The sequence below is a fragment of the Salinisphaera sp. T5B8 genome (genome assembly GCF_040361255.1).
Classification (GTDB): Bacteria; Pseudomonadota; Gammaproteobacteria; order Nevskiales; family Salinisphaeraceae; genus Salinisphaera.
Genome location: NZ_APNG01000021.1, coordinates 1 through 57,290, shown reverse-complemented (window position 1 = coordinate 57,290; position 57,290 = coordinate 1). Strand labels below are relative to the sequence as shown.

54 protein-coding genes (1 of these 54 running past the window's edge) are annotated in these 57,290 nt (G+C 63.5%); 40 read left to right on the top strand and 14 right to left on the bottom strand.

Annotated elements, in window-relative coordinates; translation table 11 throughout:
• The 18 genes from T5B8_RS16500 to T5B8_RS16415 all read left to right on the top strand — a co-directional run.
• Nucleotides 1-572: the final stretch of an amidase gene (locus tag T5B8_RS16500; RefSeq protein ID WP_353180515.1), read on the top strand. Its footprint begins 646 nt before the window's first position; the window shows 572 of its 1,218 coding nt (coding positions 647-1,218); its start codon lies beyond the left edge, outside the window; its stop codon occupies nt 570-572.
• Nucleotides 569-970 carry an oxalurate catabolism protein HpxZ gene (gene hpxZ, locus T5B8_RS16495; protein WP_353180513.1) on the top strand — a complete coding sequence of 134 codons (402 nt, stop codon included), beginning with the start codon at nt 569-571 and terminating at the stop codon, nt 968-970. Before T5B8_RS16500 ends, hpxZ begins: the two co-directional genes overlap by 4 nt.
• Nucleotides 971-1,099: 129 nt before the next feature.
• Nucleotides 1,100-1,600, top strand: coding sequence for a MarR family winged helix-turn-helix transcriptional regulator (locus T5B8_RS16490; protein WP_353180511.1), 501 nt, complete (start codon nt 1,100-1,102; stop codon nt 1,598-1,600).
• A gap of 422 nt (nt 1,601-2,022) precedes the next feature.
• Entirely contained in the window at nt 2,023-3,297 is a 1,275-nt protein-coding gene (locus tag T5B8_RS16485; RefSeq protein ID WP_353180509.1) for an amidohydrolase/deacetylase family metallohydrolase, read from the top strand.
• Nucleotides 3,294-5,651, top strand: coding sequence for a xanthine dehydrogenase family protein molybdopterin-binding subunit (locus tag T5B8_RS16480; protein WP_353180508.1), 2,358 nt, complete (start codon nt 3,294-3,296; stop codon nt 5,649-5,651). Before T5B8_RS16485 ends, T5B8_RS16480 begins: the two co-directional genes overlap by 4 nt.
• Complete coding sequence (locus tag T5B8_RS16475) at nt 5,638-6,453, top strand: FAD binding domain-containing protein (RefSeq protein WP_353180506.1); 816 nt, start codon at nt 5,638-5,640, stop codon at nt 6,451-6,453. Before T5B8_RS16480 ends, T5B8_RS16475 begins: the two co-directional genes overlap by 14 nt.
• Nucleotides 6,450-6,968, top strand: coding sequence for a (2Fe-2S)-binding protein (locus T5B8_RS16470; RefSeq protein WP_353180504.1), 519 nt, complete (start codon nt 6,450-6,452; stop codon nt 6,966-6,968). Before T5B8_RS16475 ends, T5B8_RS16470 begins: the two co-directional genes overlap by 4 nt.
• Entirely contained in the window at nt 6,958-7,590 is a 633-nt protein-coding gene (locus tag T5B8_RS16465) for an SRPBCC family protein (protein WP_353180502.1), read from the top strand. Before T5B8_RS16470 ends, T5B8_RS16465 begins: the two co-directional genes overlap by 11 nt.
• 8 nt (nt 7,591-7,598) lie before the next feature.
• Nucleotides 7,599-8,711, top strand: coding sequence for an oxamate carbamoyltransferase subunit AllG family protein (locus tag T5B8_RS16460; RefSeq protein WP_353180500.1), 1,113 nt, complete (start codon nt 7,599-7,601; stop codon nt 8,709-8,711).
• A gap of 85 nt (nt 8,712-8,796) precedes the next feature.
• Complete coding sequence (locus tag T5B8_RS16455; RefSeq protein ID WP_353180498.1) at nt 8,797-9,621, top strand: phytanoyl-CoA dioxygenase family protein; 825 nt, start codon at nt 8,797-8,799, stop codon at nt 9,619-9,621.
• 45 nt (nt 9,622-9,666) lie between these two features.
• Nucleotides 9,667-10,557, top strand: coding sequence for a glycine betaine ABC transporter substrate-binding protein (locus tag T5B8_RS16450; RefSeq protein ID WP_353180496.1), 891 nt, complete (start codon nt 9,667-9,669; stop codon nt 10,555-10,557).
• A gap of 279 nt (nt 10,558-10,836) precedes the next feature.
• Nucleotides 10,837-12,483, top strand: a complete 1,647-nt coding sequence (locus T5B8_RS16445; protein WP_353180494.1) for an amino acid ABC transporter permease/ATP-binding protein — start codon at nt 10,837-10,839, stop codon at nt 12,481-12,483.
• 3 nt (nt 12,484-12,486) lie between these two features.
• Nucleotides 12,487-13,305, top strand: coding sequence for an ABC transporter substrate-binding protein (locus T5B8_RS16440; protein WP_353180492.1), 819 nt, complete (start codon nt 12,487-12,489; stop codon nt 13,303-13,305).
• Nucleotides 13,306-14,037: 732 nt separating this feature from the next.
• On the top strand, nt 14,038-15,657 hold the full coding sequence (locus T5B8_RS16435) for an ABC transporter substrate-binding protein (protein ID WP_353180491.1): 1,620 nt from the start codon (nt 14,038-14,040) through the stop codon (nt 15,655-15,657).
• Nucleotides 15,658-15,661: 4 nt separating this feature from the next.
• Nucleotides 15,662-16,681: an ABC transporter permease gene (locus T5B8_RS16430; protein ID WP_353180489.1), complete on the top strand. Its 1,020-nt coding sequence runs from the start codon at nt 15,662-15,664 to the stop codon at nt 16,679-16,681.
• Nucleotides 16,681-17,532, top strand: coding sequence for an ABC transporter permease (locus T5B8_RS16425; RefSeq protein WP_353180487.1), 852 nt, complete (start codon nt 16,681-16,683; stop codon nt 17,530-17,532). The genes T5B8_RS16430 and T5B8_RS16425 overlap by 1 nt, the downstream gene beginning before the upstream one ends.
• Nucleotides 17,529-18,497 carry an ABC transporter ATP-binding protein gene (locus T5B8_RS16420; protein WP_353180485.1) on the top strand — a complete coding sequence of 323 codons (969 nt, stop codon included), beginning with the start codon at nt 17,529-17,531 and terminating at the stop codon, nt 18,495-18,497. The genes T5B8_RS16425 and T5B8_RS16420 overlap by 4 nt, the downstream gene beginning before the upstream one ends.
• Before the next feature lie 5 nt (nt 18,498-18,502).
• Complete coding sequence (locus tag T5B8_RS16415; RefSeq protein WP_353180483.1) at nt 18,503-19,537, top strand: ABC transporter ATP-binding protein; 1,035 nt, start codon at nt 18,503-18,505, stop codon at nt 19,535-19,537.
• A 264-nt stretch (nt 19,538-19,801) separates the two neighbouring features.
• Here T5B8_RS16415 and T5B8_RS16410 read toward each other — a convergent pair whose 3' ends face one another.
• Entirely contained in the window at nt 19,802-21,451 is a 1,650-nt protein-coding gene (locus T5B8_RS16410) for a putative bifunctional diguanylate cyclase/phosphodiesterase (protein WP_353180481.1), read from the bottom strand.
• 327 nt (nt 21,452-21,778) lie between these two features.
• Nucleotides 21,779-23,200: a diguanylate cyclase gene (locus T5B8_RS16405; RefSeq protein ID WP_353180479.1), complete on the bottom strand. Its 1,422-nt coding sequence runs from the start codon at nt 23,198-23,200 to the stop codon at nt 21,779-21,781.
• Between the two features lie 271 nt (nt 23,201-23,471).
• Here T5B8_RS16405 and T5B8_RS16400 point away from each other — a divergent pair, with 271 nt between their 5' ends.
• Nucleotides 23,472-24,710: an MFS transporter gene (locus T5B8_RS16400; protein ID WP_353180477.1), complete on the top strand. Its 1,239-nt coding sequence runs from the start codon at nt 23,472-23,474 to the stop codon at nt 24,708-24,710.
• Here the strand turns inward: T5B8_RS16400 and T5B8_RS16395 are convergent.
• From T5B8_RS16395 to T5B8_RS16360, 8 genes are all read right to left on the bottom strand, one after another.
• Entirely contained in the window at nt 24,707-25,096 is a 390-nt protein-coding gene (locus tag T5B8_RS16395; RefSeq protein WP_353180475.1) for a DUF2267 domain-containing protein, read from the bottom strand. The two genes, T5B8_RS16400 and T5B8_RS16395, sit on opposite strands and share 4 nt — an antisense overlap.
• Nucleotides 25,097-25,332: 236 nt before the next feature.
• A complete protein-coding gene (locus T5B8_RS16390) occupies nt 25,333-27,753 on the bottom strand; it encodes a heavy metal translocating P-type ATPase (protein WP_353180473.1) in 2,421 nt (806 codons plus the stop codon).
• Nucleotides 27,746-28,141 carry a MerR family transcriptional regulator gene (locus T5B8_RS16385; RefSeq protein ID WP_353180472.1) on the bottom strand — a complete coding sequence of 132 codons (396 nt, stop codon included), beginning with the start codon at nt 28,139-28,141 and terminating at the stop codon, nt 27,746-27,748. Before T5B8_RS16385 ends, T5B8_RS16390 begins: the two co-directional genes overlap by 8 nt.
• A gap of 95 nt (nt 28,142-28,236) precedes the next feature.
• Nucleotides 28,237-28,998 (bottom strand): copper resistance protein B, encoded by a 762-nt coding sequence (locus tag T5B8_RS16380; protein WP_353180470.1) that lies wholly within the window; start codon nt 28,996-28,998, stop codon nt 28,237-28,239.
• A gap of 39 nt (nt 28,999-29,037) precedes the next feature.
• Complete coding sequence (locus T5B8_RS16375; protein ID WP_353180468.1) at nt 29,038-30,978, bottom strand: copper resistance system multicopper oxidase; 1,941 nt, start codon at nt 30,976-30,978, stop codon at nt 29,038-29,040.
• A 47-nt stretch (nt 30,979-31,025) separates the two neighbouring features.
• Nucleotides 31,026-31,709, bottom strand: a complete 684-nt coding sequence (locus T5B8_RS16370; RefSeq protein WP_353180467.1) for a c-type cytochrome — start codon at nt 31,707-31,709, stop codon at nt 31,026-31,028.
• A gap of 146 nt (nt 31,710-31,855) precedes the next feature.
• Complete coding sequence (locus T5B8_RS16365; RefSeq protein ID WP_353180466.1) at nt 31,856-32,224, bottom strand: hypothetical protein; 369 nt, start codon at nt 32,222-32,224, stop codon at nt 31,856-31,858.
• Between the two features lie 52 nt (nt 32,225-32,276).
• Entirely contained in the window at nt 32,277-32,717 is a 441-nt protein-coding gene (locus T5B8_RS16360; protein ID WP_353180465.1) for a DUF411 domain-containing protein, read from the bottom strand.
• A 310-nt stretch (nt 32,718-33,027) separates the two neighbouring features.
• On the opposite strand from T5B8_RS16360, the gene T5B8_RS16355 reads away from it, so the two are divergent.
• The gene (locus tag T5B8_RS16355; protein WP_353180464.1) at nt 33,028-33,981 is read left to right on the top strand and encodes a Gfo/Idh/MocA family protein; all 954 of its coding nucleotides are present in this window, start codon (nt 33,028-33,030) and stop codon (nt 33,979-33,981) included.
• An 87-nt stretch (nt 33,982-34,068) separates the two neighbouring features.
• Here the strand turns inward: T5B8_RS16355 and T5B8_RS16350 are convergent, their stop codons facing one another.
• On the bottom strand, nt 34,069-34,980 hold the full coding sequence (locus T5B8_RS16350; protein WP_353180462.1) for a LysR family transcriptional regulator: 912 nt from the start codon (nt 34,978-34,980) through the stop codon (nt 34,069-34,071).
• Between the two features lie 128 nt (nt 34,981-35,108).
• Between T5B8_RS16350 and T5B8_RS16345 the strand changes: the two genes are divergently transcribed.
• The gene (locus tag T5B8_RS16345; protein ID WP_353180534.1) at nt 35,109-35,960 is read left to right on the top strand and encodes a carbon-nitrogen hydrolase family protein; all 852 of its coding nucleotides are present in this window, start codon (nt 35,109-35,111) and stop codon (nt 35,958-35,960) included.
• Nucleotides 35,961-36,053: 93 nt separating this feature from the next.
• Nucleotides 36,054-37,526: a sodium:solute symporter family transporter gene (locus tag T5B8_RS16340; RefSeq protein WP_353180460.1), complete on the top strand. Its 1,473-nt coding sequence runs from the start codon at nt 36,054-36,056 to the stop codon at nt 37,524-37,526.
• A gap of 155 nt (nt 37,527-37,681) precedes the next feature.
• On the opposite strand, the gene xth is transcribed toward T5B8_RS16340, so the two are convergent.
• Entirely contained in the window at nt 37,682-38,455 is a 774-nt protein-coding gene (gene xth, locus T5B8_RS16335) for an exodeoxyribonuclease III (RefSeq protein WP_353180458.1), read from the bottom strand.
• A 373-nt stretch (nt 38,456-38,828) separates the two neighbouring features.
• Here xth and T5B8_RS16330 point away from each other — a divergent pair, with 373 nt between their 5' ends.
• The 10 genes from T5B8_RS16330 (at nt 38,829) to T5B8_RS16285 (ending at nt 47,045) form a co-directional block, all read left to right on the top strand.
• Nucleotides 38,829-39,575, top strand: a complete 747-nt coding sequence (locus T5B8_RS16330) for an N-acyl homoserine lactonase family protein (protein WP_353180533.1) — start codon at nt 38,829-38,831, stop codon at nt 39,573-39,575.
• 25 nt (nt 39,576-39,600) lie between these two features.
• A complete protein-coding gene (locus T5B8_RS16325) occupies nt 39,601-39,942 on the top strand; it encodes an NIPSNAP family protein (RefSeq protein WP_353180456.1) in 342 nt (113 codons plus the stop codon).
• Between the two features lie 5 nt (nt 39,943-39,947).
• On the top strand, nt 39,948-40,817 hold the full coding sequence (locus tag T5B8_RS16320; protein WP_353180454.1) for an NAD(P)-dependent oxidoreductase: 870 nt from the start codon (nt 39,948-39,950) through the stop codon (nt 40,815-40,817).
• A gap of 13 nt (nt 40,818-40,830) precedes the next feature.
• The gene (locus T5B8_RS16315) at nt 40,831-42,261 is read left to right on the top strand and encodes an aldehyde dehydrogenase family protein (protein ID WP_353180452.1); all 1,431 of its coding nucleotides are present in this window, start codon (nt 40,831-40,833) and stop codon (nt 42,259-42,261) included.
• Nucleotides 42,262-42,320: 59 nt separating this feature from the next.
• Nucleotides 42,321-42,716: a carboxymuconolactone decarboxylase family protein gene (locus T5B8_RS16310; RefSeq protein ID WP_353180450.1), complete on the top strand. Its 396-nt coding sequence runs from the start codon at nt 42,321-42,323 to the stop codon at nt 42,714-42,716.
• A 107-nt stretch (nt 42,717-42,823) separates the two neighbouring features.
• The gene (locus T5B8_RS16305) at nt 42,824-44,185 is read left to right on the top strand and encodes an MFS transporter (protein WP_353180448.1); all 1,362 of its coding nucleotides are present in this window, start codon (nt 42,824-42,826) and stop codon (nt 44,183-44,185) included.
• A gap of 35 nt (nt 44,186-44,220) precedes the next feature.
• On the top strand, nt 44,221-45,114 hold the full coding sequence (locus T5B8_RS16300; RefSeq protein WP_353180446.1) for an NAD(P)-dependent oxidoreductase: 894 nt from the start codon (nt 44,221-44,223) through the stop codon (nt 45,112-45,114).
• Nucleotides 45,115-45,134: 20 nt separating this feature from the next.
• Nucleotides 45,135-45,524 carry a cupin domain-containing protein gene (locus T5B8_RS16295; RefSeq protein ID WP_353180445.1) on the top strand — a complete coding sequence of 130 codons (390 nt, stop codon included), beginning with the start codon at nt 45,135-45,137 and terminating at the stop codon, nt 45,522-45,524.
• Nucleotides 45,521-46,264 (top strand): carboxymuconolactone decarboxylase family protein, encoded by a 744-nt coding sequence (locus T5B8_RS16290; RefSeq protein ID WP_353180444.1) that lies wholly within the window; start codon nt 45,521-45,523, stop codon nt 46,262-46,264. The genes T5B8_RS16295 and T5B8_RS16290 overlap by 4 nt, the downstream gene beginning before the upstream one ends.
• A 103-nt stretch (nt 46,265-46,367) precedes the next feature.
• On the top strand, nt 46,368-47,045 hold the full coding sequence (locus T5B8_RS16285; RefSeq protein WP_353180442.1) for a GntR family transcriptional regulator: 678 nt from the start codon (nt 46,368-46,370) through the stop codon (nt 47,043-47,045).
• 68 nt (nt 47,046-47,113) lie between these two features.
• Here the strand turns inward: T5B8_RS16285 and T5B8_RS16280 are convergent, their stop codons facing one another.
• Entirely contained in the window at nt 47,114-49,183 is a 2,070-nt protein-coding gene (locus tag T5B8_RS16280) for a M3 family metallopeptidase (protein ID WP_353180440.1), read from the bottom strand.
• A 148-nt stretch (nt 49,184-49,331) separates the two neighbouring features.
• On the opposite strand from T5B8_RS16280, the gene gorA reads away from it, so the two are divergent.
• The 4 genes from gorA (at nt 49,332) to gpmA (ending at nt 52,948) form a co-directional block, all read left to right on the top strand.
• On the top strand, nt 49,332-50,678 hold the full coding sequence (gorA, locus tag T5B8_RS16275; RefSeq protein ID WP_353180438.1) for a glutathione-disulfide reductase: 1,347 nt from the start codon (nt 49,332-49,334) through the stop codon (nt 50,676-50,678).
• Nucleotides 50,679-50,820: 142 nt separating this feature from the next.
• On the top strand, nt 50,821-51,690 hold the full coding sequence (locus T5B8_RS16270) for an alpha/beta hydrolase (RefSeq protein WP_353180436.1): 870 nt from the start codon (nt 50,821-50,823) through the stop codon (nt 51,688-51,690).
• Between the two features lie 77 nt (nt 51,691-51,767).
• Entirely contained in the window at nt 51,768-52,148 is a 381-nt protein-coding gene (locus T5B8_RS16265; RefSeq protein WP_353180434.1) for a 3D domain-containing protein, read from the top strand.
• A gap of 50 nt (nt 52,149-52,198) precedes the next feature.
• Nucleotides 52,199-52,948, top strand: coding sequence for a 2,3-diphosphoglycerate-dependent phosphoglycerate mutase (gpmA, locus tag T5B8_RS16260; protein ID WP_353180432.1), 750 nt, complete (start codon nt 52,199-52,201; stop codon nt 52,946-52,948).
• Nucleotides 52,949-52,963: 15 nt separating this feature from the next.
• On the opposite strand, the gene T5B8_RS16255 is transcribed toward gpmA, so the two are convergent.
• Entirely contained in the window at nt 52,964-53,467 is a 504-nt protein-coding gene (locus T5B8_RS16255) for a hypothetical protein (protein ID WP_502950756.1), read from the bottom strand.
• A 53-nt stretch (nt 53,468-53,520) separates the two neighbouring features.
• Between T5B8_RS16255 and T5B8_RS16250 the strand changes: the two genes are divergently transcribed.
• The 4 genes from T5B8_RS16250 (at nt 53,521) to T5B8_RS16235 (ending at nt 57,029) form a co-directional block, all read left to right on the top strand.
• The gene (locus T5B8_RS16250; protein WP_353180430.1) at nt 53,521-54,363 is read left to right on the top strand and encodes a hypothetical protein; all 843 of its coding nucleotides are present in this window, start codon (nt 53,521-53,523) and stop codon (nt 54,361-54,363) included.
• A 9-nt stretch (nt 54,364-54,372) separates the two neighbouring features.
• Nucleotides 54,373-54,786 carry a CoA-binding protein gene (locus tag T5B8_RS16245; protein WP_353180428.1) on the top strand — a complete coding sequence of 138 codons (414 nt, stop codon included), beginning with the start codon at nt 54,373-54,375 and terminating at the stop codon, nt 54,784-54,786.
• Between the two features lie 227 nt (nt 54,787-55,013).
• Nucleotides 55,014-55,721: a ZapG family protein gene (locus T5B8_RS16240; protein WP_353180426.1), complete on the top strand. Its 708-nt coding sequence runs from the start codon at nt 55,014-55,016 to the stop codon at nt 55,719-55,721.
• A 132-nt stretch (nt 55,722-55,853) separates the two neighbouring features.
• Complete coding sequence (locus T5B8_RS16235; protein ID WP_353180424.1) at nt 55,854-57,029, top strand: alpha-hydroxy-acid oxidizing protein; 1,176 nt, start codon at nt 55,854-55,856, stop codon at nt 57,027-57,029.
• The last annotated feature ends 261 nt before the right edge of the window (nt 57,030-57,290 follow it).

The window sequence follows — 57,290 nt, the reverse complement described above, 5'->3', positions numbered from 1 at the left end:
TCGCCGATGCATTGACACCGGCCATTGACACGATCGCGGCACAAGCCGATGAAATACAAACGATTCGCCTGGCCGATGATGGCCTGGCCTGCTGGTTCGAAACCTTTCGTATCCTCCAGGCTGCGGACGTCTGGGACGCGCTCGGCGACTGGGTCACGCAGACCCGCCCCACGCTCGGTCCCGGCGTGCGCGAACGCATGGCCCAGGCCGCGCGGATCGATGCCGGCGCGCTGCGCAAGGCGAGGGTCCATCGCGCCGACATCGTGGCCCGGCTGGCTAACCTGATCGGCGAAGACGATGTCGTGGTGCTGCCCACGACACCGCGGCCCGCGCCGCCGCGCGGCGAAACCGACGCGTCACTGGAAACCACCTACCGCTCGCAGGCGATGTCGTTGCTGTGCAGTGCGGGGCTGGCCGGGTTGCCGCAGATGAGTCTGCCGCTGACGATGAAAGACGGCCTGCCGTTGGGCCTGTCGATCATGACGCGCCGCAATGGCGATATGCGCCTGATCGAACTGGCCGGCCGGGTATGTCCGCAGGCCCCGATACCGCCCGGGCGGGCGCCGCTATGAGTCAGTCGCCCGAACAGGTCAATCGCCGCGATGTGGTGGCCGAAGTCACGGACGCGCTCATGCGTTACGAGGCCGCGCTAACCGGCAACGATGTCGAGATGCTGGATACGCTGTTCTGGGACAGCGAACACACGGTGCGCTACGGGGCGACCGAAATGCTCTATGGGCACGACGAGATCCAGGCATTTCGCCGGGCGCGCAATCCGGCCAATCTCGACCGGCGCATACGACGGATCGCGATTACCACCTTTGGCGAGGATTTCGCCACGGCGAGTATCGAGTTCGAGCGCGCGCATGAAAACGGCGTAACCATCGGCCGGCAAAGCCAGTGCTGGGTGCGCTTCGATGTCGGCTGGCGGGTCGTGTCGGCACACGTATCTGTATTGCCAAAGAATTAACGGGTGTGTAAAACGCCGGTTGGCGCTGTCTGTGCGCCCGTCCGGCGATTCGCGCCCATTCGACCCGGCGTCACAGGTGGTCGGGCAGGCGCGTGTCGAGCTCATTCGTCCTACGCGAGCCTGCCTGCCATGCCCGATCCTCTCGACGTTGCCCAGGAACTCGCCGAGTTCGAAGCGCGCTCGCCGCTACTGGTTCGACCCGGCTTTCTCATTCGCCGGTTGCACCAGATTCATAGCGCCTTGTTCACCAAGGAAACCGAAGGCTTCAATATCACCCCGGTCCAATACAGCGTGCTCACCGCGCTGGCCGAGCATGGCGAAATGGACCAGATGACCCTGGCCCACGAGATCGGGCTCGAGCGCACCAGCGTGGGCGAGGTGCTGCGTCGGCTCGAGCAGCGTGGCCTGGTCGAACGCCGTCAGAGCCCACAAGACGGGCGTGTTCGCCTGACCCGTGCGACCCGCGCAGGGTGCGATCACGTGCAGCAGATGACCGCCGCCGTACAACGCGCCCACGAACGCACGGTCGAAGCCCTGGAAGGCCCTGATCGTGACCTGTTCGTGTGGTATCTGGCACGCCTGGTCGAAGCCAATAACGAGCTGGGCACGGTGCCTTTCCGCCTGCGTTAGCAGGCAATTTCGAAGCGTCGTCTGCCGCTTCGTGGGTGGCAGCACGTGAGCGCGTGTTCCTGATCCGGTCGCCAAACAGCGGGCTCGAGCCGCTGTTTTCAACGCAGCCGCTGGCCGCGAGGCGCGGGTAGCCTCATGCGCGCTCCCCGCCCGAGAAATCATCTGATTTTGAGTCTAGTAAAAAATACGAGGTGCACCACATAGTTCCCCCATGCTGGTGCAGCGGCGTTGTTTTAGCGCATTGATCGACGACATTTCGGATACGGTTTTCGTGGCAAGTGAGGGGTGTACCACTTAATGGTTAAATAATTTAAATATTGTTGAACAGTCGGTTGCATAATTTACGTTGTATGCAACGTGGTCATTTGGCACAAGCCTTGCGCTGTTCTGGCTATCGCAGATTACGCAGGCAAGGAGCCAGAATGTCGACGACGGTGTTGAAGGGCGGTCGGGTCGTGGACCCGGCAACGGGCACGGATGAGCAGGCCGACCTGGTCATACAGAACGGTATCGTTACCGGCCTGAACGCGCCCTATGCCTCGGATGCCGACGTCATCGACTGCAGCGGCAATCTCGTGCTGCCGGGCATGATCGATACCCACGCCCATATTTATCGTTATGTGACCGGACGCTTCGGTCTCGATCCCGACATGGTGGGTGTGCGTTCGGGGGTCACCACGCTGGTCGATCAGGGCGGGCCGAGCTGCATGACACTGCCCGGGTTTCGGCACTTCATCGCCGAGCCGGCCAAAACGCGCGTGCTCGCCTTCATCTCGGCCTATCTCGTCGGCGGGCTGGAAGGCCACTACTACCCGCAGCTCTATCAGCCGGAATGTCTGGATATCGATGCCACCGCGAAGGCGGTCGAGGCCAACCCCGATCTGGTTAAGGGTATCAAGGCGCATGCGGAGCTGGGCGGTTTCCAGCGCTGGGGCATGGACGTGATCAAGCTCGCCGCCCAGATCGGGCGCCAGTCGCGTATGCCGGTCTATCTGCATTTCGGTCAGCTCTGGCCGTCGCCCGAAGACCCGATGGATATCGACCCGGACACGATCTTTCCGAGCGTGCTCGAACTGGTCAAACCAGGCGATGTGCTCGCCCACCCGTTTACCCGCCATCCCGGCGGTTTCGTGGACAAGCACGGCCAGGTGCACGGCCTCATTCGCGATGTGCTCGACAAGGGCGTGAAGATCGACGTGGGCCACGGCTCACACTTCAGCTTCGATGTCGCGCGCAAGGTGCTCGATGCCGGCATCGTGCCCAATACGCTCGGCGCCGACATGCACGGTTACAACACCCGAGTAGCGCCGCCGCCCGGCACGCCGGATGTGCACTCCGACCCCGAAGAGGGCGATCACATGTTCGCCGGGGCGGTGCGCTTTTCGCTGACCTCGGCGATGACCAGCATGCTCGCGCTCGGGCTCACGCTCGATCAGGTCGTGCCGATGGTCACCTCGAACGCCGCGACAATGCTCGGCATGGCCGACGACATCGGCCATCTCAAGCCGGGCGCGGTTGCGGATGTCTCGGTGCTCAACGATGAGCGCGGCCAGTGGACGCTGCGCGATAACGAAGATCATCGCGTGACCGCCGAGCGCATGCTCACCCCGCGGTTCTGTCTGCGGGCCGGCGAGCGCTTCGATGCCGATGCGCCCACGCTGCCGCAGTTCGCGCCGGCCCAAGCTGCCTCGGCATGACCGGCGCCCCACCCGACACCCAGGCCAAGGGCATCGGCGCGCGGTTGGCGCGCAAGGAAGATGCGCGCTTTCTGGCCGGTCGCGGTCAGTTCGTGGCCGATATCCGCATGCCCAGCATGCTGGACGTGGCCTTCGTGCGTGCCCCGGTTGCCCATGCCCGGATCGTGGAAATCGAAAAACCCGACGGCTGGGAATCGCTGGTCTACACGATGGCCGATATGGCCGGCGTGAAGCCGATCGTGGCCGCTTCCAAGCTGCCCGGATTTCAGGTCTCCGAGCAGTATCCGCTGGCCAAGGACAAGGTACGTTTCGTCGGCGAGATGGTGGCGATGTGTGTCGCGCCCAGCCGTGCCCGGGCCGAGGATTTGGCCGAGCAGGTATTCGTCGACTACGAAGACCTGCCGGTCGTGTCGGACATGCATGCCGCGGCCAATGGCAGCGCCGAAGGCAAGCTGCACGCCCACTGGGATAGCAACGTCTTTCTCGAAACACAGGTCGACAACGCGGCCGCAATGGCTGACGACGTGGTCAGTCTGCGCCGGTCGTTGTCTACCTCGCGTCAATGCCAGGTGCCGCTGGAAGGCCGGGGCGTGGTCTGTTACTGGGACCACCGGCTCGGCCGGCTGGAGATGACCAGCGCGGCGCAGATGCCGCATATCAACCGTACCGGCCTGGCCGAATGCCTGGGCCTGGATGAGGGCCAGGTCCGTGTGGTCTCGCCCGATGTCGGCGGTGGCTTTGGCTACAAGGGCATTCTGCTACCCGAGGAAATCTGTTGCGCGTGGCTGGCGATGCAGCTCGATCGGCCCATCCGCTGGATCGAGGATCGAAACGAGCATCTATCGGCCAACGCCAACTGCCGCGAGCACGCCTACGACATCACCGTACATGTCGACCGCAGCGGCCGCCTGGCCGGTATCGATTGCGATGCGATCGTCGATTCCGGTGCCTATTCGTCCTATCCGTTTTCGGCCTGTCTGGAAGCTGCGCAGATCGGCTCGATCTTGCCGGGCCCGTACAAGATGGACAGCTACCGCTGTCATACGCGCTCGGCGGCGACCAACAAGCCGCCGATCCTGCCCTATCGCGGCGTCGCCCGCACCGGGGTGTGTTTCGCGCTCGAAGTCATGCTCGATATCGCCGCCCGCGAACTGGGCATCGAGCCGTACGAGCTACGCGAACGCAGTCTCGTCGGCGCCGACGACATGCCGTACACGAACATCACGAACAAGCTGTTCGACTCGGGCGACTATATCGCCTGCATGCAGCGCGCCGTCGAAGCGCTCGACTGGAGCGGCTGGCGTGCGCGCCAGGCCGAAGCCACGGGTCGCAAGCGTATCGGCCTGGGTCTGGCGACGTTCTGCGAGCAGGGCGCGCACGGCACCTCGGTCTATCACGGTTGGGGCATTCCCATGGTGCCCGGCTACGAGCAATGCAATGCGCGGGTGACCACCGACGGCATTCTCGAACTCTATCTGGGTGCGCATTCGCACGGCCAGAGCATGGAAACGACCATGGCACAGGTCGCCCACACCGTGCTCGGTATCGACCCGCAACATGTTCGCATCAGGCATGGCGATACCGATGGCTCGCCGTATTCGACCGGCACCTGGGGCTCGCGCAATGCCGTGATGTCCGGCGGCGCGGTCGCTGCGGCGTGCGAAAAACTCGCCGATCGCCTGCGATATCTGGCCGCGCACCTGCTCAATGTAGCGGCCGACGATCTGGTGTTTAAAAACGGCGCCGTCGCCACGGCTGACGGCAGCCGCTCGATCACCCTCGTCGAGATCGCGCATACCTGGTATCGCGCGCCCCAGCGACTGCCCGACGACGTGGACCCGGCCGGGCTGGGGCTCGTCGCAGGCTACAAGATGCGTCCGGACATGGGCACGTTCAGCTATGCGACCCATGCCTGCGCGGTCGAGGTGGATACCGTCACCGGCGCGGTCACGCTGCTCGACTACGCCATCTGCGAAGACGGCGGCGTGCTGATCAATCCGATGGTGGTCGAAGGCCAGCTGATCGGCGGGCTCGCCCAGGGCATTGGCACCGCGCTCTACGAAGAAATGCCGTTCGACGACGAAGCCCAGCCCCTGGCGTCGACGCTGGCCGATTACATGGTGCCGGGCGCGGCCGAGATGCCGCCGCTGCGTATCGAGCACATGCAGACGCCGAGCCCGTTCAGCAGTTTCGGCCAGAAAGGCATCGGCGAAGGCGGGGCGATTGCCCCGCCCGCGGCGATTGCCAATGCGGTCAACGATGCGCTGGCGGGCCTGGGGGCCGAGATTCATAGCGTGCCGATTTCGCCCGAGCGGGTGATTGCGGCATTGGAGGCGGCCCATGAAAGCCATTGATTACCGTATCGAACGCGTGGCCGATATTGCCGGCGCGATCGAAGCACTTCAGGCCGAGGCGTTTGCCAAACCGATTGCCGGCGGACAGTCGCTGGGCGCGATGCTCAATCTGCGTCTGGCGCAGCCGGAATGTGTGGTCGATATCGCGAGACTGGAGGCGCTCAAGGGCATCCGCCGCGAAGACCAGACGATGGTCATTGGCGCGCTGGTCACCCATGCCGCCCTCGAAGACGGCCGCTACGACGACGCGACCACCGGCATGCTGGCCCATGTGGCCGCCGGGATCGCCTACCGGGCGGTACGAAACAGCGGCACCATTGGCGGCAGCCTTTGCCATGCCGATCCTGCTGCGGACTGGATCGCGGCCACGGCCGCCCTGGGGGCTACATTCGAGGTCCAGGGGGCACAGGGGGCGCGCAGGGTCGCGGCGCGCGATTTCATGACCTCGGCCTTCGAAACCGTGCTCGCCGAGGATGAAGTGCTGATCGCGATCCATATCCCGGCGCTGGGCGATCGCGCGCGCTGGTCCTATCGCAAGTTCTGTCGCAAGACCGGCGAATTCGCGCTGGCGATCGTCAGCGGTGTGGCCGATCCGGCCACGGGGGTCGAACGGTTGGTGTTCTCGGCCCTCGACGGCGCGCCGGTGGTCGTCGAACGCGCCGGCCTGTTCGACGAACTGGCCGCACCCGCGGCCCAGGCCGCGTTGCTCGACGACGAAACACTGGCGCTTGCCGGCCACCGGCGTGCACTGCATGGCGGGCTGCTGGCGGATGTGCTCGCCGATATGCGAGGTGTCGCATGAGCCAGTCGCTGGAGTTTCCTGAAAGCAACACGGTGACGTTTCGGCTGGACGTGAATGGCCAGCCGCGCGAGATCAATGCCGAAGCGCGTACCCATCTGGCCGATGTGCTGCGTGAGCATTGCGGGCTGACCGCCACCCATCTGGGGTGCGAACAGGGCGTGTGCGGCGCCTGCACGGTCGAGATCGATGGCGTGCCGCAGCGTTCCTGTCTGCAATCGGCCGCGCGTTTCGAAGGCCGCCAGATCCGCACCCTGGAAGCCTTCGAAGACGACGCCCTGACCGCGGCCCTGCGCCAAGCCTTCAGCCAGGAACATGCCCTGCAGTGCGGCTATTGCACGCCCGGGATGCTGATCACCGCGCGCGACATCGTGCAGCGCCTGCCGCACGCCGACGAAGCCCGTATCCGCGAAGAACTGGCCGGCAATCTGTGCCGCTGTACCGGCTATCGCGGCATCGTGCGGGCGATTCAGCACGTGCTCGAAACCTATCCGCAAGAGAGTTCCGATGGATCTTAATCAACGCTTTACCATCGATGCGCCGGCCGCCGACGTCTGGCAGGCCTTTCAGGATCCGGCGTTGCTGGTGGATTGCCTGCCGGGCGCGACGCTACGCGAACCGGTCGAGGGCAATCACCTCAAGCTCACCTTTCAGGTCAAGTTGGGCCCGATCGCGGCCGCTTTTGCCGGCGAGGGCGATTTGAGCCTCGACGACGCGACCCGCAGCGGCGCGCTGCAGGGGCGCGGCACCGATCGCAAGAGCAATAGCCGGGTAAAAGGCGAAGCCGCCTTTGCCGTGATCGAGGAAGGCGCAACGACCGCGGTCGAGTTGAGCGTGTCGTTCTCGATTACCGGCAAGCTGGCCCAGTTCAGCCGCGAGGGTATTGTCAAGGCGCTGGCCGATCAGCTCACCCGCGACTTTGCCGACAACCTGCAGCAGGCGCTGCAACCCGAAGCTTCGGCCGAGGACGCGGCCGGCGACACGCAGGCCCCGGCCAAGCATGCGGCGAACGACGTTGCACAGACACCGGGCCGCGCACGCCTGAAATCCGTCGATACCAGCTCGGTCAATGCACTGAGCCTGGTCTGGCGGATGATCGTGAATTGGTGGCGCCGGCTGTTGGGCAAGTCAGCCGCATGAATGCCGTCATGCCAATCCCGCTCGACGCCAAGCGCGCGCAGCTCGCCACGCTTTTCGACGGCGCCTGTCTGCGCGGCGTGGCACGGCTGGGCGATATGAAGCCGGCGCTGGGCGACGACGTCTTGCTGCACGCCGGCCCGCCGCTGGATGGTCGCGTGCTGTCTCAGCCGATACGAAACGCGGCGATTCATGCCCTGGTCTATGCCGGCAAGCACGTGGATGCGGCCGCCGACGCCATCGACACCGGGGCTGTGCGGCTGGTGCCGGCGCAGGATCATGGCGTGGTTACGCCGCTGGCCCAGGTGGTATCGAGCGCCATGCCCGTCTGGCGGGTGGGCGACGACCGTCACGAGGTGCTGGCCCCGATCGCCGAAAGCGTGCCACCGGCGCTGCGTTTCGGCTCGGCGGATGCTGTCTGCGTGCGCCATCTGCACGAACAGGCGGACTGGGCTTTCGATCAGCTGGGAGCACGTCTGGCCGCTACGCCGTTAGCGGTACGCGACTGGATCGACGCGTCGCTGCAGGCAGGCGACGAATGCCATGCCCGCACGGGCGAGGCCAACGCCCAGCTGCTGGCAGCGCTGGGTGATCTGCCCGCCGCCTATGGCGAAACGATCGCCGCCAACGCCAATTTCGTGTTGCCCATGCTCATGGCCGCCAGCGCCTGGGCGATGCAGGCAAACGGCGGCTCGATCGCGGCGGTCGGCGGCAATGGAGCGGTCTTCGGGGTGCGTTTTGCTGGTGAACGCCACTGGCGTACGTGCGCCGCCACGGCACCGATCGGTCCCCGCCTGCCGGGCTGCGAAGACGTGCCCGTGATCGGCGCGGTCGGCGACAGCCCGGTGATCGATTTTTGCGGCCTCGGCGGCCAGGCGCTGGGGTTTGTCCCGGCCCTGAGTCAGGCCTGGGACGCGCTGTTGCCGGCCGACTGGCCCGAGCGCGCCGCCGCGGTGACCGACGACATCGGTCTGGTGTGTCGTCATCGCATCGCTGCCAGTGGGCGTTCGCCGCTGGTGCATCTGGCCATGGTCAGCGCCGCACGCGCGGGCGGTCTGGCCGGGCGTGGATTCTACGAACCGGACGTGTCGCTTTTTCAATCCGCCCGAACCACGGTCACTTGAGTCATGCCCGACGCGGCGCCTGCGCGGATGGGGCGCTATGCCATGCCGAAGCGTTTCTGCAACCCACTGTATCCGGAGCCTAACCATGTCGAACAGCCTTAGCACCGAACAGATTCAGCACTTTGAAAAGCAGGGATATCTCTATCCACTCGATGCGTTGACAACCGGACAGGCAGCCGACTGTCTGGCCAAGCTCGAGGAGATGGAAACCGAGCTCAAGACCGACCCGCAGAAATATCTCAAGATCAAGGCCCATCTGGCCGCCCCGTGGATCGTCGACCTGGCCTGTAACCCGGCGATTCTCGATGCGGTGGAATCGCTGATCGGGCCGGACATTCTGTTGTTCGGCTCGTCCTTGTTCGCCAAGCGCGAGCAGGACGATCGCTTCGTGTCCTGGCACCAGGATTCGGCCTATTACGGTCTCGATCCGCATCAGGAAATCACCGCCTGGCTGGCCCTGACCGATGCCACGCCCGACAACGGCTGCCTGAACGTGCTGCCCGGCTCACACCGCGGCCAGGATTTCGATCACGACGAAACCTACGACCCGAAGAATCTGCTCTCCCGCGGCCAGACCATCCGCGGGCTCAAAGAAGAAGACGCGGTCGAGATGGCATTGCGCGCGGGCCAGTTCTCGTTGCACCACGAGCGCACCGTGCACGGCTCGCGCGGCAACCACACCGATCAGCGGCGCGTGGGTATCGCCTTTTTCTATATGCCGGCCCATGTGGTTTCCACGCTCGGGCGGCGTAGCGCAATGCTCGTTCGTGGCGAGGATCGCCATGGCCACTGGGACAGCGATCCGGTGCCCCAGCGCGTGCTCGACGAGCAATGCATGGCCTATCTGCGCCAGATCTGGGAGAGCTACCAGAACCCCGAGGTCACCAAGCAGGCCGCCAAACACGCCTGATTCGTCAACGCTCATCAATTCAATAATCCGGACTTGGGGAATTACATGAACACGCGTAAATCGTATTGGGCGGGCATCGCTCTTCTACTCATCCTGCCCTGGTGCGCGAGCGCCGGCGCAGCCCAGAGCGACGACCCGGCCGACCAGGAAATCGTGATCGGGTGGACCGCCTGGGCGGACACGGAGTTCGTCACCAAGCTGGCCGAACGTGCCATCGAGAAGTACAGCGACTACGAGGTAACCCTGCGCATGGCCAATATCGCCGTGCAGTACCAGGGCGTGGCCGAGGGCAGTCTGGACGGCATGCTCATGGCCTGGCTGCCGGACACGCATGCCGATTACTGGCAACGCGTGAAGGACGATGTCGACGATCTCGGCCCGCTGTACAGCGGTGCCCAGATGGGCTGGGCGGTACCCGCCTATGTGCCGGAATCCGAGCTCGGCTCGATCGCGGATCTGAACAAGCCCGAGGTCCGCGCCAAGCTCAAGGGGCGCATTCAGGGTATCGACCCGGGCGCCGGCGAAATGCAGATCTCGCAGAAAATGCTGTCCGCCTACGACCTTAAAGACTACCGGCTCGTCGCCTCCAGCGATGCGGCCATGACCGCGGCACTGGCCCGGGCGATCAAACGCAAGGAATGGATCGTGGCCACGGTGTGGACACCGCACTGGATCTTCGGCCGCTGGGATCTGCGTTTTCTCGATGAGCCCAAGCAGATGCTGGGCAATCCCCAGCATGTGGATGCGCTGGTGCGCAAGGGCTTCAAGACGGACTACCCGGAAATCGCCACGTTCTTCACGAACATGAACTTCCCGCTCGACGAGCTGCAGCGCGCCATGATGGCGGCACAGGAAGACGGCATCAACACCGCCATCGACGACTACATGAATACGCACGAAGCCGAGATCAAATCCTGGTTCGCCGAGGCAGGCTAACCAAACCGAGCCGGCGCCTGGGCAGGCGCCGGTCGGCAACCCGTTTAGGGGGTAGCGGGCTGCGCCGCGGGGGCGGCGCGGGCCCGCTTTTTTAACGCAAGGCCGAAGTCGTTGCATGGGTAACGATCGGCAAATGCTGCGCTGCAGCATTTGCCGCGGCCATCAGACACCGCCATCGGCAGCCGGCCTGACCGGCGCCGAGCGCGGCACGACAACCGTTTGTCGCGTTTTCTGACGCCACCCCGTGGCGGCGGCGCGCGACACCAAACAGAGGGCTCGATGGACGCCAGCGCATTTCTGCATTACCTGACCCTGCCGTTGCTATGGGAAGGGCTGAAAACGGCCATGATCATCGCCGTGATTGCCTTCGCGGCGGCGCTGCCGTTTTCGCTGGGTATGGCGATGATGCGCCTGTCGCACTACAGGATCGTGCGGCTGCTGCCCATTCCCTATATCTGGGTCATGCGTGGTACGCCGATCCTGTTGCAGTTGTTGTTCTGGTACAACGTGCTGCCGTTGATCGGCCTGGGCCTCAGTGCCTTCTGGACGGCCGTGCTCGGGCTGATGCTCAACGAGATCGCCTTCATGTCGGAGATCATCCGCGGCGGTCTGCAGTCGATCAAGAAAACCCAGCGCGATGCCGCCAGTGCGTTGGGGCTTACCTCGTGGCAGATCATGTATCGCGTGATCATGCCGCAGGCGATGCGCTCGATCGCGCCGGCCATGGCCAATGAAGGCATGGTCATCGTCAAGCATACGTCGCTGGCTTCGGTGATCACCGTGCAGGAACTCACGCTCAGCAGTGAGCAGGTGGTTTCGACCAATTTCGAATATGTCGAGGTCTTCCTGGCGGCCGGCGTGCTCTATTTGGCCGCCACCACGCTGATTGCACTGGCCCAGAATTATCTCGAACGTCATCTCGATCTCGAACGACGCGGGCATGCCATTGCACGCGCTGCACAGGCCGGGCGCGAACGCGGCGAGAATCCGCTCACCGGCGCGACGGCACCGGCGGGTGCGGGGCACGACGACAAGCCAATCGACAGCGAAGCACCGGCGCTGCAGAAATTCCTGAACCCGGGGCGGGCGCTGGCCAGCAAAGCCGGCAAGCCCGGCGCCGGCCCGCGCCGGCCGTACGTGGTGATCAACAAGGTATCGAAATCCTTCCACGGCAAACGCGTGCTGCGCGATGTGTCGTTCAATATCTTTCCGGGCGAGGTGGTGTTTCTGATCGGGCCCAGCGGCTCCGGCAAGACCACGCTGCTGCGCACGATCAACCGGCTGGAAACCGTCGACGACGGCGAGATCACCGTGGGTGGCCAGTTCGTGGGCTATCGCTCATCGGCCGGTCGCCCCGTACCGCTGCGCGATGCGGCGCGCTCTCGCGCCAAGGTCGGCGTCGGCATGGTCTTTCAGCATTTCAATCTGTTCGACCACCTGACCGTGCTCGAAAACATCATCGAAGCGCCGGTACGTGTCCACGGCACCCAACGCGAACAGGCCCGGGCCGAGGCCCGCGAGCTGCTGGCCTGGGCGGGCCTGGCCGAATACGAAAACCACTACCCGCATCAGCTCTCCGGCGGCCAGCAGCAGCGTATCGCCATCATTCGCGCGGTTGCCACGCGTCCCAAGCTGCTGTTGTTCGACGAGCCCACGTCCGCGCTTGACCCCGAGCTGGTCAACGAGGTGCTCGACCTCATGCGCAAGCTCGCCGAATCCGGCATGACCATGGTCGTGGTCAGTCACGAGATCGTGTTCGCCCGCGACTGGGCCGACAAGGTCGTGTTCATGGAAAACGGCGAGATCGTTCAGCACGGCGCGCCCGAAGACGTCTTCAACGCGCCCGACAACCCGCGCACGAAGAACTTCGTGCATCTCATCGAGCAACGTTCCGAAGGCAGATCATCCAAAACCCGAGAGGCATGAGCCATGACCGAGACCACACCCTTCAAGAAACTGATGACCGTATCGGCCCTGCTGGCCGCGGTCGTTACCACGGCGCCGGCATTCGCTGCCGACGGCGATTCCTACACGATTGCTACCTCGGCGGACTTCCCGCCGCTGAGCTATCGCGATCCCGACGATACATCCAAGGTGATCGGCTTCGAGATGGACATGATCGAGGCGATGTCCGAACACGGCGGCTGGGACTATGAACTCAAGACGAGTGCTTTCAACGGCCTGCTGCCATCGCTCAAGAGTGGGCGCGTGGATATGGTGGTGTCCGATATCTACAACACCGCCGAACGGCGTAAAAGCGTGGATTTCATCAACTACATCGAGAACGGCTTTGCCGTCATGGTGCGTGCCGACGATGCGGACACGCTGACCAGCTACGACGCCATGTGCGGCAAGAATATCGGCATTCTCACCGGCAGCGCGCCGGAAATGGATGCCGTGACCGCAGCCAGCGAAAAGCATTGTGAATCGCAGGGCAAGCCGGCGATCCAGCCCAAGTCCTACCCGTCGGTCGCCCAGGAAATCCCGCAGCTGGCCAACGGCCGCCTGTCCGGCATCCTGGAAACGCTGACCACGCTGGCTTATGCCCAGAGCCAGAACGAAGGCAAGTTCGAGATCGCCTTTCGCGACCCGAACACCACCAAGGTGGGTATCGCACTTCGCAAGGACAGCGATTTCGCCGCCGACATCAAGGAAGACATGGCCTGGTACATGAGTTCGGGTACCGCCGACGAGCACGCCAGGAAGTGGGATATCCCGGTCGAGGCGTTGATCAAGACCGACGACTAAAAGCCGTTCCGCTGGGCCGTCGGCCCACGAAAGGCAGATATCGGCACCCGCCGGTATCTGCCTTTTGCATTCTGGATCAGGATTGAAACGCAGTCGGCTGCACTGCTCGGTCAAGCCGGTTGTCCGCCAATGAACGCGAATGTATACAGGTCGCTTCGAGCCGGGGGCTGGAATTCAACCGGGCAAACGCCGAAAAGCTGCAGCCTTGAAGGCAGGCCGTGTCCGCATCACGTTTTCTATTCGCGTTTATTAGCGTTCATTCGCGGACCGTTCCTTTCTTTGAAGGCAGGAACCGCAGATTCCGCAGATGACGCAGATTGTGTGACAGGCGTGTTCGTACTCAGGTGGCGGCCCAATGGTGCGGATAGACGACGCAGGTTGTTCGCACATGAACGCGAAGCGTTTTCCATCTGTTTTCTTTCTTCAAGGATAGAAACCGCGCATGGCGCAGATTGTGTGACAGTCGGCTTCGTACGTAGGCACCGGCACCGCGCCCTGCACTGCTTTGCCGACCGTACTGTGCCGTTTCAACGGGCGCTGCACCTGTTTGGGGCATGGCCGTAGCGTGGGCGCTGCCCCATGCCCGGACAGGCTGTAATACAGGCACTGCGCAGACGCGAACCGCTGTCGCATCAGGATGTATGCAAGCTGGTACACAAATTGCGATAGCCCTGGCCTGTTTGACATTCGGTGTGCTGGGCAGGCGCATCGGCCTATCGCTACGAGGCTGGCATGGATCGCAGAACCTTTCTCAAGAACAGTGCATGGATCGCGGGCGCGGCGGGTAGTCTGCCGTTGTTCAAGTTCATGCCGGCGCATGCAGCCGGCAACCGCGAAACACTGGTGGTCGTCACCGGCGCGGCGCCCAACAGTATGGATATCCATCGCGAGGGCACCAACCGGCCGAGCTATGCGATCGCGGTCAATCTCTATGATCGGCTGCTCAGTTACGGCACCAAGACGCTGGACGACGGCACTGTCTCCTACGACTACGAAACCCTCGTACCGGAGCTGGCCGAATCGTGGGAAGTCGCCGACGACAAGATGTCGGCGGTGTTTCACCTGCGCAAGTCCGCCACCTTCTGGGATGGCAAGCCGGTCACCGCGAGTGATGTGAAATGGTCGTTCGATCGCGCCGTGACCGTCGGCGGCTTTCCCACCGTGCAGATGAAGGCCGGCTCGCTGGAAAAACCCGAGCAGTTCGAAGTCGTCGACGAGCACACGTTCAAGATCAATTTCCTGCGTCCGAGCAAGCTCACGCTGCCGGATCTGGCCGTGCCGGTGCCGATCATCATCAATTCGAAAGTCGCCAAGGCCCATGCCACCGACGATGATCCCTGGGCCACCGATTATCTGCACCGCACCCCGGCCGGTGGCGGTGCCTACAAGCTGCTGCGCTGGGACCCGGGCGAACAGACGGTCTACGAACGCTACGACGATTGGCGCAACGGCGAAGTGCCGGCGCTCAAGCGGGTGATCATCCGCGAAGTGCCGTCGGCGTCCACACGCCGGGCGCTCATCGAGCGTGGCGATACCGATATCTCGCTCGATCTGCCGCCCAAGGAAGCGGCGGACCTGCATGCCAGCAGCAAGATCAACGTGGCCGGCGTGCCGATCGAGAACTGTGTCAACGCGCTCGGCCTGAACGTGGAAATGGCGCCCTTCGACGACAAGCGCGTGCGTCAGGCGATTGCCTATGCGCTGCCCTACGAAAAGATCTTCGATGCCGCCGCCTACCGGCGCGGGCGCATGATGCATGGCGGCCAGTCGTTCACGCCGGCATCGGCAGACTGGCCGCAGCCGTTTCCCTACGACACCGATCTCGACAAGGCGCGCGCGTTGCTCGAGGAAGCCGGCCACGGCAACGGTTTCGAGGTGCCGCTATCGATCAATCTCGGTCTGGCGCAATGGACCGAGCCGACCGCGCTGCTGATTCAGGAAAGCCTGGGCAAGATCGGTATCCGTACGCCCATCGACAAGATTCCGGGCGCGAACTGGCGCACGCAGGCGCTGGTCGAGAAAAGCCTGGCCATGCATCTGAAGAACTTCGGCGGCTGGCTCAACTACCCGGACTACTACTTCTTCTGGGCCTACGTGAAAGGCCATCTGTTCAACTCGATGAACTACAGCAACCCGACCATCGACCGACTCGTCGACGAGACGTTGCATATCCCGGTCGACGATCCGGCCTATGTGCCCAACATCAAGCAGATGATCGCCATCGCCTTCGAGGACGTGCCGCTGATACCGCTCTGGCAGCCGAACCTGGACGTGGCCATGCAGAAGAATGTCGAAGGCTATCAGTACTGGTTTCATCGGCAGCTCGATTGCCGGCCACTGAAAAAGGCCTAGCCACGTGTCCGGTTTGACCACGATCGGCAAGCGCCTGCTCGAGGCGCTGCCGACGATCTTCGGCGTGATTCTGGTGACATTTCTGCTCACCCGGGCGCTGCCGGGCGATCCGGCCGTCTATTACGCCGGCCCGGCCGCGGATGCCGAATCCATCGCCCAGGTGCGCGCGGCCATGGGTCTGGATCGCAGCCTGCCGGTGCAGTTCGCAAGCTATGTGAAAGGCCTGGCCGAAGGCGACTGGGGCGTGTCGCTGAGCACCGGGCGCGATGTCACCGAGGAACTCGGCCGACGGCTGCCGGCGTCGCTGGAGTTGACCGGGCTGGGCCTGCTGATCGCCATCGTGATCGCCATTCCACTGGGCGTACTGGCCGCCACGCGGCCCAACAGTCTGGTCGATCATGTCTGTCGGATCATCGTGACCACGGGCGTATCGATGCCAGTGTTCTTTACCGGTCTGCTGCTGGTCTATGTATTCTATTATCTGCTCGGCTGGGCGCCCGCGCCGCTTGGGCGGCTGGATTTCATGCATATCGCGCCGGATCGGGTGACCGGTCTGTATCTGGTGGATAGCCTCATCGCGGGGGATTTCGAGGTCTTTCGCGCGAGTCTGGCCCATATCTTCCTGCCCGCACTCACGCTCGGCATCTTCGCATTGGCGCCGATTGCACGCATGACCCGGGCGGCCATGCTCGACGTGCTCTCCAGCGACTATATCCGCACCGCCCGGGCCAGCGGATTGGCCACATCCACCGTGTTGTTCACCTATGCGTTGCGCAACGCGCTGCTGTCGGTGCTCACCACACTGGGCATGGTGTTCTCCTTTCTGCTGGGGGCCAACGTACTGGTCGAAAAAGTTTTTTCCTGGCCCGGTATCGGCTCGTTCGCGATCGATGCGTTGGTGGCCTCCGACTATGCCGCCGTGCAGGGCTTCGTGTTGGCGATGGCGTTGTTGTTCGTCACGCTTAATCTGACTATCGATCTGCTGTACGCGGTGATCGATCCCCGAATCCGGGCGGCAAGTTAATGGCCGCAACCTCGACACTCACCCATGCCCGGTACGTGCTCGGCGAAAACCCGCTGACGGTCGTGGCCTTTGCGATGTTTTTCGTCCTTGTGCTGCTGGCGGCCTTCGGGCCTTGGATCGCGCCCTACGATCCGCTGGCCAGTGATACCGCGATCAAGCTCATGGCGCCGTCCGCCGAGCACTGGTTCGGCACCGATCACCTGGGCCGCGACGTACTCAGCCGGGTCATTGTGGCCACGCGGCTGGATCTGATGATCGCGCTCTCGGCCGTGGCGCTCGCGTTTTTCGGCGGCAGCGTGCTGGGCAGCCTGGCCGGCTACTACGGCGGCTGGACCGACCGCGTGATCGGGCGTGTCATCGATACGGTCATGGCCTTTCCGTTGTTCGTGCTGGCGATGGGCATCGTCGCGGTGCTGGGTAACAGCGTGGAGAACATCGTTTATGCCACGGCGGTCATCAACCTGCCGTTTTATGCGCGCGTGGCCCGGGCCGAAATCGGCGTACGCCGCGACTCCGGTTTTGCCGCGGCCGCCAAGGTCGCCGGAAACGGCAATATCGGCGTGCTCGCGCGCCATCTCTATCCGAACATCCTGCCGGCGATGATGGTGCAGCTGTCGCTGAACATGGGCTGGGCGATATTGAATGCGGCCGGACTGTCGTTCATCGGTCTGGGGGTACGCCCGCCCACGCCGGAGTGGGGGATCATGGTCGCCGAGGGCGCCCAGTTCATCGTCTCCGGCGAATGGTGGCTGGCGGTGTTTCCCGGTGTATCGCTCATGCTGGCCGTGTTCTGTTTCAACATGATGGGCGACGGGCTGCGTGATTTGATCGACCCGAGGCGACGCACATGAGCGCGTTGCTCGACGTCTCCGATCTGAGCGTGGAATTTCGCAGCCGCGCGGGCAGGGTGCATGTGCTCGACCGTATCGCGCTGTCGGTGGCCCGCGGCGAAACCCTGGCGGTGGTGGGCGAAAGTGGCTCCGGCAAGTCGGTGGCCGCGTTTTCGATCATGGGTATTCTCGATGCCGCCGCGCGTATTCCGAACGGGCAGGTGCACTTCGGCGGCATGGATTTGCTGAGCGCCAAGCGTCGTGACCTCGACGACATACGCGGGCGCGAGATGGCGATGATCTTTCAAAGCCCGCGCACCGCGCTCAACCCCATTCGCAAGGTGGGTCATCAGCTCGAGGACGTATTGCGCCGCCACGGCCCGGTTGCCCGCGGGGACGCCAAACGCCGCGCGATCGAAGCACTCGAACAGGTGCGTATTCCCGACCCCGCACGCCGCTATGATGCTTATCCGTTCGAACTGTCGGGCGGGCTGTGCCAGCGCGTGATGATCGCGATCGCGCTGTGCTGCAAACCGCGACTGTTGATCGCCGACGAGCCGACCACCGGTCTGGATGTAACCACCCAGGCCACGATCATGGATCTGCTGGCCGAACTCGGCCGCGACACCGGCTTGGCCACGCTGTTGATCACCCACGATCTGGCGCTGGCCTCGCAGTACGCCGACCGGATCGCGGTCATGCATGCCGGCCAGGTGGTGGAGACTGCGCCCACGGCATCGCTGTTTGCCGCGCCGCGACATCCCTACACGGCCGGGCTGATGGCAGCGACGCCGACCCGCACCAGCGCGCTCGATGCGCTGGAATCGGTGCCCGGGCGTATTCCGCCGCTCAATGCCGATCTGCCCGTTTGTCGTTTTGCCGAGCGCTGCCCGCGCCGGGTGGCCGAGTGCAACGACCCCGGCCCGCGCTTCGACGCCGAAGCGCAGGCGCCCGATCATTATTTCGCTTGTCGGAGGCCGCTATAAAACCGTTGCTCGACATTCAGGGCTTGTCCAAGCTGTATCCGGTGTCCGACGGCGAGTCGGCGCCCATGCGTGCCCTGCGCGGCTGGGCGCGCCATCAGCCACGCCCGGCGCCGAAGCTGCATGCGGTCGATGATGTGAGTTTCACCATCGGCGCGGGTGAAAGCGTCGGCCTGGTGGGCGAGTCCGGCTGTGGCAAATCGACGCTGGTGAGCCTGATCACGCGGCTGATCGAACCCACCGCCGGCGCCATCCTGTTCGAAGGCGAGGATATTGCCGCCATCAATACCCGCGCGTTCGCGCGTTCGCCCCAGCGCGGCGCGATTCAGGTCGTCTTTCAGGACCCGCACGACAGCCTCAACCCACGCCATAGCGCCTTCGATGCGATTGCCGAACCACTGCGGCGTTTGCAGAAAATGTCGACCGCCGAATGCCGGGCGCGGGTGGTCGAACTGGCCCGCGATGTCGGTCTGCCTGAAGAGCTGCTGGACCGGCTGCCGCACCAGCTGTCGGGTGGCCAGAAAGCGCGCGTGAATATCGCCCGGGCACTGGCGCCGGAACCGCGGCTGCTCGTGCTCGATGAACCCACCTCGGCGCTCGATGTGTCGGTACAGGCCGTCATTCTCAAGCTGCTGGACGATCTGCGTACGCGCCTGGGTATCAGCTATCTGTTCGTATCCCACGATCTCAACGTGGTGCGGCTGCTCTGCGACCGTGTGATCGTGATGTATCTGGGCCGTATCGTGGAAACCGGCACTGCCGAGCAGGTCTTCGACCAGGCCGCCCACCCCTACACGCGGGCGCTGATTTCGGCGATTCCGCGCACGATCGAGGAAAGTCCGGTCGAACGGATTCATCTGCCGGGCGATCCACGCAGCCCGATCGACCCGGACCCGAATGTGTGTCGTTTTTACGGGCGCTGCCCACGCGGCGAGGATCGCTGTCAGCAAAGCGAACCGCCGTTGTTGAGCATGGCCCCGCAACATGCCGCTGCCTGCCACTTCGCCGAAGAAGTACAGGCCCATGCGCTCGGCGAGCGTTGACGGCGGCTGCTATTCGGTTGGTGCCTGGTACAGATTAGCGCGCAATTTCGCGTATGCGTGCGTCGAACTCGGAGCTGGCATCGCCGCCGCGTGCGTATACGCGCGATGGTCGGTTATGACGACGCTGTGATTGTCGATTTGGTGCGCGAGGCGTTGGCGGTTGATACACGTCCGACACTTGGGCGCATTCGTTATGACGGTGCCTCATTGCGATTGAGCGGCGACAACGAGAACAACCCGTCGGCTATGTTCATGGCCCGGCTGCTACGGGCCCGATAGCCGCTGATGCGTCAGGGACGGCGCGTCTCGCCGATTGTGAAAGCGCGCAAGAAAATCGGCGATTTCGTCGGCCGGCATGGGTTTGGCGATGTAATAGCCCTGAGCGATATCGCAGCCGTCGTGTTCGATTTGTGCGTATTGAGCGGCGGTTTCCACGCCTTCGGCGATGGTCGCGATGTTCAGATTGGTGCCCATGGCGATGATGCCACTGACCAGGGCCTTCGCGCGTGGCGAGTGCCCGTCCTGTATGAAGGTCTTGTCGATCTTGATCTTGGAAAACGGGAAATTGTTGAGATAACTCAGCGACGCATAACCGGTGCCGAAATCGTCCATGACGATGGCGACGCCCAGCTGCTTGATCGCCCACAGTCGTTGCATGATCGCAGGTGATTCGTCGAGCAACAGGCCTTCGGTGATCTCGATTTCCAGACGCTCGGGCGCCAGGCCGCTGTTTTCGAGGGCCTGGGTTATCGCGTCAATGATGTCGTCGTTGGCGAACTGAACCGGCGAGACATTCACGGCAACGCGCAGGCGTGTATCCGGCCAGGTCATGGCCTGGTCGCAAGCGCAGCGAATCACCCAGTTGCCGATTGGCACGATTTCGCCGATTTCCTCGGCCAGCGAGATGAATTCGCGGGGACGCACCAGCCCGCGCGTGGGGTGCTGCCAACGAATGAGTGCCTCGAAAGCGCTCACGCGTTGTTCCGAGATCGCGGTTTGCGGCTGATAGTGCAAGACGAACTGGCCTCGCGCCAAGGCCTGTCTGAGATCACTCTCGAATGCACGCCGCTCGAGTGCGCGTTGTTCGAGTTGGGCGCGGAAAACACGGTGGCAGCCACGCCCCCGACGTTTGGCATCGTAGAGTGCAAGATCGGCATGGTGCAGCAGATCGTCGAGTCGTTCGCTGTCGCCGGTGGTGGTGGCGATGCCGATACTCGCGCCGATATTGATCTGCTGGCCGTTAACGAGAAACGGTCGTCCCAGCAGCCCGACCAATCGCTGCGCCAGCGCGTTCAGACCTTCGGCACGCGGCTCGTCGGGCACGAGGATGGCGAATTCGTCGCCGCCCAGACGGATCAGGGTGTCGGTACCGCGGGTCGAGGCACGGATACGCTGGGCGACGAGCGTGAGCAGTTCGTCGCCCGCGCCGTGGCCCAGCGTATCGTTGACCTGCTTGAAGCGATCGAGATCGATCACGAGTACGGCGCTGGCGGTGGCATTGGCCGCTTTGAGCGCACGGATTCGTTCGGCATACATCAGCCGATTGCCAAAGCCGGTCAGTGGGTCGAGCTGGGCGGCGAGCTCGCGGGTGGTTTCGTCGCGCTGTGGCCAGCCCGTGGCTGCAATGACGAGACGGCGTTGTGCACGGCAGGCGCCGAAGTAGAGCGTGAGCGGCCGCCCGGGTGTGATTTCGACCGTGAGTGCCGATTCGCCGTGATCGCGCAGCTGGCGCCCGAGCAGGGTATTGCTGCGTGTGTCCGCCAGGGCGATATCGGTGAGCCGATCAGGCAGCGTATCGATGTTCAGGCGGTGGGCAAAAGCAGTGTTTGCCGACACGAAACGGCATTCGGCATCGATGACGGCCACGCCGGTGGCGATTGTTTCAAGCTCCGATAGGCTGTCTAACATGCTCATGGCCTGTCTGTCGCAGCGCGATACCAGCGTGTGTGGATCAGACGAAAACACGCACCGCGGGGCGGATCACGCCAACCACAACCGCGCCGCCGATCACGGCGTGCGTCCTTGCGGGTTGCTCACGGGCGCGGCTGCGCGCTAAATCGGGACACACCCTGGGCAGGTCGGTGCGACCGGGCCTGCGCGATGGGAATGGATCACATGTCGGATGATCGGCCGCTTTAACGACAACTTTATCCAGCCGATTTCAAGTCGCGTCGATCGATGCGAGGACGACGGCTTCGTGAACTGTCTAGGGTCAGGGGAAGGGGTTGGAGCGCGACCGACTCAGCGGCAATGCACGCGATCCCGGCCATCGTTCTTGGCACGATACAGGGCTTCGTCAGCACGTTTTAGTACCTGCTCGACGGATTCGTTGCCGCGCGTACTCGTCACCCCCGCCGAAATGGTCAGCGGGATCTGTTCGCCGGCGACTTCCAGCGGCGTGTTTCGCACGCTTTCGACCAGACGCTCGAGCGTGCCGGCGGCGGCCGATAGCGGGGTCTCCGGCAACAGCGCGAGAAATTCCTCGCCGCCCCAGCGGCCGATCGTGTCACTGGCGCGCAGGGTTTGCCGGGCCAGTCGAGCGAACAGTTGCAGGGCCGCGTCGCCGGCGGCGTGCCCGTAGCGGTCGTTGAGTTGCTTGAAGTGATCGAAATCGATGAGTGCGACGCTCAGGCTGCGCGCATAGCGATGTACACGCTCGAGTTCCTGCTCGAACTGTTCGGTGAGCAGGCGCCGGTTGCCCAGGCCGGTCAATTCGTCGTGGGTCGCGAGTCGGTGTACGCGTTCGTGGGCTTCGCGCAGTGCGTCGAGATCGCGCTGACGGGCGATTTCATGGCCGAGCCACTGCGCGAACATGCCCATCAGATCGTAGTCGCGCTGGTTGAATGGGGGTGTTGGCAAGGGGCTGGAAAAACTCAGCGAGCCATAGAGTTCGCCATCAACGGTAATCGGCGCCCCCAGGTACGACTCGAGCTGGAATGTGTTGTAGCAGGGATGCGTGCACAACTGGCTTTCGGCAGCATGATGAATACCGAACGGCCCGTGTTTGGCGATCACGTGCCAGCAAAACGTGTCGGATACGTCGTTGACGGTGCCGGGCACGATACTGCCGTCGGGCGAATGCGCCTCCTTGATCTCGTAGTGCTGATTATCGATCTGGGCGACCACGCCGTAGGGGACGCCGAAATGTTGCGCGCCCAGTTCGACGATCTCGCGCTGGCGTTGCGCAAAGCCACGCGTGGGATCGGAGGTAATCTGGTGGAGCGAATGCAGCACCTTGTCGGTGGCGATGTGTGAGGACACGTCGCGAATGATGCCGACAAACATCGGCCGGTTCTGGTCGCTGCCGCGAATGGCGCCGCCCGTGGTCTCGCCCTCGAAAACGCTACCGTCCTTGCGTCGGTAGCGCATGAAATAGGTGTGACGTTCGCCGTCGGCGTCACCGTGGTAGTGGGTGGTGCCGAGCTGTTCGAAATCTTCGGCGCGTTCGTATAGCGCGAGCGTATGCAGACCGCGGAATTCGTCCGGTGGATACCGAAACAGCGTATTGGCGGCTTCGTTCGTCATGACGACACGGCGATCACGATCGGTGACGATCACGGCCTCGCTGACATCCGCAAACACGCAGGCGAGTATGGCGCGCAACGACTGGGTATCGATCGCCAATGTTTCGTCGTCCAGCGCAGCCGCTCTTATACGTTTCAACACGTGTCTCCTGAGGTAGTTCGGGCCGTATTGCTGAGCGCATCGGTGCGGGAAAGGCCGACCTGCGGCTATCCGAATGGCTAGCGTACCGTAAACCGCATGCGGCGATGACGCGTGTAAGGCGTCTTTATGCGAGGCTGCATCGGTGCGACGTCAGATCAACGCGGCTGTAAGACCGCGGCATTCGCGAACCGGAGGAGCGCATGGCGATATCCACGCAACGCCCGTCATATGATTGCGGGGGCGCACAGGCGAGACAGGGCGTTAAGCCGTGAGCCCGGCCGCGAGCGAAATCCCGCTCCGGGATCCGGCCGGGCGTTGGCAGGCGCTTTCGGTACTGGCGATCGCCATGCTTTTGGGCATGACCGGTTGGTTTTCGGCCACCGCGGTCATACCGCAGCTGCGCGAACTCTGGGGGTTGTCCGCAGGTGGGGCGGCCTGGCTGACCATCGCGGTACAAATCGGCTTTGTGGCGGGCGCGTTGATGGCCGCAGTGTTCAATATCGCCGATCGCCTGCCGCCACGCCATTTGATGTACTACGGCGCGAGCCTGGCTGCTGGCGCGAATGCGCTGTTGCTGGTCGAGCCACCGCTCGTGCTGGCCGTCTTGTTGCGTGCGATGACGGGGTTAGGTCTGGCCGGTGTCTATCCGCCTGCGATGAAGGCCATGGCCACCTGGTTCAAGGTCAAACGTGGCACGGCGCTGGGCATCATGGTGGGCGCGTTGACGATCGGCTCGGCCACGCCGCATCTGGTCAATGGCCTGGGCGGGCTCGACTGGCGGCTGGTGATCGCGGCGAGCTCGCTCATGTCGCTGGCTGGCGGCTTGATTGCACGTTATCTGGGCCGCGACGGGCCGTTCGATTTTCCGCGTGCGGTGTTCGACCCGGGCAAGGCCTGGCAGGTGTTTGCCGATCGGCCCGTGCGGCTGGCCTGTATCGGTTATTTCGGCCACATGTGGGAGCTCTACGCCATGTGGGCATGGTTCGGCGTATTTCTCGCCGATGTGCTGAGCCGCAACGCGGCGCAGTGGCCCGCCGCGCTGAGCGCGGTGGCGACTTTTGCCGCAATCGGCATGGGCGCGTTGGGCTGCTGGGTGGGCGGCGAGCTAGGCGATCGCTGGGGGCGGGCACGCGCCACGTCCCTGGCGATGATCGTATCCGGCAGCTGTGCACTGATCATCGGCCTGATTCCGGGCAGCGCCTGGCCGCTGATTCTGCTCGTGGGGCTGATTTGGGGCTTCTGGGTGGTGGCCGATTCGGCTCAGTTTTCCACCGCGATCACCGAGCTCGGCGATCAACGCTATATCGGTACCGCGCTCACTCTGCAGGTGGCGATTGGGTACGTGGTGACGATTCCCACCCTCTGGCTGATTCCCATCGTGCACGAAGCCCTCGGCTGGGCCTGGGCCTTCGGCTTGCTCGCCCTGGGGCCGCTGGTGGGCACGATCGCCATGCAAAAGCTGGGCGCGATCGAAAGCGACCGCGCCCGGGCGCAGGGTTCGCGCTAGCTGGCCAGCAGCGTGTTCAGCTCGGGCGGCAGATCGAAGGTCACGTCAACGAACTCGCCGGTGGTCACGGCCTGCTTGAGGGTCTCGATGACCGCGCGTACGGGTTCGCGCACGTCGGTGGCGTCCATATTGGCGCGGGTGGCGACTTCGCTGTAGAAGTCGTCGAGGGCCACGGTGTCTTCAGCCTGGCCGGACTGTTGCTGGCCACCCTTGAGCGCCGATTGCGACAGTTCCGAGGGCAGCTGCGAGGTCAGCTGGCGAATCTCTTCCTGCGGCAGGTGCAGGCACAGCGATTCGATGGTCGCGAATGTCACGTTGGTGGCCACGGTGCGATCGTTGACGCCGCTGGCCTGTTCCACGCGGGCAATGAAATCTTCGGTCTGCATGAGGCAATCCTTGTTCTATTGTTCGATTCGGACACGTCGGGCAACGTATCCACAGGCCGCGCACTGTGCCCGCGCCAGGCCGGCCCGGCTATCAGGACAACCACGTAATTGCCCGTGCCGGACGCGCCATGCGTCGTTACGGGCCTTGACCGTGGGCCCGCCACGCTCGGCGGCCCGCGCCTCGCCTGACACGCCCGGCACGGGCAATGCGATGGCATATCCGGTGACGACAGGCCCTAGAGCGAAGCTCGGCGCAGTCGTAGCGCGTTGGTGATGACCGATACCGACGACAGGCTCATGGCTGCCGCAGCGAGCATCGGCGAGAGCATCGTGCCCAGCAGCGGGTAGAGCACGCCGGCCGCGATCGGCACACCGGCCCCGTTGTAGACAAAGGCGAAGAACAGGTTCTGGCGGATATTGCGCATGCTCTGGGCCGACAGCCGCTGGGCCTTGGCAATGCCGCGCAGATCGCCCTTGACCAGCGTAATCGGCGCGCTTTCCATGGCGATATCGGTGCCTGTGCCCATGGCGATACCCACGTCGGCCTGGGCCAGCGCCGGCGCGTCGTTCACGCCGTCGCCGGCCATGGCCACGCGGTGCCCTTGTTGCTGGAGTTTTTCCACCAGCGCGTGTTTGTCCTCGGGCAGGGCGCCGGCATGGACCTCGTCAATGCCCAACTCGGCCGCGACCGCTTTCGCCGTGGCTTCGCTGTCGCCGGTGAGCATCACCAGACGCAGGCCGGCATCGTGAAGAATGGCCACCGCTTCGCGCGTGTTGGCCTTGATCGGGTCGGCCACGGCCACGAAACCGGCCAGCGCGCCGTCGACCGCGACCCACATTACGGTCTCGCCGCGGCCGCGGCGCTCGTTGGCCTGGGTCGTCAGGGCGGTGGTGTCGATGTGGTTGTGGGTCATCAACGCGGCATTGCCGATCTGGACCGTACGGCCGTCGATACGCCCGGCCACGCCGCGGCCGGTGATCGAGTCGAAATCGGCCGCCTCGGTCAACGACAGGTCGCGCTCGCTGGCCGCGTTATAGATGGCGCGGGCCAACGGATGTTCGCTGGCACGCTCCAGGCTGGCGGTCAGGCGCAGTAGTTCGGCCTCGTCGAAGTCGTCCGCGGTTTCGATGGCCACCACCCGCGGTGCGCCTTCGGTGAGCGTGCCGGTCTTGTCCATGAGCAGCACGTCGACATCCTGCAGGCGCTCCAGCGCCTCGGCATCGCGGATGAGCACGCCTTCGCGCGCGCCGCGGCCGATGCCCACCATCACCGACATGGGCGTGGCCAGGCCCAGCGCACAGGGACAGGCGATGATGAGCACGGAAATGGCCGCGACCAGCGCATGTGACAGCGCTGGCGCCGGGCCGAACAACGCCCAGGCCGCGAAGGCGATGACGGCAGCGAGCACTACGGCCGGTACGAATAGGCCGGCCACCTTGTCGGCCATGCCCTGAATCGGCGCGCGCGAGCGCTGGGCGGCAGCCACCATATCCACGATGCGCGAAAGCACCGTGTCGTCGCCGACCGATTCGGCCCGCATCACGAAGCCGCCGGCCTGATTGACCGTGCCGCCGGTGACCGTATCGCCCGGCTGTTTGTTCTGGGGTTCGGGTTCGCCGGTGATCATCGACTCATCCAGCGTGGAACGCCCGTCGATGATCACGCCGTCCACCGGCACCTTTTCGCCCGGGCGCACACGCAGGCGATCACCCTGTTCGAGCTCGTCGAGCGCGACATCGGTTTCGTTGCCGTCGTCGTCAAGCCGGTGGGCGCTGGGTGGCGCGAGATCCAGCAGGGCCGACAGTGCACGCGAGGTCGCGCCGCGTGCCCGTGCCTCCATGACCTGGCCAAGCAGAATCAGGGTGATGATCACCGCCGCGGCCTCGAAATACAGCGGCGATCGCCCGTTATGAATGAATGCCTCGGGCAATATGCCGGGCAACAGCAGGGCGACGATGGAAAAACCATAGGCCGCGCCCACGCCGAGCGCGATCAGCGTCCACATATTGGGACTGGCATTAACCACCGACTGCCAGGCGCGTTTGAAGGCAAACCCGCCGCAATAAAACACCACCGGCGTGGCCAGGGCGAACTGCAGCCAGCCGAACCCCGCGCCCAGCCAGCCGTGCAGATCCACACCGGGCACCATGTCGCCCATGGCGAGAACGAATACCGCGCCAGCGAGCGGCAGGCTGATCCAGAACCGGCGCAGCATGGCTTTGAGTTCCGGATCTTCGCTTTCGGGGGTGACGGTGGTTGGCTCCAGGGCCATCCCGCATTTGGGACAGTCGCCGGGTTTGTCCTCGACGATTTCCGGATGCATGGGGCAGGTGTACTGAGTCTGACGTTTCGGCGGCTTGGCCGGCTCCAGCGCCATGCCACATTTGGGGCAATCGTCCGGGTGATCGCTTTCCACGCCGGGGCACATCGGGCAGATGTAGCGGGTGCCGGGCGGCGCGGGCGTGTCGTCTTGCACCGGGTTCAGAAACGATTCCGGATCGGCAGCGAAGCGGTCGCGACAGCGCGCACAGCAGAAATGATAGGTCTGGCCGTTGTAGTCGTACTGCGGTTTTTCGCCGGGCACGACGCTCATGCCGCAGACCGGGTCCTTGACCGTATTCTCGCCGTCGGCGCGGGCGTGGCAGCAATTACTCATTGTCGTTCAACGTTTCGATGATGGGGCAGCCCGCGACCGGGCCGTGGCCCGAGCAGCGCTGAGTCATGTCCTGAAGCGTGGCGCGCATGCGCTGCAGATCGTCCAGGCGGGTTTCGATTTCTTCGAGCTTGGCTTCGGCAATCGCCTTGATGTCCGCGCGCTGGCCGCCGGCCTGCAATTGCAGCAGGGCCGATATTTCGTCGAGCGTGAAGCCCAGCCGCTTGGAGCGCCGAATGAAATGCAGCCGTTGCGCGGCATCGTCGGGATAGCGGCGATAGCCGCTGGCCGCACGCGGCGGCTCCGGCATCAAGCCACGTCGCTCGTAGTAGCGAATGGTTTCGATGCCGGTATCCGCGGCCTTGGCCAGTTGTCCGATCGAATAGGTCATGGATTCACCTGCGATTGATGATCCGGATCTTAAGTCCGTAGTCGGCTAAAGAGTCAAGATGCCTGGGGCACGGTTTCGCCTTTTGGGGGCAAGCCTTAGTACCAGGCCCGCAGGCCGAGCACGAACGCGGTCGACGAGCTCGATTCGCCCTCGGCACGGGCCAGATCCCGGGTGTCGCCATAGCTCTGCTCCCAGCGCACCCCGATATAAGGGGCGAACTCGCGTACGAACTCGTAGCGCAGGCGCAGCCCCATTTCGGTGCTGTTCAGGCCGCTGCCGAGGCCGTACTCCGGTACGTCCTGCACGGCGGCATTGATTTCGGCCCGCGGCTGCAGGATCAGCTTCTGGGTGAGCAGCAGTTCGTATTCGAACTCGCTGCGCAAGCTCACGTCGCCGTCTTCGCTGACAAACAGGGCCAGATCCGTCTCGAGCCAGTAGGGCGCCAGGCCTTGCAGCCCGAGTACGGCAAAGCCACGGTCCGGGTCGGGATTGACGTCATAGCGCAGGCCGGCCTGGGCATTCCAGAACGGCGAGATCGCGCGGTTGTAGAGCGCCTGAAACTCGGTTCCCTCGGGCGAGCTGCCATGCATCGGCCCTTCGCCTTCGGTCTTGAGCCAGAACTTGTTGATGTCGCCGCCAATCCAGCCCTGGGCGTCCCAGAGATAGTTGTTCGTGCCCTCGACGTCGCCGTATTCCAGCCGGTCGATGAGTACGAAGGTATGGACTTTGTCATCGTGGATCGGCTTGTTCCATTCTGCCGGCGCGCCGCTGTGCGGATCGATTGGGCCGCCGGGAATGACCGAATCGAGATCGGCCTTGCCATTGTTGTCCGTCTGCGCGCAGGCCAGACTGTTCAAGCCTAGCAGGCCGCGCCGCAGGCCATCGCGAGCGTTCGTTTAAGCATCGTCTTCTCCCGACTGATCGGCCACGCGCACGACCCGGAACATGCCCATCTCCATGTGGTAGAGCAGGTGACAATGAAAGGCCCAGCGGCCGGGCTCGTCGGCGGTGACCAGTAGCGAGGCACGCGAGCCCGGCAACACGCTCAACGTATGCTTGAACGGCAGCCGATCGCCCTGGCCGTTTTCCAGTTCCATGAACATGCCGTGCAGATGGATGGGGTGTTCCATCATGGTGTCGTTGACCAGAATCAGGCGGATGCGCTCGCCGTAGGGAAACTCGATGGGCGATGAGTCGGCGTACTTCACTCCGTCGAAGGACCACATATAGCGGTCCATATTGCCGGTCAGATGGATTTCGATGGTGCGCGAGGGCGCACGGCGATCCTGCATCGATACCACGTTGCGTAGCTGGCTGTAGGTGAGTACGCGATGGTTGACGTCCTTGAGGCCGGTCGGGCGTTCGGCCAGGCGGTCGCGCTGCACGTTGGCGACATTGATATTGCCGGGCCCGTGCATGTCGGGCCCGTGCTCGTGGTGCATCATCTGCATCGCGTGGCCTTCGGGGGCCATCGGCATGGCCGATTCGCCCATGACATGGCCCTGGTGGCCCATGGTGCCCGTGCCGCGCATGTTGACCACGTCGTGCCCATGGTCTGCGGCCGGCATCTTCTGCATCGAGCCATGGTCCATGGCTTGGCTGGCGTGCCCCATCGCCTCGGCGTGCTGGCCATGGCTCATGTGCATGTTGCCCATGTCCATATGACGCATGTCCATGCCCATATCCATCATCGTGCGCTGCGGTGGTTCGCGCAGCGCGGGCACTGGCGCGACCATGCCCGCACGCGGCGCGAGGGTGGCACGGGCATAGCCGGTGCGGTCCATGCTCTCGGCCATGACCGTGTAAGCCTGGTCGGCCTTGGGCTCGACCATCACATCGAAGGTTTCGGCAACACCGATCTGGAATTCGTCGGTCTCGACGGGTTCGACCTCCTTGCCGTCGGCGGCGACCACGGTCATGGCCAGACCGGGAACGCGTACATTGAAATAGGTCATCGCCGAGGCATTGATTACCCGCAGACGGATTCGCTCGCCGGGTGTGAACAGGCCGGTCCAGTTGGCGTGCGGATGTAGACCGTTGATCAAATAGGTATAGGTATGGCCGGTCACGTCGGCGATATCGCGTGCGCTCATACGCATCTCGCCCCAGGCCAGTCGATCCCTGAGTGTGTTGGCAACGCCGGCGGTGCGAAAATCCTCGGCCAGATCGCCCAGCGTGCGCTCGCTGAAGTTGTAGTAGTCGCTGACCGCCTTGAGCTTGGCCACGATCCGGTGTGGGTCCTCGAAGGTCCAGTCGCTGAGCATCAGTACATACTCGCGCTCGGCCTCGATGCCGTCGTCTTGCGCCGAATGGATCACGATCGGTCCGATCTGGCCGGTTTGCTCCTGTAGGCCCGAATGGCTGTGGTACCAGTAGGTGCCCGCCTGGCGGACCGGGAAATCCACTTCGTAGGTCGCGCCGGGGTCGATACCCGGAAACGTCACGCCCGGTACACCGTCCATCTGGAACGGCAGCAGCAGGCCGTGCCAGTGCATCGATGTGGATTCGTCGAGATGATTATGGACGCGCAGGCGAGCGTTATGCCCTTCCCAGAGTTCGACGATCGGGCCGGGCGTGGTGTGGTTGAGGGTGATCGCCGCGGCGTGCCCGCCGGCGATATCGATCAGCTCGCGGCGTACATGGATGTCCATGTCCACATCGCGGGGTGTGCCGCCGGCCACCCGGGCTGCGCCCGTGGTCAGATGGCGCGGGCTGGCAGCCGCCAGCCCGTCGCGGGCATAGGCTGGCAACAGGGCATTGAAACCGGCCAGCAGGCCGGTTGCGCCCATGGCGCGCAGCAGGCGCCGACGCTCGCTGTCATGTGTTTGCTTACCCATTGGGTGCTCCTGAATACGAAAGGTCGTGATTGCGTAGATCGGCGTGCTCAGCCGTGGGCATGTGCGACGTGTGCCTGATGGTCATGTGGTGCATGGCTATCGTCGTGCCCGGCAGGCGGTTGTTCGGCTTCGTCATGCGTATCGGGCCGAGGGTGGGTACTCGGGGTGTGCGGGGCGCTGTCATGGTGATGGTCGTCGTGCCCGATGCCACGCGTCTTTGCGGTCGCCAGCATTTGCCGGTAGTCGGTAGCGGACATGCGCGGCAGTTGCTGGACGAATGCTGTCATCGCCCATATTTCATCGTCGCTATGGGTTGGGCCCCAGGCCGGCATGCCCGAGGCCTTGATGCCGTGTTTGATCACCCAGAAGATTTCGTTGGCCGTCTTTTCGTGGGCCGCGTGCGCCAGGCCGGGCGGTTTCGGGTACATGCCCCGGGCGGCGACCGACGGGCCCTGGCCCGGCGGGGCGTGGCAATCACTGCACATGGCCTCGAAGTTGGCGGCGCCCGCCAGCAACTGCTGTTCGGCGCCCAGTGCCGGGGCCGCGATATTCGCGGCCTGCCGCTCGATCGACCGGTGCACCGTCTGGTTGAGTACCCAATGCGTGATCGGCCAGTGCGCGCTGGTTGCGGCCACGTTATAGACGCCGGAATAAATGATGCCGCCGGCGGCAGCGATCACCACCCCAAGGCTGCTCACCAGGGTGGCCAGAACCGTTTTCAAGATTCGCATGCGTTTGCTTCCCGTTAAACGGCAGTGCGCGCGTACGGTCGGCACGATGTGCCGATGCCTTGCGAGGCCGGCCAAGCGGACGACGGCCCTTACCTAACGCGGTGCCAATTCAGACAGGGCGCCGTAGCGCCCTATGGAGTGCGTTATCAGGAAGAACGTGGGGGCGGGCGGTGCGGTCGGCTGGGAAAGCCGTACGCGAGCATCGCGAGCAGACGGGCGGGGGCATACGCCTCGGGTGTCGGCGACGGGTTCGGCGATGTGCTTGCGGTCACCGCGCTTGCTGAACAATGCCCCGCGAGTACACAACAGCAGCGGTCTTGCGTGTGGCAGGTGTCGTGCTCGCCGCCGTTGTGTTCGTGTGCTTGCGTGTTGACAGGGCCGTTTGCCTTGTGGACCTGCGTCGCGCCGGTCGTGTATGCCCCCGGTGCTGCCATGCCGTGCGTATGGCTGGCGGCCAGCAGCGGCTCGGCAACGAGTATCTGCAGCAGCAATACGGCCATCAGAACGACACGCATGGCGGTGATCTAGCGCGTGGCTCGCGCTTGGGCACTCATGCGACGTAGCGGCCTAGAGGCGCGCATAGACATCGCCCTGCAGGGTACGCACGACGAATGGCTGTGTTTTTTCACCCGGCATGCCGGGGGTGCCGATCGGCATGCCCGGCAGGGCGATGCCTTTGATATCGGGCTGTTCGCGCAGCAGCCGGGCCACCGTTTCCAGCGGGACATGCCCGACCACCACATAACCGCCGATACGCATCATGTGGCAGGAACTCAGTTCGGGCGGCACGCCGGCTGCGCGAAACCGCTCGGCGCGATTGCCCATCTCGGCAACCGTCACGTCGTAGCCAGCGGCGCGCAGATGATCCACATACTTGTGGCAGCAGCCACAGCTTGCATCGCGATACAGCGTTGCGCTCAGCGGCGCGGCAACGGCAATGCTGGCCACGGCCCATAGCAGCAGGGTGGCCGCAAAACGCGATAGCGAGCGAAAGCGAGAGACGATCATGGCGAGGCTCCGAAAGACTGGCGCGCTGAACACGCAAGGTTAGACCGAATATAGGCCTGCACGAGTCGACCGCACAACGTGGACCCGGGTACGGAGTTTTCGGGTGTTATCGCCCGCAAGGCCAGTGTGGCCAAGGCCTGGCGGGGTGCCGGAAAATATCGCGTAGAGGCGTTGGCGAGCCCCGCCAAGTGTGCGATTCGCGCAGTTTGCCGTGCGACGCGTCTCGGCGGTCGCGCATGCAGATCGGGCCTGCAGGAAAACAAGCGCGTACACTACGGCGCGTTACGAAGCGGTGACAGGACAGCGATATATGCGAGTAGTGGCGATCGGGGCCGGTGCCTGGGGCAAGAACATCATCCGTAATCTCGACGAACTGGGCGTGCTGGCCGGGATCGTCGAAGGCAATACCGAACGCCTGAACGGCTACGGCGAGCAGTATCCCGGCGTTGCGCTGTTCGAGGACTGGCGCGCTGCGCTCGAATCCTCGGACTGCGATGCCGTGACCATTGCCACACCCACGCCCTCGCATTTCGAGATCGCCATGGCAGCGATCGAGGCGGGCAAGGATGTGTTCGTCGAAAAACCGCTCACGCACAGCTCGGGCGAAGCCCGTCAGCTCGTGGATGCGGCCCGGCACAATGACGCCATTCTTATGGTCGGTCATCTGCTGATCTACCAGCCGGCGATTTCCTGGATACGCGACTATGTCGCCAGCGGCGAGATCGGTGAGCTGTTCTCGATTCGTCACGAGCGGCTCAATCTGGGCCGCGCGCGCAGTGCCGAGAACGTGATCTGGGATATCGGCGTGCACGATATGGCGGTGATGCTGTATCTCGTCGGCGAAGCGCCCGACCGGGTGCGCGGAACCGGCCATCGCATGCTCGGCCTGGGCGTGGAAGACGAGGTGCATGTGCATCTGGAATTCGCCAACGGCGTGCGCGGCAATATCCATACTTCCTGGCTGTGGCCGGAAACCGATCGCCGCACGATTCTGCGCGGCTCGCGCGGCATGCTCGTCTACGACGAAGTGGCCCAGACGGTGACCCACCACCGTCGCTGGATCGATGCCGAACTGCAGAACCATGATGAGGGCAGCGAAGTCGTCCACCGCGGCGACGGCCAGCCGCTCAAGCTCGAGCTGCAGCACTTCCTCGACCGCGTGAAGGATCGCCAGCCTGCCCGCTCCGACGGCGAAAGCGCTCTGGCCGTGGTGGAAACGCTGGAGCGCATCAACGCGGCGGTAGAGGAATCCAGCCGCTATTGACGTTGTGGTAGTGCAGGGTGCCGGGTATAACGCTCGGCCGATAAATCGGAACGGCGATGGCCGGCCGGCGAATGGTGACCCGGGTGTTCACGCGTCTGAGTAAAGCAGCCCTTGATCCCTGTTTACCCGGTCGACGATGAAATGCCAGCTGCGGTTAACGGCGTCGAAGCGATGCAGGTCGCGGTTGGTGGATATCCAGTAATGCCGCACGAAGCGCAGGTCGTCGGTCAGCACCCGGGCCAGGCGCGGCTCGTGCGCCGCCATGTAGTCGGGCAGGATCGATAGCCCCACGCCTGCCAGCGCCGCTTCCTTCTGAGCGCCGATGGTGGTGCTTTGGAACACGAAATTCAGCTGCGGCGCGATCTCGTAGTGATACCTCAGTTCGCCGGTGAACAGCCTGTTGTCGATATAGCCGATCCATCCATGATCAATGAGCTGGCTGCGATGGCGAATGGCGGCGTGCCGGGCGAGATAGTCGTGGCTGGCATAAACGCCCAGCGTATAGGCGGTCAGCAGACGCCGGATCACGAATTCCCCGGTCGGCTGCTCCAGCGTGATGCTGATATCGGCTTCACGGCTGGTGACGGTGGTCGACTTGGGCAACGAGATGAAATCGATATCGATACCGCTGTCGGGTACCCAGGCCGCAATGCGGCGTGACAGGTAGTTGTCGCCCAGCCCTTCGGTGACGCCGATGCGTACGCGCGATCGTGCGCCCGGCGCCTCGATCCCCTCCAGGCCGAGACGAAGATTGCGTTCCAGATTTTCGGCGTGGCGTAACAGGCCCATGCCGACGTGGGTCAGCTTGAAACCGTCGCCTGTCTGCACGAACAACTGTACGTCGAGCGCGCTTTCGAGTACCCGGATACGGTTGCCGACAGTCACACGAGAGGCGTCGAGCACACGTGCGGCCCGGGTCAGGCGCCCGTGTCGGGCAAGCGCCAGAAAATACTTCAGGTCGTTCCAGTTTGTCGCGAGTAGTTGGGCTTCGTCTGACATGTCAGCCAAGGTGGAATAGTGACGAGCGTAAAAATTATGACATGCGCTGTAATGATTTTTATCTATCGCAGGGCCGGCATGAGCGGCTAGCTTCTCGATATTGAATCAATCGAGAAGATGTCTTGGTGATGAAAGCGAACACGGCTGTATCCGTGGTGCAGCACGCGCCCGGCGACATGGGGCAGATGGAAGCCAACCTGGTCTATATCGAGCAGCGGCTCGAAGAGGAAGGCCAGCGTGGCAGTGAACTCGTGGTGTTTCCTGAAATGGGCATCACGAGTTTTTTCCGGCACGAACCCGGCGGCTATGAACGCTACTGGCGCGAAGCTACGATCGAGCTCAACGGTCCGGAACTCGGTCGTGTGGCCGCCGCGGCCCGGGCCGCCAATACCCATGCCGTGGTCGGGTTCGCCGAGCGTGCAGATACCACCGGCGTGGTCTACAACAGCGCCGCATTGATCGGCCCAGACGGTCTGCTCGGGGTTACCCGAAAGGTCCACCTGCCAGGTCTGGAAAAGCTCTATTACACGCCTGCAGATTCGATCGAAGTAATCGATAGTCCGCTCGGACGTATCGGTATCGCGATCTGCTACGACGTGATGTTCCCCGAGTATTTCCGAGCGCTGTCCGACCAGGGCGCAGAGATCATCGTGTTCTGTTCGTCCACCTGGCGCGGTGGCGCCAAGGGCGGGGTCGGAATCGAGCACGTCAAACGCGATTACTGGGCGGCGCTGCCGATGGTCACGGCGATACAGAACCAGGCCTTCGTCGTGGGCTGCAACGCCTGCGGAAGCCTCGATATGGGCTCTCAGGCCGGTGTCTGGGAGCGCCTCGGGCTGAGCCAGATCGTCGCGCCGACCGGCCAGATCCTTGCGACGGCGGGTGAGCGCGACAGCGAAATTCTAAGGGCCGAGCTGGATAGGGAAGACCTGATCGCTGCCCGCACCAGTTATCGCTTTCTGACTGATCGGCTGCTCTAGCAACCCGGTATCGCTTGGAAGGCGTTGAAAACAGCTGACGAAGCCAGCTGTTTTCGTGCCGGATTAATAATCACTGAAATTGGGGGAGTCAACGTGAACGACACGCGAATAATGATATGGATCGGCCTGGTGATATTTTTGGCGCTGATTGCCGTGCTCGGCTATATCGGCTCCAAGAAAACCGCCACCATCGCCGACTTTTCCATCGCCGGGGCGTCGCTGGGGCCGGTCGTGCTGGGTCTGGCCTATGCCGCGACTTTTTTCAGCGCCTCGACTTTCGTTGGCTATACCGGCTGGGCCTACGAATGGGGCTTTTCATCGCTTTGGATATTCCTGACCCTGATCGCGGCCTCGCCGCTGGGCTTGATCGTCATTGCCAAGCGCGCACGGGCAATGAATATCAGTCAGAAGTCATTGTCGCTGCCCGATTGGCTGGGCGATCGCTATAACAGCGACTTCGTGCGGGTCGGCGCCGCGTTGATCTGTCTTTTCAACATTTTCTATATCGCCGCACAGTTTGCTGCAGGGGCCTGGATCTTCAACACCCTGCTCGGGTTGCCTTACGACGTCGGCGTCGTTTTCATCGCCGTCATCGTGGTGGCCTATGTGTTCGGTGGCGGTTCCTATGCCGATATCTATACCGATGCGGCCCAGGCCCTGCTGATGGTGATCATGGGGGTGCTGGTGTTCGTCTCCGTGTTCTGGATGTTCGACGGCGGCCTCACCGCCGCGCTGACCGAAATATCGCAGACGCTGGAAGCGCGCGACCCCAATCTGGTGGCCGTGACCAATCCCGATTCGATCGTGTTCTATTCGGTGCCGGCCATCGTGGGCGCTTTCATCATCCAGTTTGCGTTCGCCGCCCAGCCGCAGCTGTTCAACAAGGTGCTGGCGCTCAAGGACCCGAAAGATATGCGCCGCATGATTATCGTCTATATCGTGGCGGCGCTTGGCTTCCTGCTGGTCATATTCGGGGGGTTGTATGCCGCGGTGACCATTGACGTCGACAACCTGGATACCAGTTTGCTCCAGTACGTGACCGTCGCCTTCCCGCCGATCGTATCGGCGTTTCTCGGCCTGGTCATCATCGCCGCGGCTATGTCCACCACCGACGGGATTTTCGTGGTGATGTCCACGATCGTGGCCAACGATATCTACCTGAAGGTTCTTGTACGACGTGGCTATATAAAGAAATCGCCGGCCGAAGCGGAACGCTCGGCGCTGCTGCTGTCGCGTATTTCGGTCATCGTAGTCGGCGTGGTCGCGTCTTTGATCGTGTTCAATCCCCCCGAGTCGATCGGCATGTTCATTTGGGTGGGTATTTCCGGGGTGGCCTCGGGCACGCTCGGGCCGTTGCTGGCCAGCCTGTTCTTCCCGGCCTTGGCCACGCGGGCTGCCGCCTCGTATTCCCTGGTCGCCGGTCTGGTCGCCTATCTGGCCATTATGTTCACGGATGCGATCAAGAGCACCATGGCCGCCGGCTCGGTCGGCGTACTGATCGGTCTGACGGTCATGCTCGTGGTCGGCATCGCCACCCGTCACCATCTCACCACACAGGAGGGCTGAAGCATGTGGGTCAACGAAATGATGACTATCTGGCTCTATGGAACCATCGGGGCGTTGGCGGTCTGCGGGCTCGGTCTGGCCCTGTGGTACCGCGACTGAGCCGGTCAGGTGTTTGCTTGCTGCCCGTAGGCGGGCAGCAAGCGCTAACGCCGATCTTATAGCTCGAACTCGGCGACCACCGGCACATGATCGGAGGGGCGCTTGCGGCCGCGCTCGCCCACGTGCGCCTTGCACTCGCGGCAGACCCCGACCAGCGCCGGGGTGGCCAGCACGTGATCGATACGCAGCCCGGCATTACGTGCCCAGCCGCCGTTGCGGTAATCCCACCAGGTAAAACGATGGCGACCTTCGCGTTCGTCGAACAGCCGCCAGCAGTCGGCAAGCCCGTTATCGAGCAGGGTCTGCAGGGCGGCGCGCTCGGGCGGTGAACACAGGATACGGCCTTCCCATTTGTCGGGATCGTAGGTGTCTTCCGGACGTGGGGCGATATTGAAATCGCCGGTGAGCACCAGCTTGTCGTGTGACGCCAGTTCGTTTTTCAGCCAGCTGGCCAGTGCTTCGAACCAGGCCAGTTTGTATTCGAACTTGGGTGAATCCAGGGCCTGGCCATTGGGGCAATACACACCGATGACACGCACGCCGTTTACGGTGGCCGCGATTACGCGCTTGTGGTCATCCTCGAAGCCGGGCAGCGCATAGGCGACGTGCTCGGCCGGCGTTTTCGTGAGCAGGGCCACGCCGTTGTAGGTTTTCTGGCCGGTGAATACGGTTTGGTAGCCGGCCTCCAGGATCGCATCCTGCGGAAACTTGTCGTCGGTGAGCTTGGTTTCCTGCAATGCGAGCGCATCGACCGGGTTCTTCTCCAGCCAGGCCAGCACATGTTCCAGGCGCACGTTGAGCGAGTTCACGTTCCAGGTCGCAATCCGCATGAGTCCGAATCCAAGACGGTTTAGGGGGGCGCCCGCCGGGTGTGCCGGGAACGGCGCGTCGTCTGAAAAGACGTGCGCGACCGGCGGCGACAGGTTGGGTTAAAGCATCATTGTAGCCGCCCGACATGTCTCGGGTGCAATGAGGGTCGGAGACGGTATTACGGTCGGCGCTGGCTGCGTCACGCTTGAGTCGTCGCAGCGTAAGACGTTCGTCGTATTGAAGTATTGTATGACAATATTTTAATTTGGCGACCATCGCAGGTAGTGATCGGCAGCGGCCAAACACTGGTGAGTCGTGCTGGAGATCGGAGGAAACGCTTTGACCACGGAAACCTATCGCGTCTACGCGATTAAATATGCCCAGCACGAACGCATGGCCCGCGATAACTTCATCGGCGGCGATATCCATGACGGGCCCATGCCGATGGACTATTTCGTGTGGGCCATCGTCGGCCGCGATCGGGTGATCGTGGTCGACACCGGCTTCGACGAGGCGATGGCCGCCAAGCGCGGTCGCGAGATCGTGCATCCGGTGGCGCAAGGGCTGGCGAAAATCGGTATCGACCCCGATGCCGTGCCCGACGTCGTCATTACCCACATGCATTACGACCACGCCGGCAATCACGATTTATTTCCCCACGCGCGGTTTCATGTGCAGGACCGCGAGATGGCGTTCTGTACGGGGCGTTGCATGTGCCACGAGGCGGTGCGGCATCCGTTCGCGGTCGAAGACGTCAAGGCCATGATCGACCGGCTCTACGCCGGTCGCGTGCGGTTTCACGAGCCCGTGGATCAGCTCGCCCCCGGTATCACGCTGCACTGCGTCGGCGGCCATTCGGACGGCTTGCAGGTGCTGCGCGTGTTCACCCAGCGGGGCTGGCTGGTGCTCGCCTCGGACGCCGCGCACTACTACGCCAACCTCGAACGCGAACTAGCCTACCCCGTCGTATTCAACATCGGCGACATGATGGCCGGCTACGACACCGTGCGCCGGCTCGCCGACAGCGAAGATCACATCGTGCCGGGCCACGACCCGCGCGTGTTGCGGATTTATCCCGCCGCAGCCGACGACACCGAAGGCTGGATCGCGCGTGTTGATCTGCCGCCGATTACAGACTGACCATTCTCTCGAGAGGCAATACCCCATGATCGTAGAAATGCGCGTCTACTATTGCGCCCCCACCCGCCTGCCGGCGCTGCTGGCTCGCTTTCGCGACACGACGCTGGGTTTTTTCGAAAAATACGGCATCGAGCAGATCGGCTTCTGGACCACCGTCGTCGGCCAGGACAACCACGCGCTGACCTACATGCTCAAGTGGGACAGCATGGCGCAGCGCGAAGCCCGTTGGAGCGCGTTCCAGAGCGATGAGGACTGGATCGCCAAGCGCAACGAGACCGAAAGGCACGAGCCGATCGTCGCGCGTATCGAAAACAGTTTTCTGGCGCCGACCGATTTCTCGGCGCTGCGCTATCCAATTTCCGGGTGATCTCGATGAGCAAGCAAACGATAGGTTTTATCGGCCTGGGCATGATGGGCCGTCCGATGAGCCAGGCGCTGGCCCGTGCCGGCTTTCAGGTGGCCGTGCTGGATGCCGACGACGCGCGCACCGAGGCGCTGTGTCGGGAGGGCTTGACCCGGTTGACGCCCGCCAATGCCGGCACGCTGGATGTGTTGATCACGATGTTGCCGAATTCGGACATCGTGGAAGAGGTGTTGCTGTCGCAGGGCTGGGCCGATCGGCTGGCGCGCGGCGCGACGGTGATCGATATGAGCTCGTCCGAACCGGTGCGTTCGCGCGAGCTGGGGCGTCGCTTGCACGACGCCGGTCTGATTTATCTCGATGCCCCGGTCTCCGGCGGCGTCAAACGCGCGACCGAAGGCGCGCTATCCATTCTGGTCGGCGGCCAGGCGCAGGCGCTGCAGGCTTGTCGGCCGGTGCTGGACGCCATGGGGCGGTCGATTCTGCACATCGGCGATGCCGGCGCCGGCCACGCGGCCAAGGCGCTGAATAATTTCGTGTCGGCGGCCGGGCTGATGGCCACGGCGGAAGCGCTCGGCGTCGGCCGGCGGTTCGGCATCGATCCGTCGGTGATGACGGACGTGCTCAACGCCTCGACCGGGCGCACCAATACCTCCGAGAACAAAGTCAAGCAGTTCATGCTCAACGACAGCTTTGCCTCAGGTTTCTCGCTGCGGCTGATGGACAAGGATCTGGGCATCGCCGCGTCGCTGGCCGAGTCGGTCGATCACCCGCTGAGCTTCGGTCGCCACTGTATCCAGACGTGGCATGCCGTGGCCGAGCGCGTCGAACCGAGCGCCGACCACACCGAAATGTACCGCTTCTTGAACGAGAACGACTAAAAGGGCCTGCCCCATGCCGGACTTGTCGAAGTTCTATATCGACGGCGCCTGGGTCGCGCCGAGCGCGCCGCGCGATTTGTCCTTGATCGACCCGGTCACCGAGCAGCCCATGGGCACGCTCGCCATGGGCAATGGCGCCGACGTTGACAAGGCCGTGGCGGCCGCGCGCGCTGCGTTTCCTGATTTTGCGGCGACAGCGGCCGCCGAGCGTGTTGCGTTGCTGCGGCGGATTCTGTCGCTGTATCGGGCACGCTATGACGAGTTCGCCGAGGCGATGCGCCGCGAGATGGGCTCGCCCATCACCTTTGCCAAGAACGGGCAGGCCGCCCGCGGGCCCGCGCATCTTGAGCCGTTGATCGAGGTGCTCGAACACTTTGCCTTCGAGCAGGATTGCGGTACGACGCGGTTGCGCTACGAGCCCATCGGGGTCTGCGGCCTGATCACCCCCTGGAACTGGCCGATCAACCAGGTGGTGGTGAAGGTGGCGCCGGCCTTGGCCGCCGGCTGCACCGTAGTGCTCAAGCCTAGCGAATTTTCCGCGATCAGCGCGCTGATGTTCGCCGAGGTGCTCGACGAGGCCGGCGTGCCGACCGGCGTGTTCAATCTGGTCAACGGCGACGGGCCCAACGTGGGTGCGCGCATCACGGCCCATCCCGATATCGACATGGTGTCGTTCACCGGTTCGACCCGTGCGGGTATCGAAGTCGCCCGCACCGCCGCCGATACCGTCAAGCGCGTGGCGCAGGAGCTCGGCGGCAAATCGGCCAACGTGTTTCTCGACGATGTCGAGCTGGCACCGGCGGTGGAGCGGGCGGTGGCCGCCTGCTTCACCAATGCCGGGCAGTCCTGCTCGATCCCGACGCGCTTGCTCGTGCCGCGCGAGTGGATGGGCGAAATCGCGGATCTGGCGGCCGCGGCCGCCGCGGGCTATGTCGTCGGCGCCACGGACGACCCGGCGACCCAGATCGGCCCGCTGGTCAATGGCGCGCAATACGCGCGCGTGCAGCAGTTGATCCGACAGGGCATTGACGAAGGCGCGCGGCTGGTCGCCGGCGGGCCGGGTCGCCCGCAAGGCCTCGAGCGCGGTTATTTCGTAAGGCCCACCGTGTTTGCCGATGTCACGCCCGACATGACGATAGCCCGGGAGGAAATCTTCGGCCCGGTGCTGTCGATCATCGGCTACGACAGCGAAGACGAAGCCGTCGCGATCGCCAACGGCACCGCCTATGGCCTGGCGGCTTATGTCCAGAGCACGGACATCGAGCGCGCACGTCACATGGCGCGCCGACTCAACGGCGGTCAGGTGCATATCAATTATCCGCCGGCTGATTTCAAGGCGCCGTTCGGCGGTTATCGGCATTCCGGCAACGGCCGCGAGTGGGGCGAGGCCGGTTTGTACGAATACCTCGAAACCAAGGCCATGATCGGCTACGGCAGCGGCTAAAAAATTTTCGACTAGTATTAATACATTAATACAATTTAAGTCCGTTCTGGAGAGACTTCATGCAAGACCGCGACAGCGAGATGTTCGAGAAAGGTTTCGAGAACCGGAAAAAGGTGCTCGGCGCGACCCACGTCGAAAATTCCTGGAAACGCGCGGATGATTTCAATCGCCCGGTGCAAAAGCTGGTCACCGAATACTGCTGGGGCGAGGTGTGGGGCGACGACACGCTCGATCACCGTACCCGCAGCCTGCTCAATCTGGCGATGCTCAGCGCCATGGGCCAGCACCACGAGCTCGCGGTCCACGTCAAGGGAGCGCTCAACAACGGGGTGACCCGCGACGAGATCCAGGCGGTGCTGATGCAGACGCTGGTCTATTGCGGCGCGCCGGCGGCGCTGGCGGCGTTTCGTACCGCCAGCCATGCGATTGCCGAGTGGTGTGAGGAGCACGCCTGAAAAAAGCAAAAGGGGCCGGTGTCTGGTCATTGACTTGACGTTCGAGCCTCACGCCATTCCTGGCGCGTAGGTTAAGAAATTACAAAGAAATAGCGAGGAGAAAAGCCATGGCGATAACCACGCCCGCCGCGGGTCGCGCATCGGATGCGTATACAGATCAAGGAGAAAAAAGAAAAAGTGCTATAAAAGGTGCATTTTTTTCCGAATATATCGACATGTTCGATATTTATCTGCCGGTCATCGTCTTGGCGCCGGTCATGTTCGTCTTTCAGCCGCCAAATCTGTCGGTGGCGGCCGAGACCGTGCTGGCCTCTTTTGTGTTCATCACCACCCTGCTCGGGCGTCCGATCGGCGCCCTGCTGTTCGGCATGGTGGCCGACAAGATCGGACGGCGCGCCGCCTCGATCTATTCGGTTTCCGGATTCGGCGTCGTCACGCTGCTCATCGCCTGCGTGCCGAGCTATGAGGTGTTGGGTCTGGGCTCGTACGTTCTGCTGGTAGTGCTGCGATTTGTCGACGGCATCTTTCTCGGCGGCGGCTATACCGGCGCCATGCCGTTGGCGATCGAGTTCTCGCGCAAAGAGCAGCGCGGCTTCGTCGGCGGGTTGATTCTGGCCGGCTTCCCGGCCGCCTATGTATCGATCAATCTGATCTCGATGCTGATGTTCTTTCTATTCCCGCTGGACGGCATCGATTCGCCGTACGCCACGATTGGCTGGCGTATTCCATTCGTCGTCGGCGGCGCCCTGGCCGGGCTGCTGGCGCTGTATTACATGCGCTATGTCTCCGAATCGGACGTCTGGAAGCAAAAGGAGGGGGAAATCGAGCAAAAGCCTGAAAAGCTGCCGTTGTCCAGCCTCTTGAAAGGCCGCAGCGGCCGCAACCTGCTGCAGGTACTGGTTCTGATGACCGGGTTCTGGCTGACCCAGAACATCATCACGATCTTTCTGCCGACGGGACTGCTGGTGCAGACCCTGCATCTCGACGGCTTCCAGCTCACCACCACCTTGATGATCACCTATACGGTGCTTTTCTTTAGCTATATCGGCGCCGGACTGCTGGGCCAGAAGATCGGCCGCCGCCGGTTCTTCGTCATCAACGGGCTGCTGATCGCCACGGTGGGCGCCGCCTTGCTGTACTGGATCGGTCATGCGCCGGGTATGGCGTTCGCGCCGCAGGTGGCGCTGGTCTGCCTGCTGGCAGTGTTGGTCACCGCGCCCTGGGGCGTGATCGTGACGTATATCAATGAGCGCTTCGTGACGGACGTGCGGGCCACCGGCTTCGGCATCGGTTTCAGCCTGTCGGTGGTGCTGCCTTCGTTCTACGCGGTGTACATGGGCTGGCTGGGCGAGTTCATGCCGTTTTCCTGGACGCCGTCCGTATTGCTGACGATCGGCGGTCTCATCGGCGCGATCGGCGCCTTGATGGGCCCGGAGACCAAGCACGTCGATTTCGAGTCCCATGAGTAACGTCCGTCGCGGGCGCATCAACAAGGAATACCGTCATGAGTGATCAACGTATCGGCTTCATCGGCCTCGGCAACATGGGCGGGCGCATGGCCCGATGCCTGCTCGACGCCGGCATCGAGGTCGTCGGCTACGACGCCGACGATAAGGCCGCGCAGCGTATCGGCGTCACCCCGGCACCTTCGATCGCCGAGGTGGTGGGGGCGGCCGACATCGTGCTGATGTCGCTGCCCGATAGCCATATCGTGGAAAAAGTGGTCGAAGGTAGCGACGGCGTGCTCGACGCCGGCCGCAGCGGGCAGATCGTCGTCGATCTGAGCACGGCCTCGGCGAGCTCGACCAAGCGCCTGGCCGCGCGCTTGGCCGAAAAGGACATGGCCTACGTGGATGCCGGGGTGTCCGGCGGCGCGGCGGCCGCCGAGCGCGGCGCGCTGACGCTCATGGTTGGCGGCGATCCGGCCGCGATCGAGCGGCTCGGATGGGTCTGGGAGCCGATCGCCAAGTCGGTCGTCGTCATGGGCGACAGCGGCGCCGGGCATACCACCAAGCTGCTGAACAACTTTCTGAACGCGGTGAGCCTGGCGGCGACGTCGGAAGTCATGGTCGCCGGCAAGAAAGCCGGGCTCGATCTGCACAAGCTGCTGGAGGTGCTCAACTCTTCCAGCGGCGTCAATTTCGCGACCCTCAACCGGTTTCCGAAAATCGTCGACGGCGACTACCTGGAAGGCGGGCTGACATCGAAGCTCATGACCAAGGACGTGGTGCTGTACGGCGATCTTGTGCACGAGCTGGGGGTGTCGTCGATGAATATCTCCGGGCCGATGGCCAGCTTCGGCCTGGCCACCGCGCTCGGCTACGGCGACGTCATCAGCAACCGCGTCGTGGATGCGATCGGCGATATCGCCGGCGGCATTCGCCTGTACGAATCCTGAAAAGACAAAGGAGACTTCCTATGCAAATCTTTCACGGGCGCAACGACAACGCGCAATCCGAAAGTCGCGGTCCGACGTTCACCGGCCAGGTGTGGGCCGACCCGGTCATGCCGTCCACCGACGGCGTGACGATCAACAACGTGTTTTTCACGCCCGCGGCGCGTACCCACTGGCATACCCATGAGCGCGGTCAGATTCTGCAGGTGCAGTCCGGCAAGGGCTGGATTTGTACCGACGGCGAATCACCGCAGGCCATTCGGGCGGGCGACGTCGTCTGGATTCCGGCGGACGAGCGGCACTGGCATGGCGCCGCGGCCGACAGCTATCTCATGCACACCGCCATCTCGCTGGGCAAGACGAGCTGGGAAGACGCGGTGACCGACGCGCAGTATCCGGGGGCCGGGGCATGACAAGCCAAGCGCAGCTCAAGGCCGAAGTCGAGGAAACGCTGGGCTACTGGGACGAGTCCCAGCAGGCGTTCGCCGAGCTGGATGCGGGCTTCATGCAAGCCTGGCATCGGATGGCGGCATTACCGGCTCGCAAGAATCATCTCGGCGACAAGGTGCGGGCGCTGATCGGTCTGTCGGCCTCGGCGGCCGCGACGCATCTCTACACGCCCGGTATGCGTCGCCATGTGCGCAACGCGCTTGCTGCCGGCGCGAGTCAGGAAGAGATCGTGGAGGTGCTTGAGCTGACCGCCACCCTCGGCATTCACGCCTGCAACATCGGCGTGCCGCTGCTGCTCGAAGTGCTCGAGGAAACCGGCCATCGGCAAGGCGCGGCGGCGCTCGACGAACGTCAGGAAAAGCTCAAGGCCGAGTTTACCCAGGCGCGCGGCTATTGGCACAGCTTCTGGGACGGCCTGCTGGAGCTCGACCCCGATTTGTTCGAAGCATATCTGGATTTTTCTGCGTATCCCTGGCGGAACGGCGTCCTCGCGCCCAAGATCAAGGAGTTCGTCTACTGCGCCTTCGACGCGGCGGCCACGCATCTCTATGTGCCCGGATTGCGCATGCACATGAAAAACGCCATCGGCTATGGCGCGACCGCCGAGGAGATCATGGAGGTGCTGGAGATCGTCAGCGTGATCGGCATGCACGGCCCGGAGTCGGCGGCGCCGATCGTGCGCGACGAACTGAAGCGGCGATAAGCGCGGAGCGCCAATCACACCTAGGGTTGCGCCCGCTTGATTTGCTCGACCGGGGGCCGAATGATAGAACCCTCGCCGTCTTATTGTCAGACAGAGTGAAGGGATGCCCTCGAAAATCAGCGCCGTTCGTGCCGATACGCTTCGCAGACAGGTTGAAGACGCCGTGCGTCAGGCGATCACCTCGGGCAAATATGCCCCGGGCGAACGTCTGATCGAGCGCGAGCTCTGCGAAGGGCTGGGCGTGAGCCGCACGTCGCTGCGCGAAGCCCTGCGCAAGCTCGAGGCCGAGAAACTGGTCAAGATCGTGCCGCACAAAGGGCCGATGGTCGCTGTGGTGACACCCGAGGAAGCGCGAGAGCTCTACGAGATGCGCGGGCTGCTCGAAGGCTTTGCCGCGCGCGAGTTCGCGCTGCACGCCAGCGACAGCGCGGTCGCCCAGTTTCGCAAGACCGCCAAGAGCCTACGGACGGCGGCCGAGGCTGGCAATACCGACAAGGTGTTGAGTGCGAAGGGGCGGCTCTACGACATCATGCTGGTCAATTGCGGCAACAGCCTGTTGAGCGAAGTGCTGCATAGCCTTTTTTCGCGCATCAACCTATTGCGCGCCACGTCGCTCATGCATCCCGAGCGATTGCCGCACAGCCTGGCCGAGATCGACGAGCTGGCCGGTGCGTTCGAGGTGCGCGATGCGGACAAGGCACAAACGCTGGCGGCTAGGCATGTGGCGAACGCGTATCAAGTTGCTTTAACCATGTTGGGGGAACGAGACCGTCAGCAATGAACCTGCTGCAGCTCCAGAATACGGGCGCTGAACCGACTCGGCGAACGGGCGTCGAGAGCGTAAATTGATTAAGCGGCAGTGGGCGCGTCGAGCCCGCTGTGGCGCAGTAGCGCATCGATCGACGGTTCGCGCCCGCGAAAGGCCACGAAGTTGTCCAGCGCATCGCGGGTGCCGCCGCGTTCGAGCACTTCGGTGAGAAAACGCTGGCCGGTCGTGGTATCGAACAGGTCGGTTTCCTCGAAGGCCGAGAAGGCATCCGCGGAGAGCACTTCGGCCCATTTGTAGCTGTAGTAGCCGGCCGCATAGCCGCCCGCGAAAATATGCTGGAAGCTGTGCGGGAAGCGGTTGATCGCCGGCGGGGTGAGGACCGCCACTTCGGCCCGCACTTTGGCGAGCGTATCCAGGACCTGGCTTGCGCTGTTCGGGTCGTAGTCGCGATGCAGACGCAGGTCGAACAACGAAATTTCCACCTGACGCAGCATCTGCCAGCCCGCCATGTGGTTACGCGAGGCATAGAGCTTGTCGAACAGCGCCTGCGGCAGTGCTTCGCCGGTCTCGAAGTGGGCCGCGAACAGATCCAGCGACTCGCGTTCCCAGCACCAGTTTTCCATGAACTGGCTGGGCAGTTCGACGGCATCCCATTCCACGCCGGCGATGCCGGAGATCGGCCCGTAATCCACACGCGTGAGCATGTGATGCAGGCCGTGGCCGAATTCATGGAACAGCGTGGTCACCTCGTCGTGGGTGAGCAGCGCCGGTTCGCCGCCGATGGGCGGCGAAAAGTTGCAGGTCAGAAAGGCGACGGGCAGCTGCAGGCCCTGATCGTCCGCGCGTCGGCTCTGAAAGCCATCCATCCAGGCGCCGCCGCGCTTGCCTTCGCGGGCATAGGGGTCCAGATAGAACACGCCGCGGCGCTCGTCGGCGTCGTCGCGAATTTCGTAGACGGTGACGTCCTCATGCCAGGTGGATACCCCCTCGAGCGCGGCGATACGGATGCCGTAGAGTTTTTCCACCACCTTGAACAGGCCGTCGATGACCTTGGGCGCCTGAAAATAGGGGCGCAGGTCTTCCGCAGAGTAGTCGTAGCGCTGTTCCTTGAGCTTTTCGCCGTAGTAGCCCACATCCCAGGCTGCGAAGTCGTTGACGCCGTCGTCGGCCGCCAGGGACTTGAGTTCGGCCAGTTCTGCTTCGGCGGGCGCACGGCTGCGTTCGGCCAGATCGAGCAGGAAGGCTTCGATCTGGTCCGGCGTTTCCGCCATCTTGGTGGCCAGCGATTTCTCGGCATAGTTGGCGAAGCCGAGCAGACCGGCGGCTTCATGCCGCAATGCCAGGATTTCGTCGATGATCGCGCTGTTGTCGAATTCCCCTGCATTGGGGCCGACCTCGGAGGCACGACTGGAAAACGCTTCGTAGACCTCGGCGCGCAGCTCTCGATCGTCGGCATGGGTCATGATGGCGATAAAGCTCGGCGCATCCAGCGTCACCAGCCAGCCGTCGAGTTCCTTGTTGGCCGCGTTCTGGGCCAGCAGCGAGCGCGCCGAATCGGGCAGGCCGCTCAGGCGCTTTTCATCGGTGATGTGCTTGCGCCAGGCCTGGGTGGCATCGAGCACGTTCTGCTGGAACGTGGTCGACAGTTCGCTCAGCCGCTGGGCGATTTCGGCATAGCGTTTTTTATTGGCGTCATCGAGTGCCACGCCGGCCAGGCGGAAATCGCGCAGCATGTCGGTAACCACGCGCTGTTGCGCGGCATCGAGACGGTCGAATTCATCCGATTCGCGCAGACGCTGGACGGCTTCGAACAGTTCGGTGTTCTGGCCCAGTTCGGAGGAAAACGCGGTGAGTTTGGGCAGGCAGGCCTGGTAGGCCTCGCGCCAGGCCGGCGAGTCCATGACCGAATGCAGATGCGACACCGGCGAAAACGCCCGGCCGATACGGTCTTCGGCGGCGTCCAGCGGGGCGATGAGCTTATCCCAGCTCGGCTCGACGCTCTCGGCGATGGCGCGATCCACCGCACGCCGGGCATCGGCAATCATCCGCTCGACGGCCGGTTCGGCATGCTCGGGCTTGATGGCATCGAAATCCGGCAGCTGGCCGCCATCGAGCATGGTCACGAGTGGGTTGTTCTGGGTATCGGTCATGATGATCTCGTATACAAAGCGAAGACGACGCGCGGGCGTCGTGAATAGCCTTGAATGTGCGGCTGCCCCGCGCCCGATCAAGAGCGAACGACGACGCCGATGGACGGGGTGAATACAATGGGCTTCATCATATGGTCTGCGAGCAGTTATGAGCGAACATTTCGACCTGGTCGTCATCGGTGGTGGCAGTGGTGGTATGGCCACCGCGCGCCGCGCGGCCAGCTACGGCAAGAAAGTCGCGTTGATCGAGCGCGGTCGGCTGGGCGGCACCTGCGTGAATGTCGGCTGTGTGCCCAAGAAGGTGATGTGGCATGCCGCGGAATTCGCCCAGCACGCGGGTGACGCGGCGCACTATGGCTTCGCTACCGGCGTGCCCGAGCACGACTGGGCCAAGCTGGTGGATAACCGCGAGACGTATATCAAGCGCCTCAACGGCATCTATGCGCGCAATCTCGACAAGGACGACGTCGAATTCATTGCTGGCGATGCCCGCTTTGTCGGTGAGCGCCGCATCGCGGTCGGTGAGCGTGAGCTCGAAGCCGATCACGTGGTGATCGCGACCGGCGGCAAGCCGCACTGGCCGGATATTCCGGGCGCGGCTCTGGGCACCGATTCGGACGGCTTCTTTACCTGGCGCGAACGCCCGGCGAGCGTGGCTATCGTGGGCAGTGGCTATATCGCCGTCGAACTGGCCGGCGTGCTCAATGCGCTTGGCAGCGACGTCAAGCTGCTGCTGCGCAAGGACCACGTGCTCAAGGATTTCGATGCGATGCTCGGTGAAACGCTCATCGAGCGCATGAAAGAGGCGGGTATCGATGTGCAGATGAAGCGCAGGACCGCCGAACTCAGCGAGGCGGGCCCGCAGATCAAGGTCGATTTCGAGGATGGCGATTCGGTGACCGTCGACAAGCTCATCTGGGCGATTGGGCGGCTGCCCAATACCGATAATCTCGACCTCGAAAACGCGGGCGTGGCGCTGGCTGCCGACGGCACGATCATCGTCGACGAATGGCAGGACACCTCGATCGACGGTGTGCATGCGTTAGGGGATGTCACCGGTGCGATCGAACTCACGCCGGTCGCCATCGCCGCAGGCCGACGGCTGTCGGATCGGCTGTTCGGCGGCCAGCCCGATCGCAAGCTCGATTATCACAACATCCCGACCGTGGTGTTTACCCATCCGCCGATCGGCAGCGTCGGCCTGTCCGAGGCCGATGCCCGCGCCGAGTACGGCGACGAGGCGGTGAAGATCTATACCAGCCACTATGTCGCGCTCTATCACGGCGTGCTCGAACACAAGATACCGAGCGACATGAAGCTCGTATGCGTGGGCGATGACGAAAAAATCGTCGGCGCGCATGTGATCGGCGATGGTGCCGACGAAATGCTGCAGGGCTTCGCGGTGGCGGTGAAGATGGGCGCGACCAAGAAGGATTTCGACGATACCGTGGCGATTCATCCGACCAGTGCGGAAGAGTTCGTCACCATGACGTGAGGCCTCTACATAACTACTGCGCTCGGTATCTTGGCTGTCGGTGGTGCTCGAAATCCTCATGTATGCGCTTATACATTGCGGTTTCTGCGCTCCGGCGCCAGCTAACCTACCGTCGCTCGCTACGTTATGAAGAGGCCTCACTGTGCATAGATTTCTTCTCGGCTTGAGCGGCTTGGTCGTGTCTTCGTTACTCGCCGCATGCTCCGGGCAATTCTGGGCCAACGCCCTGACCCCGCGCTGGGGCTACGAGCGCCATGCGGATATTGCCTATGGTGATCTCGATCGTCAGACACTCGATGTCTATGTGCCCGACGACCTCGCGGCCGGCGCGCCGGTGGTGGTGTTCTTCTATGGCGGCAGCTGGCAGAGCGGCGACAAGGACGGCTACCGCTTTGTCGGCCAGGCGCTGGCTTCGCGTGGTTTCATCGCCGTGCTGCCCGACTATCGGCTGTATCCGCCGACGACGTTTCCGGGCTTCGTCGAAGACGGGGCCAAGGCCGTGGCCTGGGCGCATGAACATGCGCGTGACTACGGCGGCGAGGCAGCGCATCTGTTCGTGTCCGGGCATTCGGCGGGTGCGCATATCGCGGCCATGCTGGCCACCGATGGGCGCTATCTGCAGGGCGCCGGCATGGCGCGTGCGGATCTGGCGGGCTTTGTCGGTATGGCCGGGCCCTACGATTTTCTGCCCATTCGCGACCCGGCGCTCCAGCAGATTTTTGCCCCGCGTGACGCCTGGCCGCAGAGCCAGCCGATCCACTTCGTCGATGGCGGCGAGCCGCCGATGCTGCTCATGCATGGCGCGGCCGATACCACGGTCGAGCCCGCCAATAGCCGAAATCTGGCGGCTCGGGTCAATGCCGCGGGCGGGGCGGCCGAATTGCACATCTATGCCAAAACCAGTCATATTGGCCTGATCGCACCGCTTGCAGCGCCATTGCGCATGACCGGCAGTGAGCTCGACGACGTCGCATCGTTCGTTAAAAAAGTCGCCTCAGACAGCTCACGTTAAGCTTCGGCGTGTATCCTGCGCGGCTTAATTTAGTCGCTTACGTTCCCATGCGTCGTTTTGTCACAACAACGATATGCGTGCTCGTACTGCTGTGCGCGTCGATTTCTTCCGCCACTGCAGATTCGGTGGAATGGAAGGAACTCAGCGTTTCGGCCACGGCATACAATTCGGTGGCCTGGCAGACGACCGCCAATAAACCCTCGATTGCTGCCTGGGGCGACGAACTGCGTCCGGGCATGCGCGCGATTGCCGTATCGCGGGATCTCATCAAGCAGGGCCTGACCCATGGGGCGCGCGTGAAGATCGAAGGCATGCCCGGTGTGTATGTCGTGCGCGACAAGATGAACCGCCGCTGGAGCAACAAGATCGATATCTATATGGGCAAGGATGTCGACGCCGCGCGTGAATTCGGGGTACAACACGACCTGCGCATCAGCTGGGCCGAGCCGGATAGCTGAGCGTGCGCCGGCGTGATGCCGGTGTGTTCATCGAAACCCAAGGAGACACGATGCCCGGCAAGCTCGTATTGCTACGCCACGGCCAGAGCCAGTGGAATCTCGAAAACCGTTTTACCGGCTGGGTCGATGTCGACCTGACCGAGCAGGGGCGGGCCGAAGCGCGCGCGGCCGGCCGGCTGCTGGCCGAGGAAGGCCTGCGCTTCGATATCGTGTTCACCTCCGTGCTCCAGCGCGCGATCAAGACCATGTGGCTGGCGCTGGAAGAACTCGAACAGCCGTGGGTCGATGTCGTTCGCCACTGGCGTCTTAACGAGCGCCATTACGGCGGCCTGCAGGGCCTGGACAAGGCCGAAACCGCGGCCAAGCATGGCGAGGAACAGGTGCATATCTGGCGGCGCAGCTACGATATTCCGCCGCCGGAAATGGCAGCCGACGATCCGGGCCATCCGCGCAACGACCCGCGCTACCGGCATCTGGATGCTCGTGTCTTGCCGGGTACCGAATCGCTCGCGCTCACCCTCGATCGCGTATTGCCCTACTGGCACGATGCGATCGCGCCGCGCCTGAAAGCCGGCGAAACGGTGCTGGTCACCGCCCATGGCAACAGCCTGCGCGCGCTGGTGAAATATCTCGACGGTATCGCCGACGACGTAATCACCGGTGTGAATATTCCCACGGGTATTCCGCAGCTCTACACGCTCGACGACGAGCTCAATGTCATCGAGTCGCGTTATCTGGGCGATGCCGAGGCGGCCGAGGCCGCGGCGAAAGCGGTCGCCGATCAGGCCAAGTCGAAGTAATCGCCTTCGGCGCGCTCAGTGGCGTACGCCGATCACGAGCGCGCCGCTTTCGGCATCGATGAGGCCTGCGGCCACCAGCCAGGCGTGTGCGTCTTCGGCGTCGTCGGCAAACCAGGCCGCGGCGCTGCCCAGGCGAAAGGTATAGCCCCAGCGGTCCATGTCGGCGCACATACGCGTGCGGTCCATGCCGTCGAGGTGCTCGCTGGCCAGAATCTGCCAGTAGCACACGGCGTTTTCCTCGTCGTAGGTGCCGCCGGCGTTGGTGTGCAGGCCCGCGCGCCGGGTCTGATCCATGCACACATAGTGGCCTGCCTCGTGCATGGCCGAATGCACGGGCGTATCGGCGCGCACGTAGATTGTGTCGCCGATCAGGCCGGCTTCCTCGTCGCCCCAGAAGCTGCCGGGGATCGCCTGACCGGGAGCAACGCGCGCAAGCGTGAGTCCCAGGCCGGCGAAAAAGGCGGCCAGCGTGTCGAAACCCAGCGCCTCGACGCTGAGTACGCCATCTGTTTGCGGCACGACGTCCGGGCTTTGTCGTACGATATGCGGATTGCTCAATGCACAGGTGAAACGTGAAACTGCAAGCGAAATCCTATCTTATTGTCGCGATGATGGCTGCGGCCGTATTGACTGGTTGCGCCACCGGCCCGGCCGACAAGGCCGCTCAGGAAAGCGCGGCCGACCGCGTGCTGGCTGCCTACGATGTGCCGGACCTGCTCGCGCAGGCCGCACCGGCGGTGACCCAGTCGCTCAATCAGAATCTGCCCGACGATGTCGATGCAGCCACCCGCAGCACGCTGCGCGATGCCGTCTACGAGGCCTACGATCCGGCCACGCTGCAGCAGGACGTGCTCGACCGCCTGCGCGACGCCGCCGCGAAGGACGATCAGCAGCGCGCGCTGACCATGGCCGCGGACGCCCTGCATACACCGCTTGCCACGCGCATGATCAGCCTGGAGTCGGCCACCGGGGATCCGAACTTCGCCGAGAACTTCAAGGCATTCGTCGACCAGCCGGCCACGGACGAGCGCAAGCAGCGCCTGCGCCAGATCGATCTGCTGGCCAAGCACATGCAGATCGTCGAGTTGCAGACCGACTTCAACGTCACCCTGCTCGAAGCCATGATCCGCGCGCGGAATGTCGCCTCGGCCGAGGAATATCGGGTGGACAACAGCCGTGTCGAACAGATGGTGGCCGAAACGCGTGCGAACATCGGCAACAAGCTCGAGCAGCGTGTACCGTTGATGCTGTTGTACGTCTATCGAAACGTCGAGGACAGCACGCTGGCTGATTATGCAGCCCTGCAGGGCCAGCCGGAACTGGTCTGGACCAATCAGGCGCTCAAGTCCGCAATCATCGATACACTGGCCGCCGCGAGCGACCGCGTGACCGAAAACTTCAATTCCGCTTCCTAGCCGAGTCTCATGTCGATAATTACAGAAGATAGTCGTATTCGAGAAATCCTGGCCCAGACCCGCCGCGTGGCGGTGGTCGGGCTGTCCTCCAACCCTGATCGCGCCTCCTTCGGCGTGGCCCAGGCGTTGCAGGCCGAAGGCTTCGATATCGTGCCGGTGAACCCGAACGAAACCCAGGTGCTCGGCGAGAATGCCTTTCCGGATATCCGCCATGTCACCGGCATGGTCGACGTCGTGGATGTATTCCGCGCGCCCGAGCATGTGCCCCAGATCGTGGACGCCTGTATCGAACGCGGTGTACGCACGCTCTGGCTCCAGGAAGGCGTGGTTCACCACGAGGCCGCGCAGAAAGCTGTGAATGCCGGCATCGAAGTGGTCATGGACCGCTGCATGCTCAAGGAATACCGCCGCCTGCTGGGCTGATACGCCGCGCGGCGAAGCCGTTCGTTGCGCTTTTAGATCAGCCCGCACCGGCCCGCGCGCAGCATACGCGCGCCGGGCTTGATGCGAACGGTCACGCGCGAGCCGCGTGGCCGTTTTGTCGCTGCACCTCGACCAAGGTTGCATGGTCACGACTTGCCGTGGGCGGCGCGACGACACAGTATGGACGCAACTACGATTAATCCTTATGTACCGGGAGAAACCGTTTCATGGCTAACCTCAGCCCTATCGCCCTTATCCTTATCGTCGTGGTGTGCGCCGTGGTCGCGCTCGTCGTGGGTTATTTCCTGGGCAGCCGTTTCGGCGGCAAGAAATCGGTCGCCATGCGCGAGGCGACCGAAAAACACGACAGCTACAAGAACGACGTACGCGAGCATTTCGAGCAGACCTCGGCGATCATGTCGCGCATGGTCGACGACTACCGGGACATGTACCAACACATGGCCGAAGGCGCCGAGAAACTCGCCGAAATGCATCCCGAGAAGCTCGTGACACCGCCGCCCGCGCCGGAAGCGATCACCCGCGACAGCGCGGCCGACAAGCCGTCGGCGAAGACGCAGGCAGCGCAGTCCAAGCAGGGCAGTGCCGGGAAAGCGTCCGATGCCAAGGCCCAGCCCAAGCCGGCCGCCGCTTCGCAAAAAACCGCGACCGATAGCCAATCGTCTGAGCCTGCGAAGGCCGCCGAGCCGGGCGCAGCCGTGGGCAAGGCCGGCGATAAAAAGCCGGCGGACAGCAGCAAGGCCGGCGTGGCCGACAAGCCCGATGCCGCGGCAAAGGGCACGGCCAGCGCAGATGCCAAGGCCAAGGCCAAGGACGCGCCCAATCGCGATAGCGTCATGAACAGCGATTCTTCCAACGATCGCCCCTGGAACAAGGAAGAAAAAGCCAAGGACGGCAAGCGCTACGGTCTGGAGTGACCGGTAAGCGCAGGCGCACAGACGCTTGCGTGAAAAACGAAATGCTGTTCTGATTCAGCCGGCCCTGTGCCGGCTGTTTTCGTATGGAACGCCGGTGCATACGAAATAAAACGATGATCGAGGAGTACGCCGGTGGAACGCAGCAACACCCCTTACGGTAACTATCAGTTCGGTATCTACAGCGCCGGACTCAAGGGCCAACTGCCCACGTTGCCGTTGCGCTATGAAGACCTTCAGGCCCGCGCCCGCGAGGTGCTCGACCCCGCCGCGTACTGGTATGTGGCCGGCGGCGCGGGCGAGGCCTCGATGGCGGCGAACCGCAGCAGTTTCGATCGCTACCCCTTGTTGCCGCGCATGCTCACCGACGTCAGCGAACGTGATCTGAGCACGACCGTGCTCGGCAAGACACACGACACGCCCTTGATGCTCGCGCCGCTCGGCGTCCAGGAAATCCTGCACCCCGACGCCGAGTTGGCGGTCGCCCGGGCCGCCGCCGATGTCGGCGTGCCGATGATTCTGTCGACGGTTTCCTCCTATCCGATGGAGCAGGTCAAAAGCGAACTCGGCGATACCACTGGCTGGTATCAGCTTTACTGGCCCAACGACGACGATCTGGCGACCAGTCTCGTACAGCGTGCCGAGAAGGCTGGTTACGAGGCGATCGTGATTACGCTGGATACCAAGATGCTGGCCTGGCGCGAGCGCGATCTTGAAGGCGCGTATCTGCCGTTTCTACAGGGCAAGGGGCTGGCCAACTACACCAGCGACCCGGTGTTCTGTGCCGGGCTCGACAAGGCGCCGGAAGACGATGTGGTGGCCACCGTCAAGCACTGGTCGCAGGTCTATGCCTCGCCGGAACGCAGCTGGCCGGATCTGGCCAAGCTGCGCGCGGCGACCAATCTGCCCCTGATTCTCAAGGGCGTGCTGCACCCGGAAGATGCGCTGGCCGCACGCCGGGCCGGCATGGACGGCGTGATCGTGTCCAACCATGGCGGGCGTCAGGTCGACGGCAGTATCGCCGCGATCGATGCACTGGCCGGCGTGGTCGATGCCGTGGGCGATCATATGAGCGTGCTCTTCGATAGCGGCATTCGCCGTGGCGCGGACGTGCTCAAGGCCGTCGCCCTCGGCGCGGATGCGGTGCTCCTCGGGCGTCCCTTTGCCTGGGGGCTGGCCTGTGCCGGCGAGCAGGGCGTGGCCGAGGTGTTACGCCGCCTGCTGGCCGATATCGACCTCACCCTGGCGCTGACAGGCCACGACCGTATCGACGCGCTCAACCGAGCGGCGCTGGCGCCCATTCGCTATTGATTATGGCGTGCCCCGGCTTGCCTGCCGTGTTCCATGTTGGATTACGCGTCGCGAATCCAGTCTACGCCTGCTACCGGCCTCGGGGCCAGGCCGGAGCCGCGTAGGTTGGCTTAGGCCGCAGGCCGTAAGCCAACAGGAAACCGCCTCGAGGCTAGCCGCAGCCGCGGGGGCGACACGGCTTTAGTGCCGTGTTCTCATGTTGGATTACGCTTCGCTAATCCAACCTTGTATGTTGATACCCAGCGCCTGATACGCGACCAG

Excerpts from the sequence above, each read along its gene's own strand:
- T5B8_RS16410 (WP_353180481.1), bottom strand. The coding sequence starts at position 21,451 with ATGAGCATGTTAGACAGCCTATCGGAGCTTGAAACAATCGCCACCGGC.
- T5B8_RS16285 (WP_353180442.1), top strand. The coding sequence starts at position 46,368 with ATGCCCTCGAAAATCAGCGCCGTTCGTGCCGATACGCTTCGCAGACAG.
- T5B8_RS16315 (WP_353180452.1), top strand. The coding sequence starts at position 40,831 with ATGCCGGACTTGTCGAAGTTCTATATCGACGGCGCCTGGGTCGCGCCG.
- T5B8_RS16485 (WP_353180509.1), top strand. The coding sequence starts at position 2,023 with ATGTCGACGACGGTGTTGAAGGGCGGTCGGGTCGTGGACCCGGCAACG.
- T5B8_RS16480 (WP_353180508.1), top strand. The coding sequence starts at position 3,294 with ATGACCGGCGCCCCACCCGACACCCAGGCCAAGGGCATCGGCGCGCGG.
- T5B8_RS16395 (WP_353180475.1), bottom strand. The coding sequence starts at position 25,096 with ATGCAGACCGAAGATTTCATTGCCCGCGTGGAACAGGCCAGCGGCGTC.
- T5B8_RS16300 (WP_353180446.1), top strand. The coding sequence starts at position 44,221 with ATGAGTGATCAACGTATCGGCTTCATCGGCCTCGGCAACATGGGCGGG.
- T5B8_RS16475 (WP_353180506.1), top strand. The coding sequence starts at position 5,638 with ATGAAAGCCATTGATTACCGTATCGAACGCGTGGCCGATATTGCCGGC.
- T5B8_RS16435 (WP_353180491.1), top strand. The coding sequence starts at position 14,038 with ATGGATCGCAGAACCTTTCTCAAGAACAGTGCATGGATCGCGGGCGCG.
- T5B8_RS16420 (WP_353180485.1), top strand. The coding sequence starts at position 17,529 with ATGAGCGCGTTGCTCGACGTCTCCGATCTGAGCGTGGAATTTCGCAGC.
- T5B8_RS16370 (WP_353180467.1), bottom strand. The coding sequence starts at position 31,709 with ATGCGAATCTTGAAAACGGTTCTGGCCACCCTGGTGAGCAGCCTTGGG.
- T5B8_RS16450 (WP_353180496.1), top strand. The coding sequence starts at position 9,667 with ATGAACACGCGTAAATCGTATTGGGCGGGCATCGCTCTTCTACTCATC.
- T5B8_RS16455 (WP_353180498.1), top strand. The coding sequence starts at position 8,797 with ATGTCGAACAGCCTTAGCACCGAACAGATTCAGCACTTTGAAAAGCAG.
- T5B8_RS16240 (WP_353180426.1), top strand. The coding sequence starts at position 55,014 with ATGGCTAACCTCAGCCCTATCGCCCTTATCCTTATCGTCGTGGTGTGC.
- T5B8_RS16360 (WP_353180465.1), bottom strand. The coding sequence starts at position 32,717 with ATGATCGTCTCTCGCTTTCGCTCGCTATCGCGTTTTGCGGCCACCCTG.
- T5B8_RS16280 (WP_353180440.1), bottom strand. The coding sequence starts at position 49,183 with ATGACCGATACCCAGAACAACCCACTCGTGACCATGCTCGATGGCGGC.
- T5B8_RS16440 (WP_353180492.1), top strand. The coding sequence starts at position 12,487 with ATGACCGAGACCACACCCTTCAAGAAACTGATGACCGTATCGGCCCTG.
- T5B8_RS16385 (WP_353180472.1), bottom strand. The coding sequence starts at position 28,141 with ATGACCTATTCGATCGGACAACTGGCCAAGGCCGCGGATACCGGCATC.
- T5B8_RS16375 (WP_353180468.1), bottom strand. The coding sequence starts at position 30,978 with ATGGGTAAGCAAACACATGACAGCGAGCGTCGGCGCCTGCTGCGCGCC.
- T5B8_RS16310 (WP_353180450.1), top strand. The coding sequence starts at position 42,321 with ATGCAAGACCGCGACAGCGAGATGTTCGAGAAAGGTTTCGAGAACCGG.
- gpmA (WP_353180432.1), top strand. The coding sequence starts at position 52,199 with ATGCCCGGCAAGCTCGTATTGCTACGCCACGGCCAGAGCCAGTGGAAT.
- T5B8_RS16490 (WP_353180511.1), top strand. The coding sequence starts at position 1,100 with ATGCCCGATCCTCTCGACGTTGCCCAGGAACTCGCCGAGTTCGAAGCG.
- gorA (WP_353180438.1), top strand. The coding sequence starts at position 49,332 with ATGAGCGAACATTTCGACCTGGTCGTCATCGGTGGTGGCAGTGGTGGT.
- T5B8_RS16295 (WP_353180445.1), top strand. The coding sequence starts at position 45,135 with ATGCAAATCTTTCACGGGCGCAACGACAACGCGCAATCCGAAAGTCGC.
- T5B8_RS16320 (WP_353180454.1), top strand. The coding sequence starts at position 39,948 with ATGAGCAAGCAAACGATAGGTTTTATCGGCCTGGGCATGATGGGCCGT.
- T5B8_RS16245 (WP_353180428.1), top strand. The coding sequence starts at position 54,373 with ATGTCGATAATTACAGAAGATAGTCGTATTCGAGAAATCCTGGCCCAG.
- T5B8_RS16460 (WP_353180500.1), top strand. The coding sequence starts at position 7,599 with ATGCCAATCCCGCTCGACGCCAAGCGCGCGCAGCTCGCCACGCTTTTC.
- xth (WP_353180458.1), bottom strand. The coding sequence starts at position 38,455 with ATGCGGATTGCGACCTGGAACGTGAACTCGCTCAACGTGCGCCTGGAA.
- T5B8_RS16355 (WP_353180464.1), top strand. The coding sequence starts at position 33,028 with ATGCGAGTAGTGGCGATCGGGGCCGGTGCCTGGGGCAAGAACATCATC.
- T5B8_RS16425 (WP_353180487.1), top strand. The coding sequence starts at position 16,681 with ATGGCCGCAACCTCGACACTCACCCATGCCCGGTACGTGCTCGGCGAA.
- T5B8_RS16345 (WP_353180534.1), top strand. The coding sequence starts at position 35,109 with ATGAAAGCGAACACGGCTGTATCCGTGGTGCAGCACGCGCCCGGCGAC.
- T5B8_RS16305 (WP_353180448.1), top strand. The coding sequence starts at position 42,824 with ATGGCGATAACCACGCCCGCCGCGGGTCGCGCATCGGATGCGTATACA.
- hpxZ (WP_353180513.1), top strand. The coding sequence starts at position 569 with ATGAGTCAGTCGCCCGAACAGGTCAATCGCCGCGATGTGGTGGCCGAA.
- T5B8_RS16365 (WP_353180466.1), bottom strand. The coding sequence starts at position 32,224 with ATGCGTGTCGTTCTGATGGCCGTATTGCTGCTGCAGATACTCGTTGCC.
- T5B8_RS16390 (WP_353180473.1), bottom strand. The coding sequence starts at position 27,753 with ATGAGTAATTGCTGCCACGCCCGCGCCGACGGCGAGAATACGGTCAAG.
- T5B8_RS16325 (WP_353180456.1), top strand. The coding sequence starts at position 39,601 with ATGATCGTAGAAATGCGCGTCTACTATTGCGCCCCCACCCGCCTGCCG.
- T5B8_RS16350 (WP_353180462.1), bottom strand. The coding sequence starts at position 34,980 with ATGTCAGACGAAGCCCAACTACTCGCGACAAACTGGAACGACCTGAAG.
- T5B8_RS16445 (WP_353180494.1), top strand. The coding sequence starts at position 10,837 with ATGGACGCCAGCGCATTTCTGCATTACCTGACCCTGCCGTTGCTATGG.
- T5B8_RS16330 (WP_353180533.1), top strand. The coding sequence starts at position 38,829 with ATGGCCCGCGATAACTTCATCGGCGGCGATATCCATGACGGGCCCATG.
- T5B8_RS16470 (WP_353180504.1), top strand. The coding sequence starts at position 6,450 with ATGAGCCAGTCGCTGGAGTTTCCTGAAAGCAACACGGTGACGTTTCGG.
- T5B8_RS16465 (WP_353180502.1), top strand. The coding sequence starts at position 6,958 with ATGGATCTTAATCAACGCTTTACCATCGATGCGCCGGCCGCCGACGTC.
- T5B8_RS16290 (WP_353180444.1), top strand. The coding sequence starts at position 45,521 with ATGACAAGCCAAGCGCAGCTCAAGGCCGAAGTCGAGGAAACGCTGGGC.